49 protein-coding genes and 1 pseudogene are annotated in these 57,575 nt (G+C 41.5%); 21 read left to right on the top strand and 29 right to left on the bottom strand.

The genetic code is table 11. The annotated features are described in order from the left end of the window. Positions 1 to 281, top strand: a pseudogene (locus BW716_RS26280) (hypothetical protein); the annotation flags it as partial. 181 nt (positions 282 to 462) lie between these two features. Here the strand turns inward: BW716_RS26280 and BW716_RS26275 are convergent. Next, a complete protein-coding gene (locus tag BW716_RS26275) occupies positions 463 to 2,046 on the bottom strand; it encodes a peptide chain release factor 3 (RefSeq protein WP_083727703.1) in 1,584 nt (527 codons plus the stop codon). A 47-nt stretch (positions 2,047 to 2,093) separates the two neighbouring features. On the opposite strand from BW716_RS26275, the gene BW716_RS26270 reads away from it, so the two are divergent. The 5 genes from BW716_RS26270 to BW716_RS26250 all read left to right on the top strand — a co-directional run bounded on the left by BW716_RS26270 (position 2,094) and on the right by BW716_RS26250 (position 7,103). Then, entirely contained in the window at positions 2,094 to 3,401 is a 1,308-nt protein-coding gene (locus tag BW716_RS26270) for an ABC transporter permease (protein ID WP_220388833.1), read from the top strand. 253 nt (positions 3,402 to 3,654) lie between these two features. Next, complete coding sequence (gene tsaD / locus BW716_RS26265; protein WP_083727699.1) at positions 3,655 to 4,659, top strand: tRNA (adenosine(37)-N6)-threonylcarbamoyltransferase complex transferase subunit TsaD; 1,005 nt, start codon at positions 3,655 to 3,657, stop codon at positions 4,657 to 4,659. 2 nt (positions 4,660 to 4,661) lie between these two features. Further along, entirely contained in the window at positions 4,662 to 5,486 is an 825-nt protein-coding gene (locus BW716_RS36945) for a tRNA1(Val) (adenine(37)-N6)-methyltransferase (protein WP_083727697.1), read from the top strand. Between the two features lie 21 nt (positions 5,487 to 5,507). Further along, complete coding sequence (locus tag BW716_RS26255) at positions 5,508 to 6,557, top strand: mechanosensitive ion channel family protein (protein WP_083727695.1); 1,050 nt, start codon at positions 5,508 to 5,510, stop codon at positions 6,555 to 6,557. 45 nt (positions 6,558 to 6,602) lie between these two features. Beyond that, complete coding sequence (locus BW716_RS26250; RefSeq protein ID WP_083727713.1) at positions 6,603 to 7,103, top strand: hypothetical protein; 501 nt, start codon at positions 6,603 to 6,605, stop codon at positions 7,101 to 7,103. A gap of 53 nt (positions 7,104 to 7,156) precedes the next feature. Here the strand turns inward: BW716_RS26250 and BW716_RS26245 are convergent, their stop codons facing one another. From BW716_RS26245 to BW716_RS26230, 4 genes are all read right to left on the bottom strand, one after another. Further along, entirely contained in the window at positions 7,157 to 8,353 is a 1,197-nt protein-coding gene (locus tag BW716_RS26245) for an NAD(P)-dependent oxidoreductase (protein ID WP_083727693.1), read from the bottom strand. 72 nt (positions 8,354 to 8,425) lie between these two features. Continuing rightward, on the bottom strand, positions 8,426 to 9,130 hold the full coding sequence (locus BW716_RS26240) for a head GIN domain-containing protein (protein WP_083727691.1): 705 nt from the start codon (positions 9,128 to 9,130) through the stop codon (positions 8,426 to 8,428). 62 nt (positions 9,131 to 9,192) lie between these two features. Continuing rightward, positions 9,193 to 9,372, bottom strand: a complete 180-nt coding sequence (locus BW716_RS26235; RefSeq protein ID WP_083727689.1) for a 4'-phosphopantetheinyl transferase superfamily protein — start codon at positions 9,370 to 9,372, stop codon at positions 9,193 to 9,195. 3 nt (positions 9,373 to 9,375) lie between these two features. After that, on the bottom strand, positions 9,376 to 11,796 hold the full coding sequence (locus tag BW716_RS26230; protein ID WP_083727687.1) for an outer membrane beta-barrel family protein: 2,421 nt from the start codon (positions 11,794 to 11,796) through the stop codon (positions 9,376 to 9,378). Positions 11,797 to 11,968: 172 nt separating this feature from the next. On the opposite strand from BW716_RS26230, the gene BW716_RS26225 reads away from it, so the two are divergent. Beyond that, a complete protein-coding gene (locus BW716_RS26225) occupies positions 11,969 to 12,370 on the top strand; it encodes an NUDIX domain-containing protein (RefSeq protein WP_083727685.1) in 402 nt (133 codons plus the stop codon). 362 nt (positions 12,371 to 12,732) lie between these two features. Here BW716_RS26225 and BW716_RS26220 read toward each other — a convergent pair whose 3' ends face one another. Next, the gene (locus tag BW716_RS26220) at positions 12,733 to 13,017 is read right to left on the bottom strand and encodes a pyrimidine/purine nucleoside phosphorylase (RefSeq protein WP_083727683.1); all 285 of its coding nucleotides are present in this window, start codon (positions 13,015 to 13,017) and stop codon (positions 12,733 to 12,735) included. A gap of 400 nt (positions 13,018 to 13,417) precedes the next feature. On the opposite strand from BW716_RS26220, the gene BW716_RS26215 reads away from it, so the two are divergent. Then, positions 13,418 to 14,434, top strand: a complete 1,017-nt coding sequence (locus BW716_RS26215; protein ID WP_220388832.1) for a proline iminopeptidase-family hydrolase — start codon at positions 13,418 to 13,420, stop codon at positions 14,432 to 14,434. Between the two features lie 544 nt (positions 14,435 to 14,978). Continuing rightward, positions 14,979 to 15,188, top strand: a complete 210-nt coding sequence (locus tag BW716_RS26205) for a hypothetical protein (RefSeq protein ID WP_083727677.1) — start codon at positions 14,979 to 14,981, stop codon at positions 15,186 to 15,188. A gap of 194 nt (positions 15,189 to 15,382) precedes the next feature. On the opposite strand, the gene BW716_RS26200 is transcribed toward BW716_RS26205, so the two are convergent. Next, entirely contained in the window at positions 15,383 to 15,706 is a 324-nt protein-coding gene (locus tag BW716_RS26200) for a hypothetical protein (RefSeq protein WP_083727675.1), read from the bottom strand. A 194-nt stretch (positions 15,707 to 15,900) separates the two neighbouring features. On the opposite strand from BW716_RS26200, the gene BW716_RS26195 reads away from it, so the two are divergent. Together BW716_RS26195 and BW716_RS26190 are read left to right on the top strand one after the other, a co-directional pair. Then, positions 15,901 to 17,184 carry a cellulase family glycosylhydrolase gene (locus BW716_RS26195; RefSeq protein ID WP_083727673.1) on the top strand — a complete coding sequence of 428 codons (1,284 nt, stop codon included), beginning with the start codon at positions 15,901 to 15,903 and terminating at the stop codon, positions 17,182 to 17,184. A 9-nt stretch (positions 17,185 to 17,193) separates the two neighbouring features. Continuing rightward, the gene (locus BW716_RS26190) at positions 17,194 to 19,425 is read left to right on the top strand and encodes a glycoside hydrolase family 3 N-terminal domain-containing protein (protein WP_083727711.1); all 2,232 of its coding nucleotides are present in this window, start codon (positions 17,194 to 17,196) and stop codon (positions 19,423 to 19,425) included. A 374-nt stretch (positions 19,426 to 19,799) separates the two neighbouring features. Here the strand turns inward: BW716_RS26190 and BW716_RS26185 are convergent, their stop codons facing one another. From BW716_RS26185 to BW716_RS26175, 3 genes are all read right to left on the bottom strand, one after another. Next, positions 19,800 to 21,275 (bottom strand): M28 family metallopeptidase, encoded by a 1,476-nt coding sequence (locus BW716_RS26185; RefSeq protein WP_083727671.1) that lies wholly within the window; start codon positions 21,273 to 21,275, stop codon positions 19,800 to 19,802. A 181-nt stretch (positions 21,276 to 21,456) separates the two neighbouring features. Further along, positions 21,457 to 22,398 carry an MBL fold metallo-hydrolase gene (locus BW716_RS26180; RefSeq protein ID WP_083727669.1) on the bottom strand — a complete coding sequence of 314 codons (942 nt, stop codon included), beginning with the start codon at positions 22,396 to 22,398 and terminating at the stop codon, positions 21,457 to 21,459. A 193-nt stretch (positions 22,399 to 22,591) separates the two neighbouring features. Then, positions 22,592 to 23,023, bottom strand: a complete 432-nt coding sequence (locus tag BW716_RS26175) for a hypothetical protein (protein ID WP_083727667.1) — start codon at positions 23,021 to 23,023, stop codon at positions 22,592 to 22,594. A gap of 386 nt (positions 23,024 to 23,409) precedes the next feature. Here BW716_RS26175 and BW716_RS26170 point away from each other — a divergent pair, with 386 nt between their 5' ends. The 3 genes from BW716_RS26170 to BW716_RS26160 all read left to right on the top strand — a co-directional run bounded on the left by BW716_RS26170 (position 23,410) and on the right by BW716_RS26160 (position 25,959). Further along, positions 23,410 to 24,528, top strand: a complete 1,119-nt coding sequence (locus BW716_RS26170) for a 5-(carboxyamino)imidazole ribonucleotide synthase (RefSeq protein WP_083727665.1) — start codon at positions 23,410 to 23,412, stop codon at positions 24,526 to 24,528. A gap of 5 nt (positions 24,529 to 24,533) precedes the next feature. Next, positions 24,534 to 25,028 carry a 5-(carboxyamino)imidazole ribonucleotide mutase gene (purE, locus tag BW716_RS26165; RefSeq protein ID WP_083727663.1) on the top strand — a complete coding sequence of 165 codons (495 nt, stop codon included), beginning with the start codon at positions 24,534 to 24,536 and terminating at the stop codon, positions 25,026 to 25,028. A 202-nt stretch (positions 25,029 to 25,230) separates the two neighbouring features. Continuing rightward, positions 25,231 to 25,959: an acyl-CoA desaturase gene (locus BW716_RS26160; protein WP_083727661.1), complete on the top strand. Its 729-nt coding sequence runs from the start codon at positions 25,231 to 25,233 to the stop codon at positions 25,957 to 25,959. Between the two features lie 157 nt (positions 25,960 to 26,116). Here the strand turns inward: BW716_RS26160 and BW716_RS26155 are convergent, their stop codons facing one another. The 3 genes from BW716_RS26155 to BW716_RS26145 form a co-directional block, all read right to left on the bottom strand. Continuing rightward, on the bottom strand, positions 26,117 to 26,422 hold the full coding sequence (locus tag BW716_RS26155; protein ID WP_083727659.1) for a hypothetical protein: 306 nt from the start codon (positions 26,420 to 26,422) through the stop codon (positions 26,117 to 26,119). A 121-nt stretch (positions 26,423 to 26,543) separates the two neighbouring features. Beyond that, positions 26,544 to 26,810, bottom strand: coding sequence for a hypothetical protein (locus tag BW716_RS26150; RefSeq protein ID WP_083727709.1), 267 nt, complete (start codon positions 26,808 to 26,810; stop codon positions 26,544 to 26,546). 59 nt (positions 26,811 to 26,869) lie between these two features. Further along, positions 26,870 to 27,151: an RNA-binding protein gene (locus tag BW716_RS26145; protein WP_083727657.1), complete on the bottom strand. Its 282-nt coding sequence runs from the start codon at positions 27,149 to 27,151 to the stop codon at positions 26,870 to 26,872. 400 nt (positions 27,152 to 27,551) lie between these two features. Here BW716_RS26145 and BW716_RS36300 point away from each other — a divergent pair, with 400 nt between their 5' ends. The 5 genes from BW716_RS36300 to BW716_RS26125 all read left to right on the top strand — a co-directional run bounded on the left by BW716_RS36300 (position 27,552) and on the right by BW716_RS26125 (position 31,571). Then, a complete protein-coding gene (locus tag BW716_RS36300; RefSeq protein WP_220388831.1) occupies positions 27,552 to 27,716 on the top strand; it encodes a hypothetical protein in 165 nt (54 codons plus the stop codon). Positions 27,717 to 27,842: 126 nt separating this feature from the next. Continuing rightward, on the top strand, positions 27,843 to 28,172 hold the full coding sequence (locus BW716_RS26140; protein ID WP_143709043.1) for a helix-turn-helix domain-containing protein: 330 nt from the start codon (positions 27,843 to 27,845) through the stop codon (positions 28,170 to 28,172). Positions 28,173 to 28,454: 282 nt separating this feature from the next. Then, entirely contained in the window at positions 28,455 to 29,543 is a 1,089-nt protein-coding gene (locus tag BW716_RS26135) for a 3-oxoacyl-ACP synthase III family protein (RefSeq protein WP_083727653.1), read from the top strand. Positions 29,544 to 29,784: 241 nt separating this feature from the next. Next, positions 29,785 to 30,738 carry an AraC family transcriptional regulator gene (locus BW716_RS26130; protein WP_235643951.1) on the top strand — a complete coding sequence of 318 codons (954 nt, stop codon included), beginning with the start codon at positions 29,785 to 29,787 and terminating at the stop codon, positions 30,736 to 30,738. Positions 30,739 to 30,818: 80 nt separating this feature from the next. Beyond that, positions 30,819 to 31,571 (top strand): SDR family NAD(P)-dependent oxidoreductase, encoded by a 753-nt coding sequence (locus tag BW716_RS26125; protein ID WP_083727649.1) that lies wholly within the window; start codon positions 30,819 to 30,821, stop codon positions 31,569 to 31,571. Between the two features lie 127 nt (positions 31,572 to 31,698). On the opposite strand, the gene BW716_RS26120 is transcribed toward BW716_RS26125, so the two are convergent. From BW716_RS26120 to BW716_RS26095, 5 genes are all read right to left on the bottom strand, one after another. Beyond that, complete coding sequence (locus tag BW716_RS26120) at positions 31,699 to 33,678, bottom strand: SEL1-like repeat protein (protein ID WP_083727647.1); 1,980 nt, start codon at positions 33,676 to 33,678, stop codon at positions 31,699 to 31,701. A gap of 161 nt (positions 33,679 to 33,839) precedes the next feature. Then, on the bottom strand, positions 33,840 to 34,415 hold the full coding sequence (locus tag BW716_RS26115; RefSeq protein WP_083727645.1) for a hypothetical protein: 576 nt from the start codon (positions 34,413 to 34,415) through the stop codon (positions 33,840 to 33,842). 567 nt (positions 34,416 to 34,982) lie between these two features. Beyond that, the gene (locus BW716_RS26105) at positions 34,983 to 35,831 is read right to left on the bottom strand and encodes a hypothetical protein (protein ID WP_083727641.1); all 849 of its coding nucleotides are present in this window, start codon (positions 35,829 to 35,831) and stop codon (positions 34,983 to 34,985) included. A 24-nt stretch (positions 35,832 to 35,855) separates the two neighbouring features. After that, positions 35,856 to 39,818, bottom strand: a complete 3,963-nt coding sequence (gene glgP, locus BW716_RS26100) for an alpha-glucan family phosphorylase (RefSeq protein WP_083727639.1) — start codon at positions 39,816 to 39,818, stop codon at positions 35,856 to 35,858. Between the two features lie 293 nt (positions 39,819 to 40,111). After that, positions 40,112 to 41,143 carry a response regulator gene (locus tag BW716_RS26095; protein WP_083727637.1) on the bottom strand — a complete coding sequence of 344 codons (1,032 nt, stop codon included), beginning with the start codon at positions 41,141 to 41,143 and terminating at the stop codon, positions 40,112 to 40,114. A gap of 452 nt (positions 41,144 to 41,595) precedes the next feature. Between BW716_RS26095 and mgtA the strand changes: the two genes are divergently transcribed. Further along, positions 41,596 to 44,136 carry a magnesium-translocating P-type ATPase gene (gene mgtA / locus BW716_RS26090; protein ID WP_083727635.1) on the top strand — a complete coding sequence of 847 codons (2,541 nt, stop codon included), beginning with the start codon at positions 41,596 to 41,598 and terminating at the stop codon, positions 44,134 to 44,136. Between the two features lie 10 nt (positions 44,137 to 44,146). Here mgtA and BW716_RS26085 read toward each other — a convergent pair whose 3' ends face one another. From BW716_RS26085 to BW716_RS26070, 4 genes are all read right to left on the bottom strand, one after another. Further along, on the bottom strand, positions 44,147 to 45,133 hold the full coding sequence (locus BW716_RS26085; RefSeq protein ID WP_083727633.1) for a DNA/RNA non-specific endonuclease: 987 nt from the start codon (positions 45,131 to 45,133) through the stop codon (positions 44,147 to 44,149). 578 nt (positions 45,134 to 45,711) lie between these two features. After that, the gene (locus BW716_RS26080) at positions 45,712 to 47,115 is read right to left on the bottom strand and encodes a rhodanese-like domain-containing protein (RefSeq protein ID WP_083727631.1); all 1,404 of its coding nucleotides are present in this window, start codon (positions 47,113 to 47,115) and stop codon (positions 45,712 to 45,714) included. Between the two features lie 181 nt (positions 47,116 to 47,296). Then, complete coding sequence (locus tag BW716_RS26075) at positions 47,297 to 47,854, bottom strand: hypothetical protein (RefSeq protein ID WP_143709042.1); 558 nt, start codon at positions 47,852 to 47,854, stop codon at positions 47,297 to 47,299. A 635-nt stretch (positions 47,855 to 48,489) separates the two neighbouring features. Next, positions 48,490 to 48,900, bottom strand: a complete 411-nt coding sequence (locus BW716_RS26070) for a helix-turn-helix domain-containing protein (protein ID WP_179091275.1) — start codon at positions 48,898 to 48,900, stop codon at positions 48,490 to 48,492. On the opposite strand from BW716_RS26070, the gene BW716_RS26065 reads away from it, so the two are divergent. Next, complete coding sequence (locus BW716_RS26065; protein ID WP_220388830.1) at positions 48,899 to 49,702, top strand: sialidase family protein; 804 nt, start codon at positions 48,899 to 48,901, stop codon at positions 49,700 to 49,702. The two genes, BW716_RS26070 and BW716_RS26065, sit on opposite strands and share 2 nt — an antisense overlap. Positions 49,703 to 49,933: 231 nt before the next feature. Here BW716_RS26065 and BW716_RS26060 read toward each other — a convergent pair whose 3' ends face one another. The 7 genes from BW716_RS26060 to eptA form a co-directional block, all read right to left on the bottom strand. Then, complete coding sequence (locus BW716_RS26060) at positions 49,934 to 50,464, bottom strand: DUF1349 domain-containing protein (RefSeq protein WP_083727705.1); 531 nt, start codon at positions 50,462 to 50,464, stop codon at positions 49,934 to 49,936. Positions 50,465 to 50,468: 4 nt separating this feature from the next. Beyond that, entirely contained in the window at positions 50,469 to 51,617 is a 1,149-nt protein-coding gene (locus BW716_RS26055; protein ID WP_083727627.1) for an MFS transporter, read from the bottom strand. Between the two features lie 90 nt (positions 51,618 to 51,707). After that, positions 51,708 to 52,391 carry an HAD family hydrolase gene (locus BW716_RS26050; RefSeq protein WP_083727625.1) on the bottom strand — a complete coding sequence of 228 codons (684 nt, stop codon included), beginning with the start codon at positions 52,389 to 52,391 and terminating at the stop codon, positions 51,708 to 51,710. A gap of 11 nt (positions 52,392 to 52,402) precedes the next feature. Then, a complete protein-coding gene (locus BW716_RS26045; protein WP_083727623.1) occupies positions 52,403 to 53,428 on the bottom strand; it encodes an alcohol dehydrogenase catalytic domain-containing protein in 1,026 nt (341 codons plus the stop codon). Between the two features lie 12 nt (positions 53,429 to 53,440). Beyond that, positions 53,441 to 54,679: an aspartate aminotransferase family protein gene (locus tag BW716_RS26040; RefSeq protein ID WP_083727621.1), complete on the bottom strand. Its 1,239-nt coding sequence runs from the start codon at positions 54,677 to 54,679 to the stop codon at positions 53,441 to 53,443. A 597-nt stretch (positions 54,680 to 55,276) separates the two neighbouring features. Beyond that, entirely contained in the window at positions 55,277 to 55,483 is a 207-nt protein-coding gene (locus BW716_RS26035; protein WP_083727619.1) for a hypothetical protein, read from the bottom strand. 438 nt (positions 55,484 to 55,921) lie between these two features. Next, complete coding sequence (gene eptA / locus BW716_RS26030; protein WP_083727617.1) at positions 55,922 to 57,451, bottom strand: phosphoethanolamine--lipid A transferase EptA; 1,530 nt, start codon at positions 57,449 to 57,451, stop codon at positions 55,922 to 55,924. Positions 57,452 to 57,575: the final 124 nt, after the last annotated feature.

Genomic DNA, 57,575 nt, shown 5'->3' with positions numbered 1-57,575 from the left:
TGAAAGGACATGCACTCAACCCCATGTTCATCGAAGTACATCGCCTGGCTGAATTTAATCCACGTGGTACCGACGTAAGCGTAATTTTGGACCTGATGATCCATGATATCGACATAGTGCTCAGTATCGTAAAGTCTACCGTGAACCGTATCTCTGCCAGTGGCGTCGCTGTGATGAGCGATACACCTGATATAGCCAACGTTCGCATTGAATTCCATAACGGCTTTCTTCCTACTCGATTTTACAAGTCTAAGGACAGTCTGCAATTGTACTACATTTGAGTTGGTCGTACAATTTATTATAACGCCGCGCCTGATCACAGGATGCGGCTATTTTTTTGTTATCCTTCGGGCTTCTTTATCTTTCGAAAGTTTTGGAGATGAGCAGAGCTCATCTCCAAAACTTTCGCCTGGCGGTGATTGAGGTGATTGCGAAGCAATCACCTCAATCACCGCCGATATTTTATTTATGAATTTCAGAAGTAAAATGAAACTCCACCGCCGGATTATTCGTCCGCTCCGTATTCAAATACCACTCACTCTGTGCCAGATAAACCAGGTGTCCATCCTTATCCTCCACCACATTCGCCTGTTTAAACCTTATAAACTCCTCTACCTTCGCCTTATCCCCGGTAATCCAGCACGCCTTATAAAACGGCAAAGTATTAAACATACAAGACGCTCCATACTCCTGCAACAAACGATACTGTATCACCTCAAACTGCAGATCACCCACACAACCAATAATCTTACGATTACCACCATGCTGTGTAAACAACTGCGCCACACCCTCATCCGTCAACTGTCTCAACCCTTTCTCCAACTGCTTTGTCTTCATCGGATCCTTATTCACCACCTCCTTAAACAATTCAGGAGAGAAGCTTGGAATACCTGTAAAATAGAAGTTCTCACCTTCCGTCAGTGTATCTCCAATCTTAAAGTTCCCCGTATCAAACAAACCCACCACATCACCCGGATACGCATCATCCACCACATTCTTTTCCCGTGCCAGGAAGGTATAAGGGTTACTGAATCGTACATCCTTATCCAACCTTACATGGTGGAAGAATTTATTCCGCTCAAACTTACCGGAACACACACGTAAAAATGCGATACGATCACGGTGTCTCGGATCGAGGTTTGCGTGAATTTTAAAGATAAAACCACTGAATTTATCATCTGCCACTGGAACAGGACGGGTGCTGGATTCACGATCTCTTGGCGTAGGCGCGATCTCTATGAAGGTATCGAGCAGGTCCTTCACCCCGAAGTTATTCACGGCGCTACCAAAGAAAACAGGCGCCATTTTACCTTCCAGGTATTCCGTATTCTCAAAGGTATCATATACACCCTCAATCAGTTCCACGTCGTTACGTAGCTGGGCTGCATCCGTTGCATTGAAAGTCTGATCGATGAAATCACTTGTCAGGTCAGACAGTGGAACGATATCATCATCTGTTGCTTTCTTGTTAGGCGCGAAGGATACAAAGCTCTTATTATACAGGTTATACACCCCTTTAAAGTCTGTACCGCCGTTAATTGGCCAGCTCAGAGGGCGAACCTTGATACGCAGTTTTTCTTCCAGCTCATCCAGCAGGTCGAATGGATTTTTACCGTCACGGTCCATCTTATTGACAAAGATGATCACCGGGGTATCGCGCATACGGCATACCTCCATGAGGCGTTCCGTCTGCTCTTCCACCCCCTTTACACAGTCGATGACCAGCACAACGCTGTCCACTGCGGTCAGGGTACGGTAGGTATCTTCCGCGAAGTCCTTGTGACCCGGGGTATCGAGCAGATTTATCAGCATATCCCGGTATTCGAAAGTCATCACGGAGGTGGCCACAGAGATACCACGCTGCCGTTCGATTTCCATAAAGTCGGAGGTCGTATGTTTCTTGATCTTGTTAGACTTTACGGCGCCCGCAGTCTGGATGGCGCCACCAAAGAGCAGGAATTTTTCCGTCAAGGTGGTTTTACCGGCATCCGGGTGGGCTATAATAGCAAATGTCTTTCGTTTATTGATTTCGCTTGCGTACTTCATATGCGTTTGTACCAAAAATGTGTGCAAAGGTACGAATGAATTGTGAAATGGATGTAATCTCACAATTTATCATTACTTTACATTTAATCTATGATTGCCACAACGCTATGATTGCCACGATTAAAATATTATGGAGTAGCCTGAAAATGGCCGTCCAGGAGCTCAGAATGAACAAGCTCCGTACGTTTTTATCTCTTTTAGGAATCACAATTGGTATATTCTGTATCATCGCTGTTTTTACTGCTACAAATAGTTTGGAAAGTAATATCCGCAAAGGCCTGGAAGCCCTGGGGTCTGATGTGATCTTTATCCAGAAGTGGCCATGGGATGGAGGTCCGGACATGCCGTGGTGGAAATTTGTGAACCGTCCGCAGCCGGAGTACAAAGAGTTGCGATACATGACGGAAAAGACCCATACAGTGCAGTTTGCGGCATTTGCGTTTTCATCTGGCAATAAGCGGATCGATTATAAAAGCGAATCTATGGAGGGGGTAGAGTTCCTGCCCGTGACGGAAGATTATATTAAAATTCAGTCCCTGAAGATCATTGGAGGCCGGTATTTTGCTGGCAAGGAGAATGACGGGGCGAATGTGGCCATCCTGGGAGGAAATATCTGGGATGGATTGTTTGGGAGTCCGGAGGCGGCCCTGGGCAAGGTGATACGGGTAGCGGGCAGACCGGTGAGGGTGATTGGCGTACTAAAGAAAAAGGGCTCGGGTATGGATGCCATCAATTATGATAATACGGTGATGGTGCCGTATGCCTTTGGCAAAACGGTGGTAGATGAGCGGTTGTATGGGGATCCGTTTATAACGGTAAAAGCAAAGCCGGGGATATCCGTAAAAGAGATGAAGGATGATCTGACCGGGGTAATGCGGGCTATTCGGCGGTTGCGGCCTACGGAGGAAGATAATTTTTCATTGAATGAGATTACATCAGCGTCCGGGAACCTGGAAAGTATCTTTGTCAAGATCAATATAGGAGGGATCATAATAGCGATGTTTGCGCTGATAGTAGGTGGGTTTGGAATTGCGAATATTATGTTTGTAACGGTGAAAGAGCGAACGAACATCATTGGGTTGAAGAAGGCCATTGGGGCCAGGAAGAAGGTGATTTTGATGGAATTTTTGCTGGAAGCGATTATGTTGTGCCTGGTGGGAGGAGGATTGGGGTTGTTGCTGGTATATATGATTACGTTGGTGTTGAATATGTTTGATGTATTTCCGGTGGCGCTGACGATGAAGAATATTATAATAGGATTGAGTGTGAGTACGGTGGTGGGGGTGATAGCCGGGTTTATTCCGGCGTGGTCGGCTTCGAAGCTGGATCCGGTGGTGGCGATCAGGAGTACGTGATGGGATTTGTGTTTTATTCAGATAGGAAATTCGATTTGGATAGAAAATCTCACTCAGATAGAAATCTCACTCAGATAGAAAATTTCATTCAAATAGAAGAATTCACTCAGATAGAAATCTCACTCAGATAGAAATCTCACTCTGATAGAAGAATTCACTCTGATAGAAGGATTTATTCAGATAGAAGGATGTCCCCTTCAAAAATCCGCTTCGCCTTTAGGCAGAAGCGGATTTTCTTTTTAGTTTTGCATCCATGTCAGTAAAAATACTCGCGATAGAGTCGTCTTGTGATGAAACCAGTGCTTCCGTACTGGTGGATGGAAAGATTCTTTCCAATTATATAGCTAACCAGACTATTCATGAGCAATATGGCGGTGTGGTGCCGGAACTGGCTTCCCGTGCTCACCAGGAAAATATCGTTCCGGTGGTAGACTATGCCCTTAAACAGGCAGGTATACGTAAGGAGGAACTGGACGCCATTGCCTTTACACAGGCCCCTGGGCTGATCGGCGCACTGCTGGTAGGTAGTTGTTTTGCCAAGTCACTGGCGCTGGCGCTGAATAAACCGCTCATTGCTGTTCACCATATGCAGGCCCACGTGCTGGCCAATTTCATCGAAGATCCCATTCCTTCATTTCCGTTTTTGTGTCTCACGGTATCTGGTGGGCACACACAGATCGTGCGGGTAGATAGTCCGCTGCAAATGAAAGTAATAGGTGAAACAATGGATGATGCGGCAGGAGAGGCATTTGATAAGAGTGCGAAATTACTGGGTTTGCCTTATCCGGGTGGTCCTTTGATTGATAAATATGCGAAACTGGGGGATCCGACCCGGTTTAAATTCCCTGAGCCACAGATACCTGAGCTGAACTTCAGTTTTAGCGGGCTGAAGACGGCTATTCTTTATTTCCTGCAGGAAAAAACCAGGCTGGATCCTGATTTTGTGCAGCATAATATGGCGGATATTTGTGCTTCTATTCAGCACAGGATTGTTAGTATTCTCATGAATAAACTGGTGAAGGCTTCGAAGGAAACTGGTATAAAAGAGATCGGCATTGCTGGTGGTGTAAGTGCGAACTCTGGTTTGAGAATGGCGTTGCAAACCTATGGCGAGAAGTTTGGCTGGAACACTTACATTCCTAAGTTTGAATATTGTACGGATAATGCAGCCATGATCGCTATCACAGCATATTATAAATACCAGGCAAAGGAGTTTGTAGGACTGGATGCGGTACCTGGTGCAAGAGCAGCATTTTAAATATGGCGAATCAATTTTTTCGTTTCAAACAATTTACGGTGAATCAGGAAGATTGTGCTATGAAAGTGTGCACAGATGCCTGTTTGCAGGGGGCGTATACGGGTTGGTATGTGGCGGAAGAGGGATTGTTAGGTGGGGGTGGTTCACAAGAAAAAGAGGCGGCGAGAGCTGCTGTTACTTCAGCGAAAGTATCTGTGAGTGCTGATATTGCTTCAGAGAAAGTTTTACCGGCGCCTCGTATTTTAGATATAGGAGCTGGTACAGGACTATTGAGCCTGATGCTGGCGCAAAGATTCAGCGAAGCCTCTATTACTGCCGTAGAACTGGATGTTGTAGCTGCAGGTCAGGCAAAGCGGAATTTTGCTGATGCGCCCTGGGCTTCAAGATTAAATATCTTAACTGGTGATGCCCGTACATTATCATTGGAGGTAAAGCACGACCTCATCATCACCAATCCTCCTTTTTATGAATCAGATTTAAAAAGTCCGGATCAATTAAGGAATCAGGCCATGCACACCACCACCCTGAATTATTCAGCATTACTGGATGTGATTGATAAAAACCTGTCTTTATCAGGCGTTTTCTCCGTTTTGTTACCCTATAAGCCTTATGCCACTTTTGAAGTATTAGCCACACAAAAAGGATTTTATCCCCGCAAAGTACTACACGTAAAGCAAAGTGTAAATCATGACAAATTCCGCACCATTGCTATTTTCGGCCGGGAAGAAACACCCCGCGATGAAGAAGTAATGGCCATTAAGGAAGCAGGCAATGATTACACAGCGGCATTCAAGGCATTGTTACAGCCTTATTATTTGTATTTATAAATTTAGTTAGAACATCACAGCATGGAAGGTTTAAATCAGATCTTTTGGGGGAATACTTTGTATGCCTATGTCATCGCGTTGGGAGTTATCGTAATTGGATTGATCGCTCTGCGCATTATCAAAAGTATCGTATTACACAGGTTAAGAAAATGGGCGGAAAGAACCGTCAATACAGTAGATGATTTCATCATCGGCGTCATAGACCGTGCAATAATGCCGGCACTCTACATCACGGTGATTTATGGTGGTATTCATTACCTCGTACTGCCGGTAAAGTTGGCGAATGGAATGCATGGTGTGATGGTATTGATCAATACCTTTTTCGTGTTGCGGGTATTGACGATGCTCATCGAATATGCTTTGATCTCTTATTTACAAAAGCGATCCTATGCAGATGCAAGAAGGAGTGAAGTGAAGGGGATATTGATGATCATCAACCTTGTATTATGGTGTATTGCGATCGTGTTTCTGCTGGATAATTTCGGGTACAATGTCACAACGATCATCACGAGTTTGGGTATTGGTGGTGTGGCCATTGCACTGGCTTCACAGAATATATTGAGTGATCTGTTTTGTTATTTCGTGATCTTCTTTGACAGACCTTTTGAGATAGGTGATGCGATACTGGTAGGAGACAAGAGTGGTACAGTGATGGAGATTGGTGTAAAGACAACCCGTATCCGTAGCACCAGTGGAGAGGAAATGATCTTCTCTAATAAGCAATTGACAGACTCACGCATTCACAACTTCAAAAGAATGGAGAAGCGCAGGATTGCATTTGTGCTGGATGTGGTGTATGAAACTCCTGCCGATGTGATAGAAGAGATACCTGCTATTTTAAAAACCATCATCACTGCACAGGAAGGCATTGCATTTGACAGGGCGCATTTTGCGACTTATGGGCCGTATAGTTTGAAATTTGAGGTGGTGTACAATGTACTGACAAGTGATTATAATAAGTATATGGATATACAGCAGGTGATCAACCTTGCTATTTTCAGAGAGTTTGCGAAGCGGGGTATTCAGTTTGCATATCCGACACAGACGGTATTCAATGCGAATAATAATTAATCTTTGGATGGGGATTTCCAGCGGTTATTCGTACCTTCCGCGAATATGATTAATAATGAACATGATGACATAGTCACATTTGAGAAATGTATTGCTTTCGTGAATGCTATCGGCATTCAGACAATATTCAGGAGTTTAGGTGATGATAGCTTTTTACCGGGTTTCCTGATTGAGAACGGTACTATCATCATTGACAGGGACACGTTGAAATACCCGGGAGATATACTTCATGAAGCGGGCCATGTTGCCGTCGTATCAACGAAAGATCGCGCCCGTTTAACAGAAAATGCGATTATTAAGCGGAAGGACAGGGAGGCAGAAGAGATCATGGCAATTGCCTGGTCATACGCGGCCTGCCTGCATCTGGATATAGATCCTGATTATGTTTTTCATGAAGAAGGTTACAGGGGTGGCAGTAGTGATATTATGGAAAGCTGTCGTATGAATGATTATATAGGAATATTAATGTTACAGAGTGTGGGCATGATGACGAAGGCAGGTGACAAAGAAGATTTTCCTCCGATGAAAAAATGGCTGCGTGCCTAAATGATATACTTAAAAAAGGCGTCTCAATCATCATTGAGACGCCTTTTTCTTTATTATGATACATAATCCTCTAAATAGCCAAACCGCTCCGTAAGCGCCCCATTGGTAGCAATAGTTGCATTGTGAATGATTGTACTCTCCGACTTTAATAAATCATCGAATACATACTTCATCAACTGATCGCCGAAATACTGCGAGGCATCTCTTGGCAACTCATTTGGCAGATTACTCACACACATCATATCGACAGTATCCTGCAGGTACGGGGCTGTTTGTTGCCTTGTGTGCCGGTTCACGCCATATACCGGTTCCTCAATGGTGCAGTCACCCAGGTTACAGGGTACGGATCCATTAGTATCATCCGTGATATCAGCAATCACTTTGATCCTGAAGTTGCTTTTCGCCAGATCATCCCAGGTGAACAGTGGAGGGATGCGTTCATCCCAATAGATCCCATTCATGAGAATATCCGATGCCGTTACAAAAGGCATAAACCGGCAATCATATTGATCAGGGTGCAGGTGGAAATCTTCCCTGCCGTAGGTCTTATCGGACTTTCTCAGGTACAGCTCTCCGGCTTTTAACTGGGTATATACCGGATAAGTGTAGGAGTTGATCAGGAACTCTTCTGGTGGCAGGTATTTAATACCCAGTAAGCCCATTACTTCCAGGGTACCCGCAGCCACCCGGCCTGAACCAGTGATCACAATCTTGAGTGGTGGTAGTTTGGCGCCGAAATAATGATTGATCAGTTCTTTAAAATCATGGCAGGCGTACACTGGTGTGAGTGAGAACGTGCCTGTTTTCCGGCCATAAGCCAGCAAACCATTGTGGGCGCCTACTACGCCTGCAAAGAAACCAAACCCCAATATCCGTTGTCCATCGGGATGGACGAGGCATTCATAATCGATGAGGTTGATTTTCTTTTCCAGGATGGTTTTTAGCATCTGCTGGTTCTGTGGTTGTTTTTTCCGTGTATGAGAAAAGAATAAATATGTCTTGCCTGGCATTAATTTCTCAGCAGGCACTTCTTTAATACCTAGCAGGATCTGGCAGTGAGACAGGTCTTCTGACAGTGTGATGCCGGCTCTCTCATATTCTTCATCCTTGTAGCAGCGCCATGGGGAGGGCTGTACGACGATGGTGACCTGGGAGTAGTGTTGTGCAATCCATTGACATTGTTGTGGAGTAAAGGCGACGCGATTATCGTGGGGCTGTTTTTCTTCCCGAATCAGTGCGATATATAACATACTGGTGATTTGGTGTGGAGCCAAATATATTGAAAAAATAAACAGGCCGGAGAAAAACGCCGGTCTGATAATTTAGTTTGCTTTTCTCACTTTCGCACTACCACTTATTCTTTTAGTCACCGATGGATTGCCTGAATAATTAATTTTGGAACTACCAGATGCAGATGCAACCAGGGTGGTATTACAATTAACTGTCGCATGGGTACTTCCGCCGGTTCTGATATTAACTACGTCCGTAGCCAGCTCCCCGGCATCCAGATGCCCACTGCCACCAAGGTTCGCATCCAAAGTAGTGCACCTGCCTTTTAGTGTAACACCTGATGAACCTCCTTTTGACACTCTGATCTCCTGACAGTTTACATTAATATTTACATGTCCGGACCCCCCGGTTTCAATAGCAAGCTGTGTTGTTTCCAATGAACCACTTATATTGGCGCTACCGGTTTTTACCAGTCTGGTAATATGTCTGCAGGGAACATATACATTTATACCCTGACCAAAGCGCATTTCCCACCATTTAAAAGAGTTATTAAAACCTACGGTCAGTGCATTATCTTTTACTTCACAAAGGATATGATCCATCAGTTCCTCCGGGGCCTCTATCCTGATCTTTCCATCGAGGGTTGAATCAAGATACACATTAGTAGACGCCCTTGCATGAATCTCAGTGTAATTACCAATGTCAATTGTTTTAGTGATGATATTTCTACTGCCATTGATTCGTCTGGCACAGCTGCAAAGAATTAGTGCCAGTAGTAAATAAATAATTTGTTTCATAACTTATTCGAATAAACAGGTAACAAAATATCTTTTTTTATAAAAAGTAAGATATAAAAAAATCATTCCAGTTTAGCATTCCCTGTTCTTGGTATTTTACTCCAGCCGTTGTTGTTCTTATCACGGCAATAAGCAACTTCCTTTTCTGTAAATGCTCTTTTCAGAAATCGTTCACCATGCCGGTCTATCAGCGTCTTTACCGTTGCTATTTCAATGATGTCTATACCTGAGCTGATTTTCATATTTTAAATTCTATTGCGTTCTTCAGAAGAACCTGTATTCCTGTTTCTCGCTGCTTTGATCTGATTGCTGCCGAAACGATAGGCGAATGATAACTTGAGCATTCTGGTTTCAGGCATGATTTTACTGCTTAGGTTCACGCCATTAAAATTGCTGCTACTGGTGGAGCCTAAGGTGTAGAAGATATCTGAACAAGCTACTTTTACAGTAGCTTTTTTACCCCATAGTTGTTGTGACACACCTGCATCTATAGTCGCTTGTGCCCCGTTTGTGAATGAACCATATACTTCTGCTGTTCTGCCCCATACAGATACTTCGAGTGCAGTAACAGGTGTAAGCTTAAAGGTGTTTGTTGCACTATACATAAAAGTCAGCGTGTTATTGTTCAGTGCAGACTGATCGATTGTTCCCTTATAAACGGCACGGTATAGATTCGTATTCAGGTAACAGTTCCACCATTTGAAAAACTCCAGATTGGAAGAAATTGCGAGACTCATGTTATCGCTGGATGCGATATTCTGAATGGCATACACGAGTTTGTTGCCATCTGTCGTTTCCACAATTGGTGCAGATACATCTCTGGTATGCACATAGTCTGCAGAGACAATCAAGTATTGTCTGAATGCATAACTTAGTGAGAAGCTATTGGAATATTGTGGTTTTAAAAAGGCATTCCCTTTCTGATACGTCAGTTCATCCATTCTTTTTTCGAAAGGATTCAGGTCCTGATAGGTGGGTCTGCCTATGCGGCGGCTATAAGCCGCATTAAAGGAGTGAGCATCGTTCATGGCATAGGAAACGGATGCAGAAGGGAAGAAATTCAGATAACTTCTTTTCACATCTTCATCAGTTACATTTGTTAAGGCTTTCAGTAGACCTCTTGAATTGGTTTGTTCACCACGGAGCCCTGCTTGAATACTCCATTTACTTAATTTGATATTGTAGTTCACATAAAAGGCATAGACTTGCTCTTTATATACAAAGTTGTTTGTTTTGCTGCTGTCCGTTACATTCTTCCCTTCTTCTATATTATAGAACAGGAAATCATTATCTGTATTGACAGCGCTGACCTTTCCACCTATACCCAGTTTCCCTTTGAACAATGGTTGGGAATAATCTGTCTTGCCTACATAAATATGAATGTTTGCGGGCGTATTAATACGATAGTTTACTGAGCTGAGTACGGTGGTTTCTGTAGGATCGTAATAAATATTAGGTTGATAGCTTTTGTCATTTCTGTCGAAATTCACGTAGTCCAGATCCACATTCAGTTCTTTGCCAGTCGAATCATGATAGCTATAGTTTACATTGTAATTGAAATTATTACGGTTTTGTGGTCCCTGGCTGGTCGCTTTCATGATAGAATCAATGGAGGCAGCGTTGCTATATATGAAGGTACGGCTAACAGAGTTTGTTCCATTGCGGCTGGTATTGCCATTGATCAGAAAGCCGATGGTAGACCGGTTGCTGATATGATAATCTAAGCCTGCTTTAAAAGCCTGTTGTTGCCTGTCAAAATAAAAGGTTCCGACCTGGTCATAGTGTGTGCCGCTATAATCTCTGTCAAATGTTTGCGTGATCTCTGTTGAACCTTTATAACTGTTGTAATTACCATATAGATTCAGTTTATCAGTTCTGTAATTCAGGTCTGCGGAACCACTGTACTTTGGTGTAATGCCGTAATTGCCATTCACGATAACTGAGCCATTCAATCCCCTGGTTCTGTCTTTTTTTAATCTGATATTGATAATACCTGCAGTGCCGGCAGCATCAAAACGGGCAGATGGATTGCTGACGATTTCTATGGCTTCAATATTACTGGAGGGCATACTTTTCAACATATCGGCCAGGTCACTCCCGGTCAAATAAGATTGTTTGCCATTGATCATTACAAGCACGCCGGTATTTCCTTTCAGAGAGATCTGGTCATCCGTAGAAACTGCTACACCAGGAGCCTTTCGCAGGGTTTCTAAAGCATTGTTGCCAGCAGACGTGATGCTATTGGATACATTGAAGATGAGCTTTTCACCACTTAATTCAATCAGCTTTTTTTCGGCAGTGATATTTACTTCTTTCAGGTTTTTGGTAACCGTCGATAAAACAGCAGTTTCCAGCGTGGTGTTTGGGCCTTCTGTGGTAATTGGAATGAACTTCGTCTGATAACCTACCTGTGATATTTTTATCAGATAGGCTCCTTTGGGTATATTCTCGAACTGGTAGCCACCTGTCTGATCTGTGATAGCCCCTTTAACTAAAGCAGAATCCTGTTGCTTTAATAAAACGACTGTCGCAAAATTCATAGGTTCGTTCTTGTCATCCTTTACGTGGCCGGATATTTTCCCTCCTGTTCCCTGTTGAGCAAGTGTCGGGTAAACAATTGTACATAACAGGCAGATTAACAATAGGGTTGTGTCTAATCTAAACATACTGACAATATAGTTGTAATGAGTGTGTGTTTGCGGTAAGTTAGCAAATTATGTAAGAAGAGCTAATGACTAATCTACGAAATGGTTTCCCCTTCAATGATCATCGGGTGTCTGAAATGATATTTCAGTTTTGAATTGTGGATTTTGACCTGCGAATTTTTATTTTTGTGGAATGAAATGTATATATACAGCCGGATTGGTGGTGGTACAAAACAGGAAGTTATTATTGGCTTTTAGTAAGAATAAGCAGGCGTGGTATTTGCCGGGCGGGAAGATTGATGCAGGGGAGACGGCAGTGGAGGCTATGCAGCGGGAGGTGCAGGAGGAGTTGAATATATTGATTCCTGTGGAGGAGTTGAAGTGGTATTATCATATAACGGCGCCGGCATTTGGGGAGGAGGATATGGTGATGGAGCAGGATTGTTTTTTACATGAGTTAAAGCAGGAGGTGGTGCCTTCGGCGGAGATTGGGGAGGTGAGGTTTTTTGACCTGGAGAGTTATGAGAGGGAGGAGAAGCAGGTGCCGGGCGTGTTGATCGCGTTTGGGAAGTTGAAGGAGGATGGGTTGGTATAAGGATATTTATAATAAAATAAAATTTGGCTGCACCGTTACAGTTTTGGGCAAAGGTGTTAGATGCAATAGATAGGCATAGTACAGTGAGAAACTACATACTACAATAATTTAATTGGAATGTGGCAGATCTAAGTCTGTTATTGGCCTGGGCCAACCTAAGGCCTCATAATATGCATTTCTTTCACATTCATCTTTACGATTGCCATAGTCTTCGTTGTTATAAGACAGGGTGGGTTTTTCCTTGATTTCTTTATAATCTTTTTGGTTTTTTGGGTTGAGGTAAAAGTAGGATTCCTCGAAAAGGTCAAATTTGGTTTTTAGTAGTTAAATGCCGGAGAGGTAATCTCCGGCATTCAAATATTTTAATTGTAGTAACAGATATATGCTACATCTGTGTCGCAATTTACTTCAAATGAAGAGTTTGCAGCCACCTCAAAACGCTCGTTCTGCTTGTATTTCACCCACTCACCACCTTTCACTTTTGCACTCATTTCGCCTAACACAATGACCATTGTTTCAGGCGATCCGGTGTTAAATACATACGTTCCCTTTTTCATCACGCCGACAGTTGCTTTCCCTTTTTCTACATCGATGCCGAGGCTTTGCACTTTTCCTTCAAAATATACATTGTGCGAAACTGTACTCATAGTGTTGTTGTTTAGTTTTGAGGGGCTAAATTAATATTTAATAATTATTTCTGAAATCCTAAAAGGGAGAGGAGCGTGGTAAAAGAACCTCCGCAAATCATCCGCCAGTAACTCAGGTTGTTCCCATGCTGTAAAGTGCGCTCCTGCCGGCATTAGTCGGCGATGTTATCAGCCCAACGTGTTTGAATTCGTTGTTGAAGATCGGTCAGGATTTGATGGGCAATATTGATGCTGAAAGGTATCATCTGGTTTATTGATAAAGGCAAAGGCCGGCGGTGGAAGGTCAGTAGGTGGGATGTTTATTTCCGGACAAATTGAGTACTAATACCAAAGTAGTGAAACATAATATTAGCTGTAGATCAAGGAAATCCCTATTTTGGGGAGTATCATAAATTTAACCATGACAAGAACACTTTTAGTTTTCGCGGCAATGTCCTTTTTTGCCTGCAAGCAACCTGCTACTACCCCAGCTCTAACATCAAGTACTGAAGACACAACCGAAATTAAAACCGGAGGGAACAAATTGATCGAAGTAGATGGTAAATACCATGTATGGACCAAAAAAGTGGGTGATGGTAAAATTAAAGTATTACTATTACACGGAGGCCCTGGTTTTAGCCATGATTACATGGAATGTTTCGAAGATTTTCTGCCTAAAGAAGGGATGGAGATCTACTACTATGACCAGTTAGGATGCGGCAATTCTGACCAGCCATCTGACACCACCCTTTGGACGGTATCCAATTATGTGGAGGAATTAGAACAGGTGCGGAAAGGCCTGCATCTGGATAGTTTTTATATAGTCGGTCATTCATGGGGCGGCATGCTGGCTATGGAGTACTTGCATAAGTATCAATCCCATGTTAAAGGTGCTGTATTATCCAATATGACAGCCGGGATGATTGATTATACCACCTATACCAAACAACTGAAGGAGCAATTCTTCACAGCAAGAGATCTTGCTGTTTATGATTCATTGGATAAATTAGAAAAATATGACTCGCCTGAGTACAATGACTTGTTGATGAATAAGCTATATACACAGGCGATTTGCAGGTTACCAGTGGAAAGTTGGCCGGAGCCTTTGCTCAGAGCGTTTAAGAAGGCGAATCATACGATTTATATACAGATGCAGGGAGTAGATGAATTTCATGTGACCGGGAATTTTAAGAACTGGGAATTCTGGGATAAACTGCCGGATATTAAGACACCTGTGATGGTGTTAGGAGGGATGCATGATGAAATGAGTCCGGAGGGTATGAAGCGGGAAGCGCAGTTATTGCCGAATAGCAGATTGTATTTGTGTCCGAATGGGTCTCATATGTCTATGTATGATGATCAGCAGCGGTATTTTACGAATCTGGTGGGTTTTTTGAAGGATGTGGATGGTGGAAAGTTTGTGGCGGATAAGAAGTAATTAGCAATTAATTTTTGAAAAGGTCGTCTCAGTTTTTATGAGGCGACCTTTTTTTTGTAAGGAGATAATTCAGGAATCTAACCTACTGGTTACACATGCAACAAATTCCGTTCTCGGCCTTGGCGCACGAACTGTTCTGCAGCAGCTTTCAATTGCGCTCCTGATTTGGGTTTCAGTTTTGGCGGGGTAATAGCGCTTTAGTTTTTTTACGAGATAATCCACCTCCCATTGTTCTTCACAGGAGAAGAACAATCGGTCCTCTTTTTTCTTCTTTTTGTTGTCATAATCTGACCAGTCTTCATTTAAAACGGGATGTGCCATAAAGGATGAATTTTATTTAATTAATAATTTATTAGCAAAGATCAATCATCTCCCTGAGGGAAAAAACCTGATACTATACGGGAAAAATCCCCTTTTATCCTAATGTAGGGGGCGATTTTTTATAAACCACCTGACCTGAATTTTTAAAGGCTGTTAACTTCACGTTAACCGGATTGGACTTTTTATTTTGTATCCTTGTACATCAACCAAAATAGTAGTTTAAATGAAGTATGATCAAGAATACGTTTATACTTTGCTATTGCGAAAGCAGTTGGGGGGGCTGAGTGATCCTGAAGAAGAATGGATTGAAAAGGTCTTTCAGGAAACTTGTAAGGGCAAGGGAGGTATTGCGGAGTTCTATGAAGGCCTTGGAAATAATAGCTGCATTAGTTGCTTTTTTTATTGTACTTCCCAAATTGCTTGCTTCAAATAATGGATTTGATTTGGTGAAATATGGGGGGCCATTGAGGCGATATTATCAGGAACGTTATTCAAAGCTTATTGGTATTATTTTACAAATAAGTTAAAGGAGCCATCAAAGCGGAAGGTGGGGAAAAAAGGACTGCAGCGGTAATAAGCGAAGCATGAAAATAGGGATATATAGGGGGACCATTTCATATCTCATAGTTATCTGCCAGGAAAGAATTTATCCAGCGCATCTTTTGCGATTATATGCCTCAATGAAATTTTATTTTCATTAAGAGAAGTAGCCAGACAATAGAGCTTTCTCTCAGGATGATTTATATTAAATAAAATCACTTTCACCGAATACGCAACCGGATCTTTCGCAAAAGCTTCCCGGTTAAAATTGATTACCAATTGTTCAAATTTTTCAGTTTCGGCTGTCTCAAATCTTTCCCAATCACCACTCAGATACCACATGTCCTGAAAAAGATTAGTAATTGCTCCGACCACATTTCCCTGCCAGTTTACATTAAAAGTATAGTCCATAAAATGAATAAAGTTACATAATTTAAAATCAATATGTTACTTTCGTGCGCCTCCTTTGCATGAAAAGTATCATCCCACTAGCCACCTTATCCCTCGCATTCTATGATTTAAATGCAATGAAATAGATAAAAAAGTACTACATCTGTGGCATAAGTTAACCTACATTTGAAAAGGTTAACTAATTAAAATCACCAATGCCACGTTTTTCAATGAAAGCCCTTTGGCTGTTTCTCATGCTATGTACAGCCAAAGCCTCCGCCCAACAGGAATTTATTACAAAGTCCGGGCATCAGTTCTTCCTTCACAACAAACCTTACTACTACATCGGCACGAACTACTGGTACGGCGGTTTGCTCGCCCTGCAAAAAAACGGGAAGGAACGCCTGCAAAAAGAATTGGATTTCCTGAAAAGCCAGGGCATCACCAACCTCCGCGTACTGGTAGGAACAGAGGGCAAAGGATTGGTCAATGGTGTAGAGCGGGTAAAACCTGCCTTCCAGTATGAGCAGGGTAAATTCAATATGGAGATATTGGAAGGTCTTGACTACCTCCTGTACGAAATGGGAAAAAGGAAGATGTATGCCGTTCTATTCCTGAGTAATAACTGGGAATGGAGTGGGGGCTTTTTACAATACCTCAGCTGGAATGGGGTCATTACTGATTCCGTCATGCGTAGCAAATTGAACTGGAATGACCTTCGGGAAAATACCAGCAAATTCTACTCCTGTGCCCCCTGCCAGAAAGATTACGAGAATCAGGTACGATTGGTCCTGAATCATGTAAACAAATATACCAAACAACAGTATATTGAGGAACCATCCATCATGGCCTGGGAATTGGCAAATGAACCACGACCCATGATGATTGCTGCTGTAGAGGCATACAAAAAGTGGACCCTCACCATGGCCAGATTCATCAAATCTATAGACCATCATCACCTGGTCACCCTGGGTACCGAAGGTATTATGGGTACAGATGAATCTGCAGACCTGTTTAAAGCGATTCATCAACCTAAAGAAGTCGATTATTTAACATTACATATCTGGCCCAAGAACTGGGGATGGTTTAAGGATACCAGCATTGCCAACAGTCTGCCCGGATTGATGGCAAAGACACAACAATACATCCGGCAACATGAAGTAATCGCTGATGATCTGAATAAACCACTGGTAGTAGAAGAATTTGGCCTGCCCCGTGATCAGCATTCATTTGATCCGGCATCTGCAGTTTATTCACGTAATCAATTGTACAATGGCGTTTTTGCTGAATGGGCCAAAAGCCGTAAACAGGGAGGTGCTATTGCAGGATGTAATTTTTGGGCGTTTGCCGGCACTGCAAGGCCGGTTCCCGGGCAATTATTCTGGAAAGAAGGTGATGACTTCATGGGGGATCCCCCACAGGAAGAACAGGGGTTAAATTCCGTTTTCGATGCTGATACCCTCACCTGGAAAATCATCCATTCCTATATATTAAATTAAATGACACTTATGAAAAAATTACTCTTATCTGTTGCAATTACTGCGGCCACCTTCAATGGGTATACCCAATCCATCGATCAGAAAGTAGCGTCGCTGGTAGCGAAAATGACACTCGAGGAAAAAGCAGGACAGATGACCCAGATCAGTGTGGAAGCTTTTTTGAAAACTACAAATGGTCAGGTGAACGAGCCTCATGAATTTGACATGGCCAAATTAGAGGAAGCCATCAAAAAATATAAAGTAGGTTCTATTCTGAATGTAGGTGGCTATGCACAAACAGTAGAAGTCTGGAGGAACAGGATTGAGACTATCCAGAAAATTGCTTTGCAGGAACGTCTTAAAATCCCCGTTCTGTATGGCATTGACGCCATCAGGGGGAATAATTATACTTTAAATTCAGTGATGTTCCCTCAGCAGATTGCACAAGCGGCTTCTTTTAATCCTGCTATGGCTAAAAAGGCTGCAGCTGTTACTGCTTATGAAACACGTGCTTCCTTTATTCCCTGGAATTTTAGTCCGGTGCTTGATCTTGGCCGTCAGCCTGTATGGCCCCGTATATGGGAGACCTATGGTGAAGACCCTTATCTGGTCAGCGAAATGGGCAAAGCCGTGGTACAGGGATACCAGGGGGATGATGTCGTAACCGACAAATACCACGTTGCCGCCTGCCTTAAACATTATATGGGCTACAGCATGCCTTTAAGCGGACATGATCGTACCCCTGCCTGGATACCTGAAAGAGAAATGCGTGAATACTTCCTGCCTCAGTTTGCCGCCGCTGTAAAAGCCGGTGCAAAAAGTGTGATGGTAAACAGCGCGGAAATAAATGGAGTACCTGTTCATGCCAACAAACATATTTTAACAGATATCCTGAAAGGTGAACTGGGATTCAAGGGACTGGTAGTGAGTGACTGGCAGGATATCCAATATCTTTATCAGCGTCACAGAATAGCAAAGGACAACAAAGAAGCGGTGATGATTGCTATTAATGCCGGTATTGATATGAGCATGGTGCCTACTGATTACACATTTACTACCGACCTTATCGAACTGGTAAAAGAAGGGAAGATCCCTATGTCACGTATCGATGATGCGGTAAAAAGAATACTGAAAGTGAAATTTGAAACCGGTCTTTTTGATAACCCGGTAGGCAAAGCCAGCGACTATCCATTGTTTAATGGCGAAGCGCATAATAAACTAAACTATGACCTGGCTGCTGAATGTATCACATTGCTGAAAAACACAAATAACATCCTGCCATTGACACCGGGTAAAAAGATATTGGTAGCAGGTCCTTCTGCCAATTCAATGCGTTCTTTAAATGGTGGATGGTCACGTATCTGGCAGGGTATTACCAGCGATGAAACTGAAAAAGATAAGAACACCATCCTCGAAGCGGTTCAGCATGTATTTGGTGCTGCTAATGTTGTGTATAGTGCAGGTGTTGATTTTGATAAAACCATCGATATCAGGGATGCGGTATCAAAGGCGGCAAATGTAGATGTGATCGTACTTTGTATTGGTGAAACAAGTTATACCGAAACACCGGGCAACATCGGCGATCTGCGGATATCTGATTCACAGATTGAACTGACACGTGCTTTAGCTGCGACCGGCAAACCTATTGTGTTTGTATTGACAGAAGGTCGTCCACGTATCATCTCTTCAATAGAACCACTGAGTGCTGCTGTCATCCATTCCTACCTGTCAGGAAATGAAGGGGGAAATGTGATTGCAGATGTGCTGGCTGGTAAGATCAATCCTTCCGGAAAACTGCCTTATACTTATCCCCGTTCCACCAATAGCCTCATCAACTATTATCATAAATATACTGAGACATTGCAGTTTGATGAAATGGCAGGATACAATCCGCAGTGGGAATTTGGATATGGATTGAGTTATACGCAATTCTCTTATGCCAACCTTACACTCAGCAATAAAACATTGACAGCTGCAAAAGCGATTACTATAACTGTCGATGTGACAAATACCGGGAAAGTAGCGGGGAAAGAGGCGGTATTATTATATGTAAGTGATGAAGTCGCTTCTATTACGCCTGAAGTAAAGCGTTTGCGTGCATTTGAAAAAATTGAACTGCAGCCGGGGCAGACGAAGACAGTTTCTTTCACGATAGATAAAGATAGACTTTCTTTTATCAATGCACAATTACAGCGGGTGACAGAGCCGGGTGATTTCTCCGTTTCTGTAGGAGGGTTGAAAGCGGCATTTAAATATGAGTAATAATAACAAGGGAAGCCGGTGCTACGGCTTCCCTTGTTAAATACCAGAAAAACTAAATTACGAGCCAGTTAAGAAATAAAACCAATCAATAGGTATCACGAATAGAAACATTCATGAAAGAGGGAATTTACCAATGGGGGATGAAAACCATTTTCAGAAAAAACATTCATGAAAGAGGGAATTCACCAATGGGGGATGAAAACCATTTTCAGGAAAACATTCATGAAAGAGGGAATTCACCAACGGAGGATGAAAACCATTTTCAGGAAAACATTCATGAAAGAGGATTTCACCAACGGGGGATAAAAACCATTTTCAGGGAAAAGAGGCTGTCATCAATACTATTGAAGCGGCCTCTTTTCCTTTATTAGTATCTATTTTTCCAGCTTAAATCCATCTACAATTTTCGGTCTGTTGGCTGCATTTGCTACACCAAAACCTGTTGCATACATCCAGCGGGTCATTTTCGTCAGCTTCTCAATATTGATAGTTGCTGCTTCATCAGCAGGTGTATGATAACGCGGATGCGTGAGCGTGGTGAAGAAAATTGCAGGAATATTCTTTCTCACATATGGCAAATGGTCACTGCGGAAATAGAAACCTTCAAAATGGGAAGCCTTGTCCCATTCAGTATCCAGCTTGAATTTTGGCCCTTTGGCATTTTCTGCCAATGCGATGTTTGCCAGGTCTGATGAGTTCAGATGTGGAGGTGTGATACCCAGTAAGCCTGCGCTGTCAGGAGAATTCATGCCTATCATATCAGCATTCAGCACAGCTACCAGCGATTCCTGTGGCACAGTAGGGTGTTCCGCGAAATAATAGCTACCCAGTAGTCCACGTTCTTCTGCGCCATGCCATACGAACAGCGCACTACGTTTACCGGGTTGTTGGTGAAATGCACGGCCGATGGCCAGCAGTGCCACGCAGGCGGTTGCATTGTCATCCGCTCCATTTAAGATAGAATCTTTTCCCGGTTCAATGTTGCGTACGCCATCATGGTCTGTGTGACCGCTGAACAATACATATTCATTGGCCAGTTTGGGATCACTACCTTTCACTTTCGCTACTACATTCACAGATGGATAAGTGAATGCTTCCGCATATACGTTTGCCTGAAATTGTTGATTTGGAACACGCACCAGGTCCAGCGCATCAGCACCTATCCAAATAATAGGAATACCGTTTAATAATTGTCGGGATGGTCTGCCTTCTATTCGGTATGTACCACGAATACGGTCCTGAATGGCTCTGGCCCAGGCTTGTTGCGCTCTGTCATCTGAAACAAATATAATTGCCTTTGCACCTTTGGCTGCGATTTTTTTGACGCAGTTTTGTACGACAAGCGTTACGTATCTCCATGGAATAATTTTGCGTGGGTCGGTCAGATCCTGTTCGGTGAATTGTAGTGCTACGACCTTTCCTTTTACAGTAGCTTCATCCACTGTTAAGGGATCATTTACAAATACGATGGGAGCATCTACTGAAGCAAAGCCTGGTTCCCATACGATCATGTCTTTCCAGAGAGAGAAGGTGCGGTCTCCGATCTTTACGGTGCTGTGATCATTTACACGTTCGCGTAATAAGGAATAAAACTGGAAATAAGTGCCATCGTCACCAGCGGGTTCCAGACCTGCTTTGCGTGCTTGTTCTGCTACCCACATGGAAGCTTTCAATTCATCGAGGGTACCTGCTTCACGGCCTCTGAAGTGATCGTCGGCAAGGGTAAAGAGGTCGCGTTTTATTTCTGCCTGTTGAATAGCGTCAATGGGTGCTTTTTTTGATTGTGAATTTACCTGCCCGGCAAAGCACAGGAGCGTACTAAAAGAAAATAGAAAAATATCCTTTCTCATATGGTTATTGTTGTGTATGAGTTATTGCGGGCAAAGGTAGGGAATATCTTCCCCCTTTAATATTCAGTCTTTTTCTCTATCGTAATAATGCCATTATATTTGTAACCATCATACTCTTCTTCATATGCTATCGCACTATACGTGGACCAGCTTATATTTGACTATTTGAAAGATAAAGGCCTTACAGCTTAATTAACTTAGCCTGCTCAGGAACAATCAGTTTAACCTGCAAAGGATTATACGCCTTTAATTGCTCCCGTATCAGTTGCTCACGATTACCACCCGGTTTGATATGCGTGATCACCACCGGAAAACCCTTCAACGCCTCCGTTCCTGCAAAAGACGCTAAATCCTGTAATTCCGACATCAGCCAGTGTGGGGTAAGATGGCCGAACAATTGTTTATCCGGTTGCTGATTATCAAAAGACACCTCTATAAAAATAGCCTTTAGCTTTTTTGCTTTCAACAAGGGAGCTACTTCTACCCATAGCAGGTGTAGTTTATCAGAATGTTCAACTGAATCTGCGCCAGTATCACCCAAATAAAGTATATAAGCTTCTTCATGCCGAACCAGGAATGCCGTACTTTGGTAAGGATTAGAATGACTGAGCGAAAAAGCCGTGACCTGCATAGCTGTGTTTTGCAAAGGTGCTTCGGTGCCTGGAGTCAGTACTGTATAGTGATATTTACCAAGTGCCGGTTTCTCGCCTTCATTAGCAAAATTTGCCCAGCTTTTCCAAGAGAAATATTTATCTTTTAATATATCCAGACAATAATCCAACCCATAAATATTCTTCGTACTATCATCCGGTGAATTGATGATCATACCCGCCAGATGATCAAGATGACCATGGGAGATCAGAAATCCTTTTACATTTTGCCTCAACACCTCAGCAGCAGTGCCATGCAATAGTTTCGCCTGTATGGCTTTTTGAATACCGTAGTGCACAGTGCCAGCATCCAGGCATACATAATCTTCACTTCCCTGCGGAGCGATCATATAAGCAGAAAGATTGCTTTCATCAGTACCTCCTTTCACACCCAGTGGTATCACTTTGAACGAAGTTTGCGCGTATGCAAATTGACAAAGTAGGATACCTGCTATTGTTAAGATATTTTTCATCAACGATTATTTTTCTAATGATGGAATGAGATGCTCCCAGTTCAATTCTTTTGCAAAATCAAGAGCTGTTTTCCATTATTGTTTTGAGTATCTTTTCTACATAAGGCCTGTTGCCGGCAATGGTTTCAGTGTGAAGGAGGGTATACCCGTTTCATCTGCTGTTTTTACTTTTGAAGGATGATAAAGTTCATATTTAAGAGACGGCTTTATTCCACTTCGGGAATATCCCAAAGATATCCAGGTGTTGCCTCAGTAAGTTCCGTTTTAAAACTTCCGGGCAATCTTTAACGTCGGTATCGTAGGTTACGTACCAGTATATATTTAATGCTTCAATATTTTCCCGGATCATCTGTTTTTTCCAGGCAATATGTGCAGGTGTTTTACCAAACTGTGGGCTATTGATTATTTCATCTTTCAATCCTGCCTTTTTATTAGAGAGGGTACCATTTTTTTCAATTTTTCCGGCATTTCCGATGTAGATCAGCTCCACTCTTCCTTTTTTCAATGCATAGACTACGTATACCCCACTTTTATCAGCAGGCGCATTACATACTGTCTGTAGATCTTTTTCTGGCGTGAGGAAGAAATGTTGCTGTGTTTTGTATTTATCTAATATCCCAAACATCGGGCAAAGATAGGATATCTTGCCTGATCATTGTACCAGCTGGTTCTGCTGTTTTTTTATTTATGTAATATGCAGCTCCTTCACCGTTTCATATCCCGGAAGGTGTACCGACTACTACCTGGTGGCAATATTGTCCGCTTACAGTTGAATAGGGATTATTATATATTATGTAATATTAATATGAATTTCGAAGATATAAAAGAGAATTTAGGGTTATTTCCCAAAAAGGTTTAGTAAGGGGATTTGGGTTAATTATTGCCTTATAGGGTAAAAGGCCTGCAGATAGGGTGTTTGCACGATTTTTTACATCCGGGTATTTCGTGGGCATTCAATGCTATTACGATCATTTGCAATAGTTTTATACCTTTGCATCCCAATTGAAGATTATGCTTGAAAATTTGAAAATAGGAATATTAGGAGGCGGTCAGCTGGGAGGGATGCTTTTACGGCATGCCATCGATCTCGGCCTCAGCGTTTCGGTGTTGGATAAAGATGCAAACGCGTCTTGTTCCCGTTATACTTCTTCTTTTACCATTGGCGATCCAAAATCTTATGAAGATGTGCTGGCATTCGGCAAAGGGCTTGATGTGATCACTATCGAAATGGAAGCGGTCAATATAGACGCCTTACGCGAACTGGAAAAGCAAGGGAAAAAGGTATTTCCATCTCCTGATACTATTCAAGTGATCCAGGATAAATATACCCAGAAGCAGTTTCTCCTGTCACACAGTATACCAGTGGTGCCGGGTGTGGCTGTTGAAGGCAAAAATGATCTTAACAATCTCGAAAATAAATTACCGGGTTGTCTTAAAAAACGACGCGATGGGTACGACGGTTATGGCGTAATGGTGTTGAAGACAGCTGCAGATATTGCCAATGCTTTTGACGTGCCGAGTGTGCTGGAAGAGTTGGTGGATATTAAACACGAAATCGCTGTAATCGTAGCACGAAATGAGCATGGCGCTGTAAAATGCTATGACCCTGTGATGATGGTGTTTTCCGAAGAGAAATTCGTACTTGAGTCTCAGGTAGCACCTGCTCAGTTAGCGGAAGGCTTACAGGAGAAAGCCAACACCCTCGCTGAAAATATAGCCAATGCGCTTAACCTGGTTGGTATTCTTGCTGTAGAAATGTTTGTCACAAAAGATAACCAGATCTTAGTGAATGAACTGGCACCAAGACCTCACAACAGTGGTCATCACACGATTGAAGCCAGTACTACATCACAATACGAGCAACTGCTCCGGGCTATATTAGGGTTGCCACTTGGTGACACAGCACTGCATTTGCCTTCTATGATGTTGAATATACTGGAAACGGCTGCACTGTCTGCTAACAGGGAGGAGAAATTCACGCTCCTGTTGGACATCCCGGGGGCACATCTTCACTGGTATGGCAAAAAGGGTAGCAGGTTAGGCAGGAAAGTAGGGCATATTACCATCACAGGCAGCACAATGGAAGACATATCGTCAAAAGCTGAAACTATTCGGAAAATTTTAAATTAATAAATATGAAACAGGTAGAAGTAGGCATTATTATGGGCAGTAGTTCCGATGCGCCTATTATGCGTCAGGCAATAGAGGTGTTAAAGAAATTCGATGTAGGATATGAGTTTAACGTCGTGTCTGCACACCGCACCCCCCAAAAAATGTTTGAGTACGCAACTACCGCTGAAGAGCGTGGTTTGAAGGTGATCATTGCAGGAGCTGGCGGTGCCGCACATCTTCCTGGTATGGTGGCTGCAATTACTACTTTGCCTGTAGTTGGTGTGCCGATCAAGTCTTCCAACTCCCTGGATGGTTGGGATTCCCTGTTATCTATCGTGCAAATGCCGGGTGATATTCCTGTAGCGACGGTGAGTGTGAATGGAGCACGTAACGCTGGTTTACTGGCGGTGCAGATCCTGGCGACAGCTGATAGTACACTGAGGGAGAAGCTGGCGGCGTTGAAGAAGGAGAATAATGATAAGGTCGCTAAGCAAAATGAGACCTTAGATCGCGAATAGAAGATCGTTTTTTAAAAAGGGGAAGTCGCTCTTTGAGCGGCTTCCCCTTTTTATATCACTGTTTTATCCATTATGATTTTCTTAACATTATAAGGGTTAACTTCACACAATTACTTAATTAGATTACGCCTACATATTTTCATCTATCCAACAGCGCATATTTGAGATTTATTTCCAGCGTCCTCCGAAAAGATTCTCTAATATGATTATCCTTATTTTTTTTATTTCCATCTGGTACCTTTCGTTGTTTTCTCAAACTTTTTTTCAGCATAGGTATGCAGCACATGGTGCTTTTGAGATGAGTAAAGGCTGGGAACGATTCTTTTTCATTTTAACGTATGTTACACAAGGCTCGTCTTACATGAGTCCCAGAGCATATGCGGTTATGCACAGACTACATCATGCCCATACAGATACACCTTTGGATCCGCATTCGCCATCCAACTCGTCCAACATATTTGCTATGATGTGGCATACGAGAACTGTCTATCAGCATATCCTACATCATAAAATGGATGTAGAAGAACGGTACACAAAAAATGTCCCTTCCTGGGAGCGTTTGGATCGTTTTGCCAATGGAACACTTTCACGATTAATGTGGGTAGCACTATACATCCTGTTTTTTATAGTGTTTGCTACAAGCCCATGGCAGTATTTGCTGTTACCAATTGTTGTTTCAATGGGTGCTTTTCATGGCGCGATCGTTAATTGGTTTGCACATAAGTATGGGTATATTAATTTCAAATTGAAAAATACATCGATGAATTTACTGTTCGTGGATGTATTAATGTTGGGAGAATCTTATCATAACAATCACCATAAACATCCGGCTTCTGTGAATTTTGGCCGTCGTTGGTTTGAAATTGATCCTGTGTATTATGTAATTAAGATGTTTGCATATTTCAAGATCATCAAGCTGGCGCGAGCTTAAATTCATGTATATATAATGCAAAAAAGGGCCGTATCGTACGATACAGCCCTTTTTTATTCGGTTACCTGATGAAAACAGTTAGCCGTTTAAGCGATTCTCAGAAGGATCATTTCTTTTTGATACACGATTCTTTTTCGATTTGTGATCGCTTTCAATATTATTGATTGTATCGTACCATTTGTGAAAATTCCTGCAGATGCATACTGATCAGGTAAATTATTTTCTTTTGAAACCAGTCTATTGTTGGAATATCTCTGTTTCTTGAAATGTATTCCTTCGCTTTACCTTCAAGTCCTTGCTTTAACCTTCCCATATATTGACCTATCCACAATTGAACAGTATGTTCATTTTTCATTCTGTCAACATATTTTATCGAATTCAGGAATTCTGTATAAATCAGGTTGACGGAGACATATGCTGTCTCATCAAAAGTATGAAGGAGGTTTTCAGCTTTATTTTGCATAGACTTTTTGTTTTAAGTAAATCAATTAATTTGCCTGGCTGGTTTCTGGAAATTTATGTGGGGGAGGGTCGTGGAGTCGATTAATGTACCGTGGAGTAAGTAGGCTCAAACTATCTATCTATTATTCCAGCGTCCATAAAGGGTGATCGTCTATTGCGCTGTATATCTTAATGTCATCTTCATTTATCTCAAGACGAAACAAACTTTCATTTGCGATTTGCTTAAATGCCTGTATATAGAATATGCCATCCAGCATATGAATGACAATTGGTACAATACTACGGCGGTCGATAAAAAGAGAATTATTCAGAAATCTGAATTTATTATTCTCAGTTTTGTCGTAATAAGCTCTGCTATATAACTTTTCATATATGTCGCTTACTGTCATATTTGGGTATTTTAATGACGTGAGAGGGACATGCCCTTTCACGTCATTAATTTTTTTATTTACCAACGGTTGTTGTAATTAGACCTGGCGGGTTTTTCTTCCCTGGGTTTAGCTTTACTTGCCGTGATTGCCTTTCCATCTATGGAAGCACCGTTCATTTCCTGAATAGCTTTTTCAGCTTCAGTATCATCTGGCATGGTAATAAAGCCGAATCCCCTGCTGCGATTAGTGAATTTATCCATAATCACATTTGCGGAACTAACAGTGCCAAATTTGGAAAACTGGTTAGTGAGGTCCTCATTAACAACATAAGGACTTAGATTGGACACGTATATATCCATTTTGTACTATTTATTTATCAGTGAAAAATATCGATTGAGGTAATAATGCAGGTGGTAAAAAAGAAGGCTGTAAAGAAAACTAGCTTACTAATGCGTAAATCTCAATTGTAATCTTCTTAAAGGTATGGTTTAAATAGTTCTCTGCCTAATTTATTTATTTCAAGGGGTATTTAAAGGGGCATATAACGTTCTTTTTTCCCTGGCAATTCAAACATTTCCCCCCATATTTTTTTGAAATACAAGCTGTATTTAAATGTATGAGATAAGCCAGAATTCTGGTGCAGGCAGCGCCTCCGGTATTTGTTAATGCGGTGATACAGGTGCACCATTGTCTGGTGTAAAATTGAGTGCAGATTCATTCGTTGAAACTTCCTAATTTGAGCATAATAAACTTAATTCCATGCGGAAGCTAATTGAATTCCATATGGTTGTTCACCCGGTGATCGTAGGGGAGGGACGGCGCTTGTTTACTGAAATGTCCCTGCCTGAAGGTCTGGGTTTAAAACTGGTAGCATCGAATACGCTGAAGAGTGGGTGTGTGGCACTGCGATATGAAAGGATTTAAAATTAGGGTATACAGGAATTTCATGTTTAATAAAAGACAATTATGCCAATAAGTCATCGCTCCACATTATTAGTGTTTCTGCTATTTTTTTCCCAATTCAATACCTTTTATGGGCAAACATATCATTTGGATGTAACTCCGTCCAGGAGGATTGTGAATATCGTCAATTTTATCCGGTTGCTGGAACCCCGTGATCCTGCTATTACTGAAGACGTACTCTACCAGACGGTGGTAAAACAGGTTGCATTGATGAGACAATACCATCTCGGAGGCACCTTTCTACTTCAATACGATGCGCTGACAGATCCCCGCTATTACAATGATATATTGTTCGATCTGGGATATAGTGATCAGGCACATTTTAATAAAGATTTCAGGAAAATAGTAGGAGCATCTCCGGGTATGTATTTTAGTGAGATGGATCCTTTGGCGGAGAATTTCTTACATCTGATTTAAAGGATGGGATTTTGAATTTGTAGATTTAACAGGGCATAAAAACGATAATATATTGATTGTTTATCGTACTTTGAACACGTTGATAAGAATCATATAATTCCTGTAATTAAACGGTTCTGTTCGCATTCAGTCCTTACCGATTTTAAAAAATCAAGGTGGCTTTCATAGCAAACTTATATAAAGAAATAAATTTTAATGTATTACATTTGTTTAAATTGTAATAATCAATTCGACGGTCAGTGATAGCAAGCAATCCGGGCGCATTATATCAAGAAATAATTTATGGATACATACCTAAATGCGGTAATCATCGGTAGCGGCAGCTATATTCCAACTTTACGGATCTCAAATGATGATTTCTTACATCATATTTTTTACGACAAAGATGGTACAGCCTTGTCGAAGACAAATAAGGATATCATCCAGCAGTTCGGCAAAATTACCGGTATAAGAGAACGCCGATATGTTTCGGATGATCTGGTTGCTTCAGACATCGCAGGACTGGCTGCAGAAGATGCATTAAAATCATCTGGTATTGACCCGGAAAGCCTGGATTATATTATTGTTGCCCATAATTTTGGAGACATCAAGGCAGACAACAGGCGCAGTGATTTTGTCCCTGCGTTAGCATCAAGAGTCAAACATCATCTGGGGATTATTAATCCTCTTACAGTAGCTTATGATTTGACATGGGGGTGTGCCGGATGGCTTCAGGGTATCATTCAGGCTGACTTCTTTATAAAATCCGGAAGTGCAAAGCGTGTGATGGTGATCGGTGCAGAGACTTTATCCCGGATCTGCGATCCTCATGATAGGGATAGTATGATCTATTCGGATGGTGCGGGTGCTGTTATACTGGAAGCTCAGCATAGCACGCTTCAGGTTGGCATTCTTTCCCATGTGTCAAAATCTTATACAGATGATCTGGCTTACGTGTTGGGGATGGGACGCTCATACAATCCTGATTTTGAAGGTGATGCACTGTTTTTAAAAATGAACGGGCGTAAATTGTATGAAAATGTTTTGAAAACAGTTCCATTGACAATTAAAGATTGTCTTGAAAAAGCTTCGCTCTCGATTTCAGACATTGATAAGCTGCTCATTCACCAAGCTAATGAAAAAATGGATGAAGCAATCCTGAGGGAACTATTTAGCATATATGGAGAAGAACAGCAAATACCTGTTGACATTATGCCGATGACGATTTCATGGCTGGGCAATAGCTCTGTGGCAACTCTTCCTACACTTTTTGATTTGATGATTAAAGGTAAGTTTGATAATCAGGTGGTCACTAAAGGAACGAATATTGTATTTGCCTCAGTAGGTGCAGGCGTTAATATGAATGCTGTAGCATACCGTGTTCCTTATTAAGTGATGGACAGGATTACGTCAGCATAGTGGCATGACAGCATGGATTTGCAGCAAGGGGCATGAACGATGATTAATAAGGGGCTGTGACTTCAAAAGATGTGAGGCACAGAACCTGATCGATAAAAATTTGAAGGAATGGTGATGGTGCTGAAGGATTGGGAGAATTTAAATTATTATCAGGGGAGTGGGAACGGATTTTGTGAAGAAGATGACATAACTTTGATTTTTACAAATGAAAGTTATGAAAAGTGTTTCATTGAATGAACTTGATCAACGCTTCGCTTCCGGTTCTCCTCTGGAGTTAAGTGCCTTGTTGCCTCCGGGTATTCAGAATGAGATCGGCCACTTTAACGTGTTTAATTTGTCTAAAATCCGGCAGACTGTTCAGAACAGACCCACTGAACCTTATCAATGCCGCACTTACTATAAAGTCAGTTTATTACTGGGTCATTCAAAAATTGAATATCCTGATAACACTATCATACAGCTTTCGCAGCCTACCTTGGTCTTTACCACGCCTAAAAGTCCTGTAACGTGGTTGCCGCAGGAACGTCAGTCCGGGATGTTTTGTGTATTCACACCAGGGTTTCTTCATCCAACACGGAGTGGGGTAGTGCTGGATGAGCTGCCTATTTATAAATCGCCGGAACATCCTGTATTTCCGCTGCAGAAAGGGGATATAAAAAATGCAAAAGACATTTTTGAGAAGATGCAGACCACCATTGCTTCTACCTATGCATACAAATATGATCTGCTGCGAGCTTACACGCTTGAGCTCATTCACCTGGGCCAACAGTTACAGTCAAAAATAATGCTTCATCCCAATCACAGCAATTTTGCACGGACGACCTCCCTGTTTATTGAGTTGTTGGAAAGGCAATTTCCATTGGAAAATCCTAACCAGAAAGTAGAGCTCCGCGCTGCAAAAGATTATGCTGACAAACTATCCATACATGTTAATCATCTAAACAAAATATTGAAGGAAACCACTGGCCTCACGACATCTGCATTGATAGCAGGAAGAATTTTACAGGAAGCGCAGATCCTTTTGCGTCAGACAAACTGGACGATCGCTGAAATTGCAGATAGTTTGGGCTTTTCAGACTTTGCGCATTTTGCAAAATTCTTTAAGAATGAAACTTCTATTCCTCCCGGGGCATATCGCGCACAAACCAAAAGTTTGAATTATACATAAAATGGATTGGTGCTGCCATTGTACATATTTATCGTTTGGCGGAATTTTGTACTGTTTTTAAATCAAAAATAGTACAGCATATGAGCTCTTCAAAAATTGCATTAATAACTGGCGGCAGCCGTGGTATAGGCCAAAATATTGCAATAAGCCTGGCACAGAAAGGCAACGATATCATCATTACATATCTCAGCAACAAGGCGAGTGCAGAGGAAACTGTAGCAGCTATTCAGGCACTTGGGCGCAAGGCTGTAGCTCTGCAGGTCAACACATCGGACATAAAAAGTTTCGATGCTTTTGAGCAGCAGGTAAGCGAATCATTGAACACCACATTTGGAACGACCCGCTTCGACTTCCTGATCAATAATGCGGGCACAAGTCTTCAGGCGCCTGTTACAACTACAACTGAAAGCCAGTTTGATGAGATGATGAATATTCATCTGAAAGGGGTTTATTTCCTTACTCAAAAAATGTTACCGTTGTTGCAGGATGGTGGAAGGATTGTCAATATTTCATCTGCCGTATCGCGAATTTCTTATCCGGGAGTATCAGTGTATGGGATCATGAAGGGCGGAATGGATGTGTATACCCGATATCTGGCTGTAGAACTGGGCGCAAGGGGGATATCTGCAAATGTTGTGGCGCCTGGGGCCATCTTTGGTGGTGGTGCGATGGATGACAATCCTGGTATGCGCAAATTTGTGGAAGGAATAACGGCGCTGGGGCGTGTAGGGCTGCCTGATGATGTAGGTGGCGTGGTGGCTTTCCTTTGTAGTGATGATGCTAAGTGGGTGAATGGTCAGCGTATTGAAGTAACTGGTGGTGTGTCGTTGTAAATCTGGCAATACGTTTAAGCCTGAATACTGGTAAAAGAATCAGGGCGATCAATGGGTTTCATGAGAACAGGGGGTGGTAAACCGAGTCACCCCCTGTTCTGCGTGGCAGATCACAATAATTGCGGCTTCACAGACTGCCTTGTATTAATTCATCAGGGATTTCAAGACCTGCTTTTTCTGCCGCTGCAATATGTGCCTTTGCCTGATCCTTATCAATAAAGCCTTCTTCAAACAGGTATATTTGTGCCAGTTGAATATGGGCCCTGTCATAACCAGCCTCTATCGCTGTTTTAAAGTATCCTATTGCCGCTTTTATGTCTTTTGCTATACCTAATCCCTGCTGGTGAAAAATTCCCAGGTTAAACGCGCCAATTTCAGATGCATCTTTCTGGTAGTACCGGAGGGCGATTTCAAAATTTCCGTTTTCTTCATACAGGTATCCCAGCCAACCGTAATCCGGTTCTCCAAGTTTCTCTGCCTGGTGGTAGTGGTATAGTGCCTGCTCCGGGTCTGTATCATAAAGCAGAAATCCCAGGTTATTATGTGCCGCTGCCAGACCATCTTCCGCTGCCTGTTGCAATAGGTTAATGGCTTTTTCTATATCAGGGATCGTTCCTATGCCATTCTGATAACACAGGCTCAATCCATTGAGCGCATTTGTATTGCGGGCAGCAGCCCCCTTCCCATACCAGTAAAATGCTTTGTCATCATCTACATATCCCTCTATCATGTAATAAATATGCGCGAGGTTGTTCATCGCATAACCATATCCTTTTTCAGCAGCAAGCGTGTAGTGATAAATTGCTGACTGGTAATCCTGCCTGTTATAAGCATCTATGCCAATATTATACAATTCTTCAACCGGTGTGTAGACATCAATAACGGTTTCCTCATCAGGGGTTTTTGCATATGCCAGCAGCCTGTCACGCACTACCTTATCATAATAAAAACTGTAGCCATTACTTTCGGCATCCTGTTGTACCAGATCTTTATTTGCTCTTGATATCCCATATTTATCTATAAGATAAACTTCCTTCCCCTTGATAGCCCAGGCAAAGCCCTGTGGAGGGGCTTTACGTACAATCAGGTCGAACTGCTCACCATCTTCAGTAAGACAGTAAAAACCGTCTTTTAGTAGCATGAATACATTTTCATGCAACAGTTCTATTTTTTCATATTTGAAATCGATGATCACTGTTGCATCTTCCGCCAGTATACCCCAGTTTCCATTCTTTTGTGCAATGTATTGACCATTGTACCCGACTTTATTAATGTTTTCATATGTTGGTTCAACCACAACTTCTCCCGAAACGTTGATCAGTCCCAAAAGACCATTGCGCTGAACAATCGCCAGATAAGAATAATCAAAATCATAGGCCTCATCCCATTCCGGATGGACTATGACCTTGCCAGATCTGTGCACATAGCCATATTTCTGCGCCTTCATTACCACCGCAATATCCTGCTCACTGAATTCATAAAATTCATCAAATTGAGGAGGCAGCAATATTGCTCCTTCAGCACTCTTTAATCCCCATAATCCATTCTCATAGTAAATTTCTTCTTTTCCCGATTCTTCATGGATGTGTTTCCATCCATAATTATAGTCCCCGTAGTTCAGCAGTTCAGCAAATGAATGAAAAGCCATGCTTACATGCTTGAGCTTGTTGTAAGACAACAGGGATATGTCGTTGTTGTCCATGGCACTGGTGATCATTGCATTGTTATACGCAATATCTGCCAGCCAGATAGCCGCCTGTTCGTTATGGGGTGTCTCATCCATATTGAATACGTTCCGGGCATCCATGCTAAAATAAGGCTGTTCCAGGTCGTCGAGGTATTTAAATAGCTTATTTTTTGATGCTGTAAAGATGCTTTTATTGTTAATGAGAGACTTTGTAGCATCCAGAAAGTTGTAAAATCTTTTCAGGTTTTCGATACCTGGTTTGGCATCATAATATAAAATGTCATTTTCAATGAAGCCTCCACTTATTAACAAAGGTTGTAATAACAGTGGCATCTCATACTCCCATTCCATCATCATTATATCGTTCCTGTCTTTTCCTGAAGGGGAGTTGGTGTTACTTAAAAATACGCTGTGCGACATGGAGCAAAGGTAAGAATTCTTTACATGGGGCTATCATATAAGGTTAACAGCGGGAACGAACGGTTCCCGCTGTTAATTTAATATTTTTATCAGGTGTTAAATAACAAGACCTGGCAGGTCTGGAAAAGGCATCCTTAAAAGGAGGAGAAAGGGTAAGAGAACTAATGGATCATAAAGATCAGATCTTCATAATCATGCGCCCCTACGAAAACAGGAATTTCTGCCCAGGGAGCTTTTCCTTTGTTATCCTTAATGGTTTCAATCACGAGTTCCTGCACCCGGAGTATGACGAGATATTCCTGGAATTCGCATGCCTGCCGCAATTGATCGTTGCGGTAGCCTTCGGTTTCCATGTACTTTTTGTTGGCTTCCTGCAGTGGTTCAAAGCCTGTGATGGTAAGGGTTTTGGGGGCTTCTCCACTGAAATCTGCCAGCCAGTCGGGGGTGTCGCGGTTCATAAGTGACTCGTAAGCCAGTAAATGCAGGAACCACTGGTCGTATTGTGTGGTAAAACTATTCATTTCCAGGTATAGGGCCTTGATGTCCAGTTCTTCGTCTTCCGTCAGGATGGTATAAACATAGTTGAAATATGCTGTCAATGGTTTTTTTAGATGTAGCAGGTCTTTGCCGATCACGTAATGGAAGTCGGTTGGTGAAAGTTTGCCGAGCGTTGTTTCCGTTTCCCGGATCGCAGTTTCAATTTGTCCTGCCTGGATAAGGTCCTGAATTTGTAGCATGGTACAAAGTAACGTCATATCTGGTAAATGGGGGGATTTTTTCCCGGCTGTTTTGGTAATTAGAAGTTATGGAGGGGGTAATGTATTAATGATAAATATTATTTAACCAGTGGAGTCCAATGCTATGGCTTTTACTAATGAGCAAATAGAATGGACAATATTAGGTAGGAAGTCTGATTGTACAAATATCGAGCTATTAAGAAATGACCCTGGTTATCTCACGAACCAATGTGGATTTTTTTTCATCAGAAGGAAAGGTGAGAGCCGGTTTATTAGATACACTATTGCACAGAGATAAGGCATTTATTGTGATGGGCGCTTATGGGCGAGATATGATTTCTACCCTATTTAAGGCAAGCCGGGGTGAATCTGTACTGAAGGTAATTACTCAGGCAGTTTTCATCGCTCACATTTAGATATGAATATTATGAGAAATTTTTGTTTATAACTGATGCTATCCATAATGGGAGCATTTGGCAGAAGCCTGTTTTCATCAGTTATTTCCTTAAAATTTCGCTATTTTATCGCACCAGATCAACTCATTTTTTCTGTCATAAAAACAGGTTTTTAGATGTGTTCACCTGGATGTGTAATAAATATCGCCCCGTTCAGTTTTCTTATGATGTTTTCTGCACTGCTGTGGTTGAAAAAACGTGAAATTCCGTTTCTTCCATAAGCGCCAAATGTGCTTATCAGCTCAGGTCTTGAATGAAGATATGATTGCAGCGTATGGCCTACAGCACCGGAGAGTATTATTTGCCTGGAATGTGCTTTGTAAGATTTGAGGTATTCCTGTAACTGGCTTTCGTAGGGGATTTTTTGATTATTATGTTCATATTCGTAAACAATCTCACAGTTCTTCTCAATGAGGTGTGGGAAGATGGCGGCAAAAGCTCTTATAGCATACATAGATGAATAAGTACCATTGTAGCAGCATGCAACCCCAATTACAGACGGTGGAATATCAGGTAATACGATTATGGGGCATTGTGCCTGTGTAAGTATGTTTTTTACAAAAACTGTAGGGTTTCCGTCATATATAACCGGAAAAGAAAGCTCCCTGCCGATAATGAGCAGGTCAGCAAAGCGGCTTTCCAGGATGACACTGTCTGCCGCTATGCCCATAATGTTTTTAATGGTGCATGGAATGTTTTTTTCTTCGCATGTCTTCTTCAATTTTGTTGTATTGTCCTGAATCAACTGTTGTTTTTCTTTTTCAGACTTGTACAGGACATCATAATATTTTCCTGCAAAGGCTTCAATACCACCTGTGGTCAGCAGGGAATTAATATTGGCAGTATCTTCTATCATCAGAATTGTAAGGTCATTTTCTACCATGTTTAAAATATTTGTAATTGCAATCAGCTGTTCTTCCTTATAGTTTACAGCATCAATTACAGCGATCGTCTTTTTCATGATTTTATTTTTTTAGGTGAGGAGCTATGCCCATTTAACATATGGCATATCTGTTTTGTAAATCATTGAATGGTATCTTGCATAGATTCTGAATGCGAATTTGTATTCACCTGAATATTGTAATAATACTTCGGCATTGAACGTTGATTCATTGTTCTGCTGATGGCACAACTGGAGTGTTTTCCTGAACAGCATGTCTGTGTCAGGATGTTTAAGTGTAAATAAGATCTCTGCGCCAATATCGTCTGATTTTAATATGCCTGTATCAATGGTAATGGAGGTGTGTAATTGTTCACCTGCTTTTCCTGAAAGAACCTGTTGTTTATCTGGTATTACTTTTACAATTTTAATGCTATCCCATCCATTCCGTATTTTATCTTTCCATTCTGCAAGGTGTTTTACCAGTTGGTAATTGTTCATGCGGAGGACAATGGTGTGGTCTTTCAATTTTTTATAGATATAATTATATTTTGACAGCATAGTAGTCATGGATATAGCCTGCCCTGATCTGGTCATACTGTTTTTTATCATGGCTACCCAATTTACTGGTATGCCATTTTCATTCCTTTTATAATAGAGCGGAATGATCTCGTGTTGAAGCATGTTGTATATTTCTTCAGCATCCAATGAATCCTGTATTTCCTGATTTGTTGCGTCTTCTTTTAATGCCCAGCCACAGTCTCCGGCATATTGTTCTGCCCACCAGCCATCACGGGTACTAAAATTCAATACGCCATTGATGAGGGCCTTCATGCCACTGGTACCGGAAGCTTCTTTGCCTCTGACAGGAAAGTTTAGCCACAGGTCAACTCCTTGTACAAGCATACGTGCAATGTCCATATCGTAGTCTTCAAGGAAAATTATATGTGGATCACTGGTATTGGTATAAATATGTTGTAGCATACGGAGACCATCTGTGTCTGCAGGATGTGCCTTACCTGAAAAAATTATTACTACTGGTTGCCGGGTATTTGAAATAATTTGTCTGAGCCTGTCCATGTTCTGAAATAAGATATCAGATCGTTTATAACCGGTTATGCGTCTGGCGAAGCCAATGCATAATGTGTCGGGTTGCAGCAGTTCTGTGATGGCATTAGTTTTCTCCTGTGACTGATGGTGTCTGGATTGTTGTTTATCCAGCAGGGATCTTAATGATTGAACGAATTGTTTTTTAGCATTGAGTCTGAGTGCCCAGATCCGGTCATCCTGAATAGTAAGTATTTTCCCCCATGGTCCATTGCCTGTTTTGATGTCAATGCCGCATTCCTGTAGTAGGTGTTGCCATTGTTCTGCTGCCCAGGTAGGTATATGAATACCATTCGTGATGTATGTAAGTGGTAGTTCATCAGGCTGGATATCTTTCCATACAGCATGGAGCAGACCGGCTGTGACATATTGATGTATACGGCTTACTGCATTAATTTCCTGTGCAGTTCTGGCTGCCAACGTGAACATTGAAAATTCTTCGTTGTCGTTTGAAGGGTTTGTTTTTCCCAATTTCATGAACTGTTGCCAGCTGATAAAATAGTTCTCTTGCAGACCTGAAAAGTATTTATGCAATAGTGGTTCGCTATATGTATCAATTGATGCTGCCATAGAGGTATGCGTAGTAAATAACTGGGAAGCTTTTACTATTTCGAAAGCTTCTTCAAAGGAAAGGTGGTTGTCTTTTATTACATTACTGATACGTTCCAATGCAATAAAAGCAGCATGCCCTTCATTGCAGTGGTATACATCAATTGGGAGACCCAGCGCCCGGATTAACAATACACCTCCGATGCCTAATATTATTTCCTGTTGCAGGCGTTGTTCTTTATCTGAAGGGTAAAGCCGGGAGGTAATAAGCCTGTCCTGTTCATTATTTGTAATAACATCCGTATCCAGCAGGAATAGCGATGTTTTATTTATTTGTATCTTCCATGCCTTTACGTGTATTGGCCTTCCGGGAAAGGTTATAAGTAATTGCAATGGTTGGTTATCACTGTTTTTTACTTCTTCAAGTGGATGTTTGGCAGGGTCTTGTTGGTCATTAATTGCAGACTGTATGCCGGTATCGGATAATTGTTGTCTGAAAAATCCTTCCCTGTAAAACAGTCCTATTGCCATAAGTCTTACATTCATATCACTGGCGGTCTTTAAATAATCTCCCGCCAGTATGCCCAGCCCACCTGAATAAATTCTAAAGGAAGATTCAATGCCATATTCCATACAGAAGTAGGCAACAGTAAGGTCGTCGTCGCAGTTATCATAGCCGGATAACCGGCAGGTATTCAACGCAGGTGCTGGTGTATTCGAAATATGAATTTCTCTCCATGCAGGGACTGATTCCTGAAAGGAAGAAACATCTGCGGGTAACGTGCGGGGTTTGTTTCTAAATAAGTCTTCTCTTTGCTGGCTTTCCTCCAGGGCAAGATGATATGCCTGAAAGTAATGTTCAAGTAGCGCGGGCCATTGATAATATTTACTGAGCTGCAATGCGCTTTTACTCAACTCAACCCTAAGTGGGAGAGGTGTGCCTGCGAACTGACTGATATATCCGGCCAGCTGGTCTGTAGCAACATCATCGCTGATATGTTTTCTTGGCAGAATAAAAAGGCCTTTTCTTTCACCAGGGTTCAGCTGGTTGACTGACTGACCAAAGCCAGACAGATCTGTGGTGACGGTTGGTATTCCGTAAGCCAGGCTTTCCAATGGGGTATATCCCCATGGTTCATAGAAGGAGGGGAATATAGCGAGATCAAACCCTTGCAGGAGGTCATAATAATGCATATTGAATACACCGTCATTACCATCCAGGTAAACAGGGGCATAGATAATGCTGATATTTGAATGGTCAGGTATATTCAGATTGTTTTGACGCAGCAGTTGACATATGTCATCTCTTTCCGGTGCATATGGATGATGGGTTGCTACTTTTAATGTCGTATCCTTTGTTTGTTCATTTAGCGGCACATGGGCTGCAGGGATAAAAAGGAATGCTATTATTTTGAGTGGAAGTGGTTGTTTTTTTAGCGTGCCTATTGCATTTATGAAGAGGTCAATACCTTTATTATGAAATTCATACCGGCCACTTTTAATGATGAGCAGGGTATTGTCAGGCAAAGTTTCCTTTAGTATATCAGCTGCGACTGATAAGAGCTTATGACGTGAAATGGTTTTTTGATTTTCGGCTATGGGTAATACCTGAAAACCATTGGGTGTAATGATATCTGGTGTTTTGCCAAGGAAATAGGTGCATTCGCTGGCAGTGATATCACTTACGCAGCAAAAGCAATCGGCAGTGTTGGCGGCTGTTTTTTCAAGAGAATGTTTGGCGGTCACCTGGTATGTTGCAGCCTGTTCATCAGGTATGATCTGATTTATTGAGGCATACATTGGAATTCCGCTGCCGGACAAGGTTCTGCCCAGTACGGTAGCATGGGTGGTGAAAATTGTGGCTATCTGCGGAATGTTTTTTTCAAGATATAAAATACCTGCGCCGGTCATCCATTCATGAAATTGCGCCACTATTTTATCAGTAGCATTAAGGTGTAACTGGTAGTAACTGGCTATAACATTTCCGGCTGCGTAACCAAACAATGCGGGATCTATGTAGTCCCATTTTCCTGTGATGGAGTCGAGCCTGTATTTTTCCCATAACGCTCCAAAAATTTCATTTTTTTTATCGTAGAAGGTGGTGAAATCTATAAGGATAACCAGTGGAGATCCTGCTATATCCCATCGTCCGGTTTTTATTTTAAGCCCTTCTGTGGCGGCTTTTTCACTCCATACCTTAAACAGGTTTTTATCTTCAATAAAGCCGGTATTTTGTCCATCTCGTTTTAGGAGATCAGGACCTATGAAAATATAATGGTCGCCCAGTTTTTGTTGTAAGAAGGATGCTTTTGTGCTGATCACTGTATAAATACCACCTACCTTATTGCATACTTCCCAGCTTATCTCAAAAAGATAATCCGGGAATAGGAGGGGTGTTTGGGGAGGTTGCATAAGTTTTGTACATATGTGTACTCTAAGTTATAACTTATTATCCGTGTAAAAGTTGATGATGGTTAGCTGATGGTGATCATTTTGTTGTTAATAGTCATCTTTTATAATGATGATCATTATCATTTTAGTGAATGATCAGGTGTAATTTAGGAGTAGATAATGAACGCATAGGAAAGGGAATAGTTACCTTATCAGCACATATTATATGTTGAGTCTGGCTTTAGGGTGGGTGGTATGAGTGAAATTATAATTGTTATTGAGCGAAGGCATCATTATGGTGGTGGGCTGTGGCATTAATTGATAATCCGGGTGAGTTTTTCAGGTGCAAGCAGGAATAGATCACTACCTTTCATTTCAATCAGCTTTTCTTTTTCAAAATCACCCAGGGTTCTGATAAAAGATTCCTTTGCAACACCTGCAACTGCGGCCATGTTTATGCGGCTGATAGAGATGGGTATTAAATGGTCGCCATCGGGATTAAATTTTTTGTACATAGCAAGCAGGGCTTCAGCGGTTTTTTTCCTGAGGGAGTTATAGGCGATTCCTAAGAGTTGTATTTCTTTTTCCTTAATGTCTTTTGCTAATAACCAGATGAATTGTTGTGTTAATTGAGGGTAGGTATTGAGGATTGTGTAAAAATCATCTGCTGGTATAACAGCGATTTCAGTTACTTCCATAGAGGCGGCAGAATCTTTGTATTGTTCGTGACCCAGGAGGGAGCAGTACCCTAAAAAGTCGCCTTCGTTGTATAGCCCGGTTATGAGTTCTTTTCCATCATCATTGGATTTGAAGCTTTTTACTTTTCCTGTTATAATGAAGTACAAGGCAGCAGGTCTTTTACTTTCTTCATAAATAGTTTGTTTGTTTTTGTATTTATGAATGTTGCGGTCTTTTACAAGGAGCGAAATAATTTCTTCAGTGGTTAATATTTTTTCTTTTTGGATGATAGGGTGAATCTTGTTCTTATTCAATTGACATTCAATGGAAGTTAGTAATTCTCCGGGGTCAAAGGGTTTTATAATATAATCATCAGCACCCAGATCCATTCCTTTTCTTATATCATTTCTTTCTGATCTGGCTGTAAGGATTATAAAAGGGATCTGGTGAGGAAGTTTCCTTGCATTCAGGAGTTGTAGCACACCATATCCATCCAGGATGGGTATGGTTAGATCGCATAATATAAGATCGGGATTGTGTGTTTCTGCCAGTAATATACCTTTTTTCCCATTTTCTGCTTCAATTACATCGTATTTGGCTAATTGCAGTATTTCGGTAATATTTTCTCTTATTTCAGTATTGTCTTCAATAATGAGTATAGTCGCCATTAGTAATGGATTAATTTCATTAACAATAAAAGCGGTCTAATATATTCACCATCTGCATGTAATAGGTAAATACTATCGTTGAAATGGCCTCCTGTTATAATATATCTGCAGATGTAATTTCTATTATTAAATCCTGAAAGGTCTGAGAGGAATGAATTTCATATTTGCGCTTATATGAAACATGGATTAAGCGGATCATTGAAGAACTAAGATAATCATAATTAATCAGATTATCAATTAATTATGAATTTAATTCGGCATCTTAAATCCGTGATAAGATTGAAAATTTTTAGGAATACATATTTATATATTATTATTTTTTTGGGGAGTAAGGAATTACCTTAATATTTTATTATCAATTTATAGAATGATGCTGATCATTTTTTTGAGATTAATTGGCTGTCAATACCAGTAGGTTTGTTGTTATACCGGATCGTCAAAAATAATTTTGTATGGATAATAATAGTGAATTTGGGATTAAATTCTGGAGTCTTACAAAAGAGGAAGTATTTAAATTGGTATCTGGAGGAGAAGATGGGCTTAATGATGAGCAGGTTGCTCAGCGTTTAGAAAAGTATGGGGCTAACAGTTTAAGGGAAACCAGTCAGAAAACTTCTTTTCTATTGTTTCTATCTCAATTTAAAAGTCCAATTACGATCCTTCTTATTGTGGCCGCGTTACTATCATTGTTTTTGGGAGATGTGGTAAATACAATTATTATATTGATCATTTTATGTATCAGTAGTATATTAAGTTTTTGGCAGGAAAACGCAGCGGTAAATGCAGCAAAGGAATTATTAAAGATGGTGCACCTGAATTGCACAATATTAAGGAACAGACAGAAGCGTGATGTGCCAATAGAGAATGTTGTTCCCGGGGATATTATATATTTAACAGCAGGAGATATTATTCCTGGAGATAGCAAAATAATCGAATCGCAGGAACTATTTGTAGATGAGGCTGCGTTTACTGGTGAAACCTATCCTGTTGAAAAGACTTGCGGGATATTACCGTTGGATACTCCATTGTCTCAAAGAAGCAATACATTGTTAATGGGAGCGCATATAATTAGTGGGAAAGCGACTGCAATTGTTGTTAAAACGGGTAGGCAGACTGAGTTTGGTAAAATTGCCGCGGGTTTATTACAAAGAGCTCCTGAGACTGATTTTGAAAGGGGGATCCGCAAGTTTAGTTATTTACTGATGGAAATAACACTGCTATTAATATTAACTATTTTTGCTATTAATGTTTTTCTACACAGGGATGTACTTGACTCTCTATTGTTTTCCCTGGCCCTTGCTGTAGGGTTGACACCACAACTGCTTCCTACCATAATCAGTGTTAACTTATCAGCGGGTGCGAAGAGAATGGCCACTAAAAAGGTAATTGTTAAGCGATTGTCTTCAATAGAAAATATGGGTAGTATGGACATTCTTTGTTCTGATAAATCCGGGACAGTTACTGAGGGACATGTTAACTTAAAGGATACATTGGATAGTGCTGGTGTACATAGCGAAAAAGTATTAGAATATGCCTGGTTGAATGCATCAATGCAGCAAGGGTTCCGGAACCCTATTGATGAGTCAATTTGTAAGGCATGGCATGGCGTAAATACTGGTTTTGCCGTAATATCAGAAATTCCTTATGATTTTATCAGAAAGCGATTAACAATACAGGTGGCGCGTGAAGGAGAAAACCTGGTGATAACCAAAGGTGCTTTAACTGTTATGGTATCTATATGCAGTCAGGTTGAGAGGAAAGATGGCACATTATTATCCATGAAGGAAAGTCAACCTGCTATTCTACAGCAATACGAGCAATTTAGCAGGTTGGGATTCCGTACACTGGGGCTCGCTTATAAACGGCTGAATGTGGGGGAACCCTTTACAAAGGCGGAAGAAAATGATATGATCTTTCTAGGATTTATTTTATTATTTGATCCACCTAAGGAGAATGTGTCGGTTTTGATCGGACAGTTAAATAAATTGGGTGTCAGGCTCAAAATTATTACCGGGGATAATGCACTGGTTGCAAATAGTCTGGCGATAGAAATTGGTATTGTGGATCCTAAAATTGTCACCGGTGCCCAATTACAAAAAATGAGTAATGCTGCATTATTACATGAGGCACCATTAGTAGATATTTTTGCGGAGGTTGAGCCAAATCAGAAAGAAAGAATTGTACTTAATCTGAAAAAGGCGGGACATGTGGTAGGCTTTGTTGGAGATGGAATAAATGATGCGTCAGCTTTGCATGCCGCGGATGTTGGAATTTCGGTTGACACCGCGGTAGATGTAGCGAGAGAAGCTGCTGATATCGTATTATTAAGCAAAGGGCTGGATGTATTGACAGAAGGTATAATTGAAGGCAGGAAGACCTTTGCTAATACGATGAAGTATATTTTTATGGCTACAAGTGCCAATTTTGGGAATATGTTTAGTATGGCAGGTGCTTCTATATTTTTGAATTTTCTACCGTTGTTACCTAAGCAGATCCTGCTTACCAATTTATTGACAGATTTACCGGAGATGACGATATCACTTGATAAAGTAGATGATTTTGTTATAAAGTCGCCGCAGCATTGGGATTTAAATTTTATCAAGCGATTTATGATTTTTTTTGGCTTGCTCAGTTCTGTTTTTGATTATATTACGTTTGGTATTTTATTGAATGTATTGCATGCTGACGAAAAGCAATTTCAGACAGGTTGGTTCATTGAATCAGTTATTTCTGCTTCGTTAATAGTATTGGTTGTGCGTACGCCGTTACCATTTTTCAAAAGTTTACCTGGAAGGTATTTAGCTATAGCTACGGGTTTTATTGTTTTATTTGTATTGGTTTTCCCGTTCACGCATATTGCTTTCTGGATGGGGTTTGAAAAATTGTCAATTGGTTATTATGGTTGGATGTTGTTAGTTATTTTGGGGTATATAATGTCAGCTGAATTGTTGAAGAAGTGGTTTTACAGGAAGGTGATGAATAAGTATTATTGATGTTCTGCACCTATGGAACATATACCTTTGATTTCAATGCCAGCTGCACTTTCTTTGGCAGATTTGATAATAAATGATAACCGGTTGAATCTTCAATCGCTTTCACAGAGGTAATATATTTCCTCCAGCTGTTATCAATCGATTTATCATTATTCGGTGTATCGATAGCTACGATAGTAACATTGCTGTTACAGAGACGTTCCAGGTCATTATCACCGGCAGGAATAACCACTACCACTTTCCAGATGCGGGTAGGTACTGTCACCTTCCCCTGATCGATTGTTTTCACCTTGCCCTTTGATCCGGTCCCACCAGTGCCATAGCTTCCCATAATGATATAGCATTCATTGCCGTGGCTCACGAGTGTGTTTCTTGTATATTCCTCAAAGCCAGCCCATGTACGCTTGTTGTTCCTGGGCGCCTGTGGAATCATATTACTCATAAGAAAGGTAGATTCGTTAGCGCTGGTATTATTGGTACGGTCACCGGAAGGACAGTTATGTCCGCGGTCGAAACCAGAGCTGATATAGTCGGTGCCTTCTACATGATAAAAGTTGCGTGGTAACTCAGGATCTTCTCTGAAGTTATCAGTTCTGTAAGTTTTGCCAAGATCATTGGCATCCAGATGCCAGCTTACCCAGTTAGGAGTACCGCGCTGACTGTTGTAAGACGCAACATAATAGGTTCTGTCTATAAGATAATTGTTGACAAGCACCATACATGGCTGTGCATCAGACGGATTGCCCAATAATAGGTGATTGTTATCGCTGGTGTTCTTTACGTGTGTATCACAATTTTCGGATGATGAAGGTACAATTGTCCGGGAGGCGGTTGTACCCTGAGATGACTTTGTGGTATTGTGGGAAGATTTTGTTGTATTGGTTTTTTTAGGCTTATCCGGCGTCTTATTTCCTGATGATTCTCTCAGCCTTACACAAGTTATAAATACTATCAGCGCCACTGTAACGGCGAGGGATAATAATTTTTTTTCTTTCATTAGTTGGCTTGTATTAGAAATTTGAATGATGGTATGTGATGTGAAATGCCAGTTGCTGTCCTTAGGATAGACGAGGATATGGCGTCAATATGGTCTGATGGTAATTCCTTTTTGTGGCATATTATTCTTTAGTGTTCACTTCTTTGGTACAAAGAAAGTTTAATCGTATAAGTTAATTTCGGGCTGCAATATGCGATAATTTCTGCGAATAAACATTTCCTTTTTAAGAATATGATTATATTCCCTTTGCTGGCATTGGTATTGGTTCCTTGCGAATATAAGCCCATGGAACCAGCTACAGTCTACCATTTGTATGTTCCTCTTGGAGCAATGCCATAGATCCATCCCCCTTCAATTAGCCAGTTATCCGTCTTCAGGCTTGTATATATTCCTTCAACAGTTGTTGGCTGCATTCTGTTATCCTGCATGTTGACAAAACAGGTATTGAGTAATCACATAAGAAGATTAATACTATTGAAGATCGAATAGATGTAAAAATCCCGTTGAATTGCAGGCAACAAAAAAAGGGTATTCTCCGTAAGAATACCCCTTCCTTTTATTCTCAGAAATGGTTGAGATTATTGCTGCTCAACCGGATTATTATCCTGTATCCATTTGTTCATGCCTTCTGAAAAATTCAGTACATTTTTAAATCCTTCCCTTGCCAATAATGAATAAGCGATTGTAGAGCGGTCGCCGCTCTGGCAATGAATCACAACTTTTTTTTCCCTGCTGATCTTATTCATATTTTCAGGCAGGTGGCCGATAAATAAGTTATTCGCTTTGCTGATGTGTCCGGACTTGTATTCTGTCGCACCACGCAGGTCTACTATCTGAATATCATTATTAGAATAAAGTTCCTTAAACTCATTAATGGAGATCACGGTTTCCTGTTCTGGTACACCTCCGGCATTTACCCATTCATTTATGTCCGGAATATAGCCGTAAATGTTGTCCAGGCCAATTCGCATTAATTTTCTGGTCAGATCATCCAGTTCATTGGGATTAGCTATTAACATAAAAGGTGTATCATAATCCAGGAACCAACCAGCCCATGTATTAAAGGAGTTATTTGCCTGGATATTGATACTGCCGGGAATATATCCGGTGGCAAATATGCTTTTGTCTCGTGTATCGATCAGTTTGTAACCTTTCTTTAATGCAGATAATAGTTCGTTGTTGTCGAGCGCTTTAATGATGGGGACCTCTGTCAGCAATGGGCGGTTTAGCTTATTGAGCTGTTTCATCTTTGCAAAATATTTTGGTGGTTCCGGTTGATCTGCCAGCAGGTATTTTACAAAACCTTCTTCATCTTGTTGGAATTGGAAGGCCCAGTTTCTTATCATTTCATAGCCTGTAGTAGTAGAAGGTACAGAACCAATGGCTTTCCCACAGGCAGAGCCGGCACCATGTGCAGGCCAGACCTGTACATAGGGTGGTAATGCAGCAAATTTTTTCAGCGAGATAAACAGTTGATGAGCGCCGATTTCCTGGGTGCCTATCAGACCAGCAGCTTTTTCGAGCAGATCTGGTCTGCCTATATCTCCTACAAAAACTAAGTCACCAGTGAATAGCATTATTGGCGCATCGCTTGCTGGTTTGTCAGTCAATAAAAAACAGATGCTTTCAGGTGTATGTCCGGGAGTATGTAGAACCTCAAATTTAAGATTGCCCAATTCTATGATGCTACCATTTTTTACGCCTGTATGATCAAATTCATATTGCCAATCCGGGCCTCCTTCATCTGACAGGAACATTTGAGCACCTGTCAGTGATGCCAGTTCACGGGATCCCGAGAGAAAATCAGCGTGAATATGCGTTTCAAGGATATGGGTAATATTCATCTTTTGCTGTTGTGCAATTTCCAGGTAAGTATCCACATCCCTTTTAGGATCTATTACAGCAGCTATACCAACTTTCTGACATCCAATAAAGTAACTGCTCTGAGCCAGGCTTTTATCATAAATGTGCTGAAAATACATGGTGTTTAGTTTTTCTTTTTAATGCAAAAATGTATCCTGTTTTTACATTCAGTGATTAGTTTAGACGATCTGATCATTTGTGCTTTCCTCTGCAGGATAGTACTTACGTTGGGATCTAGTCTGAGCAAGGATCACCCAATAAAGAAAGAGGCTGCCTCCCTTTTGAGACAGCCTTTTCCTTTTAATCTTTTAACCCGAGTTTCGCTTTTACCTCGGCATAATCGGACCAGTTTACCGAAGCCGCCGATCTTGCCTCAGTATTGCCGGGCACGATCATGTACCGGTATTGTTGATACTTCTTACCATCATTGGCCAATGTGGTACCCACGTTCGCATTGGAATACAACTGAATCTTCTGTGTGTAAGCTGTGACGTCGATGTAAATACCTGATCTGGCATTATAAGGCAACGGAAAAATGACAGGATCACTTGCATCATTAGTGTTGACGTATACTTTTACATCTGCGGTACTCAGCAGTGCCTGGGTGAGTTTTGGTGCCTCAATAATGGCATAGAAGCCTATCGTATCAATACTACCGTTAGCATTATGTATGGTGTCGGGCTTATACGTCACATCCAGCCATTCGGAATAAATCACAGTGCCGGAGGAGCTATCACCAGCGGGTCCAGCAGGGCCAGCAGGACCTGTAGCGCCATCTTTACCGCAGGATATCATGAAGATAACAAACATTAGTCCGGACAGTACGGATAATAGGGGAATTAGACTACGTCTTTTCATATATAAGTTAGTGTTAGGGGCATGAAGGTTAAGGATTTCACACCTGATTTTGATTTATGGGGAGCCAAGGTACCAATTTTTCTTAATACTATCAGCAGATCAGTTACTCCTGACTTTGTTGCGTTTTTGTTTAATGCCCTTGTCTATTTATTTATCCTTAAGAGCGGAATTAATAGTGTCAATTAGTTGCTGTCATCTATTCTTTATCGAATTTCTCAAAGGTGGTTGGATCAGTATCATCTAACCTGGATGCGTAGTTAAGACAGTTCTCTAAAATGTGCATAGGAAATTGGTTTAGGGTTCATAGGGGGAATTGTGCCACCATTTGATAGCGATGAAAGATGCTGCAATTCTGCATGTGGATAGAACAGATAAAAATGGTATTCGTGGGAATAAAAAAACCTTACAAATCGATTGTTTATAAAGCTTTTAGTGGTCGCTGCCGGTAAGTTTTCAAATCAAATATTATTGATTATTGACAGATTGTCTCAAGTCGATCGATAATTATAAAATTTCAAGCCAGGAGATAGAAGATTTGTGGCTTATTTTTAAACTTAAACCATTAATAATCAAAACGGAATGATCATGACAATTGACAAAGTATTCATCACAATCTAAATTGTTTTACACGTTACTTAATTTTTAACTGGTATCGACTCAATAATAAATTTGTAACCCCTGCCGGGTACATTAATAAATTTAATGGAGTGATCGTCGGTTAATTTCTTACGTAATTTTGACACCAATACATCAACATTTCTACTGATGACCACCAGGCCTTTGTCTTCCCAAATCTCTTTCATCAGTTTTTCCCTTTCTACGACCTGATATATATTTTCTGCAAATATTTTTAGTGCTTTTGTTTCTTTTTCCGAAAGCGTAATACTTTTATCCTCAGTTTTCAGCACATTATTATCTGCGTAGAATCTAAAGCTTCCTAATTGCAGGTAATCATTATTATCGGGGATTGATACTTTCGCCTCTTCTTTCCGGAACTTATTTTTTACATAAAATCCAACAACACTCAAAGAATCATTTCCAGTCATGAAGATCATCTATAATCTTGCTTTCCTGCTCTTTTTTCAATTCCTCTTTTCCTATAATCAGGCACCTGAAATTCCACAGGCATCCTTTATCGCGAATAATCTCCAAAATCAAAAAGCAGATACCACCGGAACTGCAAAGATCGTTTTTAAATCTACAGATGGCGGACAAACCTGGCAGGACATCAGCAAAGGGCTGCCCGAAAATTTGCGGGGAGATAGTATCCAGGGAAATAGTTTCTTTGCAAATGATAAAGGGCTGTTTTTAAGAGTTGGAAACGGACTCTATCACAGTGCACCAAATGCCACAGCTCCTTTTTGGACCAAAGAGATTTTCCCTGACGAACATAGCAGCATTGCCCCCGGTAAGTCCTGGATATTTGCCTTCAATTACTGGGGGGTAAATTTGAAAAAAACAAACGGAACGAGTGTATGGTCGCCGATATTCGAAAATTTTCAGGAGCCACGAATACGCAGCGTTTTTGAGACTGCCGGAGGTACAATTTTCATCGGCACCGACAGCGGCTTTTTTAAAACTGCTAACAATGGAAAAACCTGGAAACATGTCCATACCGGAGGCTTGGTAGGGAATTTGGCAGAGTCGAATGGCGTACTGGTGGCGATCAGTATGAGAAGGATAATAAGATCGACCGATAATGGCGAAAACTGGGCGGTGGTGAGCAGTGAGGGTGGTGTGGCTTTCGATGTAAAACAGATCAAAGGTGGATTCGCTCCTATCACTTCTAGTTCAGAGTCTAATACCAGGGGGCTAAGGACATCCTACGACGATTACTTCCTTCTGTAGAAGATAAGGTCTTTAATTTATTAGTTTCAGGCAACGTGATCTATGTCATACCCAGTAAAGGTGGATGTTGAAAACTCAGATTAACATTCATGAATTTCATGTCTGCCGGGGGGCTTGCCATTGATATTTTCGTATAGCTAAACTCTTGCAGGCAACTTTCATCTGCTTGCGCAGCAGTTGCTACAAGGTACCCGAATAAAATCAGGCAAAAATTACTATTGACAGCCTCTTTTAATTTACCCGAAAATCTTCAAACAACACTGAAAATGATTCCTTACCCGGTGCAGCGGCCACAAGCCCTACCCGGACTATTCCTCCCGGCGGAAAATAAGCCAGCCGCAACATCTCATATCTTTCTCCATCAAATGAATAACTGATCTCCACATAATCACCCTTTCGCAACAAATTTAGCCAGAGCGCATCCGGACTATCATTCCTGGGTACCACAGACCAGTCAGATACCTCCCGTGTGACTACAGCACTTACGTTTTGCACCCCGTCCACATACTCTATGCCGGTCTTGATCCAGTTCTTTTCATCAAGCCGCACCATCAAGCCTGCCTGATGAAAAAGCTCCCGATATTGCCCTCTCACCTTCACACTGGCTACAAAATCACCTTCCCGCTCCACGTAATAAAACGGCCCATTATCACGTATAAAACCGTAATGCGTGACACGCCAGAAGTCTGTATCAGCATCTACTGTCATCGACAGCTGCTGATTATCACCAGCCCATTGGGCCGGTTCATTCATCCATTTCATATTGTTATTGTTTTGTATCAATACCATGTGTCAGCCAGATAGTGCAGCTGGCAAACAAAGCAATTAAACCAAATGACCATCGCAAATCCAGAGCTTCTGCTATAAAACCGATCATCGGAGGACCAATCAGGAATCCAAGGAACCCTACGGTGGACACCGCAGCTATTGCCATGCCCGGCGGTAACGTGTCTGACTTACCTGCCAATGCCAATACCAATGGCACAATAGACGAAACGCCAATCCCTACCAACAGGAAACCCAGCGTAGCCGTCATGATATGCGGGAAGAAAATAGCGATTAATAACCCTGTACTACTGATCATACCAGCATATGTCAGCACATGCTTCACACCCAGGCGTGTCACTACCTTATCCGCTACAAATCGACCACCGGCCATCGTACTCATAAAAGCGATATACCCCACCGTTGTCAATGCCTCAGGCACCTGCACCACTTTCTGGAAATATACCCCGCTCCAGTCAAGCATAGTCCCCTCTGTGACCAGGCTGGCAAACGCGATCAATCCCAGCTGCATGATCTTCCTATCCGGCATGGCAAACAGTGGCCCATCATCCGTAGGCGCATCGGCTGGCAACAGGTATGATCTGGCACTGAATACCAGCACCCAGCATAGCAACGCTACTAGCAGGAAGTGCTGCCATATAGGCCAGTTCAGATTTACAGCCAGGGTACCAATACCCACACCCGTAAATCCCGCCAGGCTCCAAAGCCCATGAAAGGAAGCCATGATCGAGCGCCCATATAAATTCTCAATACCCACAGCCTGCGTATTCATGGATATTTCAAACAGGTTGTTCATAAACCCAAAGCAGAATAATACGATGACCAACTGCCAGATGTGTGTGGTAAATCCAATAAATGTAAGCATAACTGGAAACAGTAGGCCGGCGGCTATTAATACCTTCCTGCTTCCCGTCTTTGTCACCAGCCACCCGGACACAGGCAGGCTCACCATCAGCCCGATGGGCAATGCAAAGAGGACACTCCCCAGCCCGGCGTTCCCCAGCCCAAATTGTGATTTGATATCATGAATACGGCAGGCCCAACTTGAATAGGTCAGGCCTGCTATAAAAAAGAAAATGGACGTCGCTATACGGTAGGAACGTTTCTGGTCAATCGTAACTGAAAGCATAAATTCACATTTATTAATCTGTTAAAGGCGTACCGCAGGTCATTATCAGCATGCTTCACCGCAGCCCATGGGCTGCGGTGAAGCACTTTTTTACTTGATCTTCTCAGCATATAATCCTATATGCTGATAGAGCTGATCGTAATCTTCAATCCTGATAATATCCTCCAGGTGAGCGAGTTTCTTATTGGCAATGCCAATGAACCCAATACCCATCTGCTGCGTAGTGAGATAATCCCACACACCATCTCCCACATAAACGATGCCGGGCGGTGCAGTATCCAGTCCATTTTTTTCATTCATCTTCCGGATTGTAGCATGGATAATATCCTGCCTCGCCAGTGCATCCTGTGCAAAAGAAGCTGTACAGGCACTTACATCAATCCCCGCACATTGCAGTTTAAAATGTGCCGATTGCCGCCATCCTCCTGTAGCAAGTCCTACACTATAATGCTCCTGCTGGCATAACAGCCCGATCACAGCTCCTGCCTTCGTTATTTCACGAATGGTAGCAGGATCTTCCTGGTAGGCCTGCTGCAATAATCCACAGAAGTGAGTGATGAAATGATCCCGCTCTGCTTCAGTAAATGTGCGACCCAGTCTCTCACGGCACAACTGGTCGATAATGCCACTGTCTGTGGTATTCTGATAATATCCATAATTCGTTTCGAAATCTTTAAAACCAAAGCAATCTTCTATCGCACGGGTATAACAATGGTCGTCTATTGCAGTGGTGTCGGTCAATGTACCGTCTATATCAAAAATGATGTACTTCATACTGGTTAACTTTAAGAGATCCTGATAACTGATTTAAGACTACTGATATTATTACTTCGCTGACGGGTAGTCCGATCGCAACCCAGATCCTTTATAGCGGCATCGAAGTTATTCAGATCATACTCATTGGTGATGATCTTCTGCAACTCCAGCTGGCCGCTGTTAATGAGATCCACCGCATGCCGGAAAGTGTCCTGTGAATCAATGGAGCCAATGATAGAAATACTGCGATCCGCTATCTCACGTGGATTGATTGTTTGCAGATTATTGCGCAATCCCATCAGTGAGATCTTTCCACCGTCAGCAATAGCCTGGATGGATTTTTCCAGCAGACTGGCCGTGGTATCAATGATCAGGTCATACTGGTTCTTCTGCGGTACAAACGATGGAGACATGGTCCAGCGATCAGTCAACACGTCATTCTTTTCAATCAATTGCATACGCTGACCCGATGCTTCATAGATCACGCCTTCGCGTATACCATATTGCTTCAGGGCCAGGTAGAACAACAGGCCAATAGGTCCCCCACCCAATATAGCTGTGCGCATGAAGGGTGTGACCTGCAATTTCTTTACAGCTGTGAGCACACAACTCAATGGCTCAGACATGGCCCCCTGCTCAAAAGGGATTGCCTCTGCCAATGGATAAATAAATCGTTGCGTGGTTTTGAAATACCGGGTGAATGTGCCATCAATAGACACACCTGCTTCTGTAGAGGATTTCAGCAGGCAATGATTACGCAGCCCTTTACGGCAGTTATCACAATAACCGCAATAGTAAGTGGGGTCTATGATGACCCGGTCTCCGATCTGGCAATTATCCACAGCTGAACCTTTATCCACGATCACCCCGGCAGATTCATGCCCGATGATCACCTGCGGACGTGCCATGTACTCACCGGAAATAATACTGAGGTCTGTACCGCAGATGCCTGTAGCACGGACCTCTACGATCACTTCATCGGGAAGTATAATAGATGGTTCTTCCTTTTCCTGGATAGAGATCTCCCAGGGATTGTTATAAACAATAGCTTGCATGATTTGCAATTTTTAAAGTTCATGAAATATCTTATCCAGCCGTGCACAGATCTCCTCAATGTCATCAACTGTTGTTGTCAGGGAAGGTCTTACTTTCACGACATTCCCAAATCCATAACGGGAGCCACGCAGTATGAGGTGATGATTTTCAAGGCCAATGTCAATGATCTTGTTAGTAAGATCTACATCTGGCGCACCATCCTTATCAACGATTTCTAATCCCCACATATAGCCGATACCACGTACATCGCCGATTACATCGCCATATTTTTCCTTGAGATTGTTGAGCAGGCGGCCAAGGACTGCCCCATTTTCACGCACGTTTTCCAGGAAACCTTCCCGGGATACAATCTCCATGGTCTTCTGTGATGCTGTCAGCGATAGCAGGTTACCACCGGATGTGTAGGAGTGTTCAAACTTCTCCAGCACGGCCAGTTGGGGTGTGTAAAGTATAGCTGCAGCAGGAATACCAATACCACCAAGGCCTTTGGCCAGTGTGATGATGTCAGGTTTAATGTCATAGTACTCACTTGCAAACATGTGCCCTGTTCTGCCAATGCCCGTCTGTACCTCATCAGCGATCAGTACAATGTCCAGCTCATCACAGATCTTGCGGACCCGTTCAAAGTAACCTTCAGGAGGTATGATATTGCCACCATTGCCGAGGATAGGCTCTATGATGATACATGATACACCACCAGAGGCGGCATACTCAGCATAGTCGTGAATGGCTTCTGTACAAAGGAAACCACAGGCAGGTGCACCTTTTGCCGAAAAAGGACAACGATAGCAGTAGGGCGCAGGTACAATACCATTTTGAGTTACAACCGTATTTGGGAAAGATTTGCGCCGGAAGGCATTACCTGAGATGGCGGTCGCGAAAAGTGTCTGTCCGTGGTGGGACAGGGAGAGGCTGATGACCTCATTTCTGCCATTATACTTATTGGCAATTTTAACAGCTCCTTCATTGGCAGTGGAACCAATAATGTCGCGCATCCAGCCGGTGGTGATATGGGCTGGTGCATGGGCAAGAATGCTATCCAGTACATGCTGGGCAAGGTCGCCGGTGAAGGAAGACGATACGTGGATAAGGTCTTCCAGCTGGGTTTTGAGCGCATCAACCAGTTCGGGGTAGCTGTAACCTAATGCCAGGTTAAAGGTGCCGGACACTGCGTCGATGTATTCATCCTGATCAGGGGTGTACAGGCGAATACCTTTCCCTTTGTTGAATTGGACTTGGGTAGTGGTCATGGAATTTGTTTTTAGAGTATGTGCATTGAAGTGCCGGACGAGGGTGATGTTTCGTCAGGGGGGGAGTGTCATGATACGTTTTTCGATTTTTGTTGTTTGAGGGTCTTACGGGTTTTTTAAAGGATAAACAATAAGAGATCTTGTCTTAAAGATGGAATAGTAAAACGGGTTACATAATAGCTGTAAAGTAAAATGTAATCCGGATAAATTTCTTTTTTTTATTTTCGAAAAATCAGGTATTATATATTATAATTGAGGTGCAATAAAAAATCCATTAGGCAACTTCCTTACATTCTTCTTTATATACTTCTATCCATGCTGTGGAGCGTACTGTTCTATAACTTTATGGCCGCTGCGAAAGGAGTGCAGGACATGCTTTCCACGCTTGCCCCCAGTGCTTTCTTGAGTCTGATCCGGGCCGTGCTGGTGTCACTTACTCACAAATGTATCGGGTGGAAAAGCTATGTATGTTGGCCCTCCCGGTAGTGGGTCCTGGTGATGCTACCTTTAAGTATACACTTGTTATCATGGCTGCAAGCATGATGGTCACGCAACTGTTCTACCGCCGGAAATACGCGAATAAATAAACTCTCTATCCTAAAACGTTTCTCTCCAATAAGATTCGGTGTGGATTTCGATGATCTCATTCGGGAAGTTCTCTATCACGACTACCAGCAGGTTCCATTTATTAGCGAATATGGAGCAACAGTCGCAGAGAATACTGTGCTTATACGCATCTGGTCCTGCGTAGATCTGCTGTTGCAGGGCCGTGAATTTATCAAACTTTTTTTCGTTGTCATCCATTGTCAGGCTCATTTCTAACTTCAAAGTGGTTAAGGGACGGCGACGTACCTACTTTCAGCAGCCTAATATTAGTTCTAATTTCGTGACCATACTACAATCATGCTTTAAAAGAAATATTTACCTCACGCATCTTTTAAAAAAAGTAAATCATGTTCATTTTCTCACTGTTATCCCAATAAATGGTTAAAACACCAGGCAGCCTGTTGCAGGAACAGCGGCTTGTATTTTCTACTATGGTTTTATTCGGTTCGTATGCTAATACTACGTTCAGCGCATTGAACTTAATGTCTTCAATAGTATTATATGGAACAGAGCATCGTCCTCACTCATTCGCTTCGTGCCAAAAAGCTTTCCCATACTTTGGAATGTCTGGCACAGTATTTTGGAGAAGCGGACAGGTTATCTTCCACGTCAGGCGCAATTAATCATAGTCTTCCGCTATTTAAAAATGTTCAATTCCTCATTATAAACAGGACTTTGTATGCCCAAAAAATTTAAAACACTGTGAAATACGTAGTCTTGTGACAATGATTTTTCTGTGTTCAATGGTTTTAAACTGTTTTCAGATGTCCAAACTATAAAAGGAATGTCATATTGTTGTTTCGGCGCCAGGCTTAAAGGCAAACCATGCATGTATAGATTTTTTTCTCCTAAAGATTCGCCATGGTCGGAAACAAAAATCATTGCACTTCTATATTCCTTTAATTGTTTTAAATCTTCAATCACATTGTATAAAATATAGTCGGTATAACGAATCGTATTGTCATAAGCGTTGACCAGTTCTGTACTAGAACATTTTGCTAATTCAACGCTATTACAGACTGGCTTAAAAGTTTCGAACTGAGGCGGATACTTTTTGCTATACTCAGGTCCATGACTTGTACTTGTGTGCAAAATTATCAATATCTTGTTTTTTGTACTTGCTGCTATTTGCTCTTTCAGGTTATTCAAAAGAACTTCATCATAATCGCATTCATCGCCTTTACAATCTTTCATCAGCGCCTCTTTGTTCAGGTAATTTTTTATATGAACAGGTGGTTCTCCCCAGTTTGTGGTTCTCCAGACAACCTCAACGCCATTTCTATATAAATAATTGGGTAAAATCTCATACAACTCGCCGGTATTTTTAGCTTCTAAAATACACTTTACACCTGCAGTAGTGTAGGTGGCGCAAGAGGTAGCATTAAAATGAAATACACCAGGGGTTTTTGAAAGCAATGGATTTGTATTTTTACTATACCCGTATAAAGAAAAATTCTCACTTCTGGCGGATTCTCCTATCACTAAGACAACAACCGATTTCCGGTTATCTTTTATGGTAGCATCTGGCAATAATATTTCTTTTTCATTTTCCTGGTGTTTATGTACAAAAAACAAAGAAAGATTTACTGTGTAACTCCATGGCATTGCAAGCCCACCTAATACTTTTGAATTTTTATCAACCCACAACCAATTTTGGGAATTGGCAAATACTACAGTTAACATAAATAATAAACTAGCTAAAGCGATGACTAAAAATCGCTTGAATGTTACATGTACTATTTTGGCTTTTATGATAATAATGGCAGGAATAACACCAAGCAGAATTATATAGAGTAGTAATTTTATGGAAAAAAACCCTGACGCCTCAGCATAATTGGTATTTAGCACATTACCCATCATTTCTGCATTTATTATAACACCGTAAGTATTAATAAAGTAAACTGCAATTGCGCTGACAATAAAGAGTAATGCCAGGATAATTTTTCCTACAAAGCGAAATAGAAAGAACATCAAAAAAAAGACAAAAGAATTTGCAACCAGCATTAGGATAACAAAACAAATAATAATGGAAATACCGTTAAAACTTTTATAATCAACATTATTAAAAATAAATTTGAAAAAGGGAAAATGAAAGAATAAGAAGTTAAGACAACTTATTAATAAAGAAAAGTGAACGATTTTTATATTATCCTTAAATAACCGCATAAACCATTTTATTAAACAATAACAATCGATAAAATTAGTACAAAATATAATATTATTAAATTTTTGTTAATTTTTAGCTGTTTAACGAAACAAGCCAGTATTAATAAAGAAGTTGTTTATACTT

Source organism: [Flexibacter] sp. ATCC 35208 (assembly GCF_001975825.1).
Classification (GTDB): domain Bacteria; phylum Bacteroidota; class Bacteroidia; order Chitinophagales; family Chitinophagaceae; genus Chitinophaga.
The sequence above is the reverse complement of the archived record's forward strand: the minus strand, read 5'-3'. Positions and strand labels throughout refer to the sequence as shown.

Excerpts from the sequence above, each read along its gene's own strand:
- BW716_RS36300 (WP_220388831.1), top strand. The coding sequence starts at position 27,552 with ATGCGGAAGCTAATTGAATTCCATATGGTTGTTCACCCGGTGATCGTA.
- BW716_RS26270 (WP_220388833.1), top strand. The coding sequence starts at position 2,094 with ATGGATGTAATCTCACAATTTATCATTACTTTACATTTAATCTATGAT.
- BW716_RS26235 (WP_083727689.1), bottom strand. The coding sequence starts at position 9,372 with ATGAAAATCAGCTCAGGTATAGACATCATTGAAATAGCAACGGTAAAG.
- BW716_RS26045 (WP_083727623.1), bottom strand. The coding sequence starts at position 53,428 with ATGCAAGCTATTGTTTATAACAATCCCTGGGAGATCTCTATCCAGGAA.
- BW716_RS26155 (WP_083727659.1), bottom strand. The coding sequence starts at position 26,422 with ATGCAAAATAAAGCTGAAAACCTCCTTCATACTTTTGATGAGACAGCA.
- BW716_RS26080 (WP_083727631.1), bottom strand. The coding sequence starts at position 47,115 with ATGTATTTTCAGCACATTTATGATAAAAGCCTGGCTCAGAGCAGTTAC.
- BW716_RS26250 (WP_083727713.1), top strand. The coding sequence starts at position 6,603 with ATGATTAATAATGAACATGATGACATAGTCACATTTGAGAAATGTATT.
- BW716_RS26040 (WP_083727621.1), bottom strand. The coding sequence starts at position 54,679 with ATGACCACTACCCAAGTCCAATTCAACAAAGGGAAAGGTATTCGCCTG.
- BW716_RS26125 (WP_083727649.1), top strand. The coding sequence starts at position 30,819 with ATGAGCTCTTCAAAAATTGCATTAATAACTGGCGGCAGCCGTGGTATA.
- BW716_RS26135 (WP_083727653.1), top strand. The coding sequence starts at position 28,455 with ATGGATACATACCTAAATGCGGTAATCATCGGTAGCGGCAGCTATATT.
- BW716_RS26170 (WP_083727665.1), top strand. The coding sequence starts at position 23,410 with ATGCTTGAAAATTTGAAAATAGGAATATTAGGAGGCGGTCAGCTGGGA.
- purE (WP_083727663.1), top strand. The coding sequence starts at position 24,534 with ATGAAACAGGTAGAAGTAGGCATTATTATGGGCAGTAGTTCCGATGCG.
- BW716_RS26205 (WP_083727677.1), top strand. The coding sequence starts at position 14,979 with ATGAAGTATGATCAAGAATACGTTTATACTTTGCTATTGCGAAAGCAG.
- BW716_RS26190 (WP_083727711.1), top strand. The coding sequence starts at position 17,194 with ATGAAAAAATTACTCTTATCTGTTGCAATTACTGCGGCCACCTTCAAT.
- BW716_RS26120 (WP_083727647.1), bottom strand. The coding sequence starts at position 33,678 with ATGTCGCACAGCGTATTTTTAAGTAACACCAACTCCCCTTCAGGAAAA.
- BW716_RS26060 (WP_083727705.1), bottom strand. The coding sequence starts at position 50,464 with ATGAAATGGATGAATGAACCGGCCCAATGGGCTGGTGATAATCAGCAG.
- glgP (WP_083727639.1), bottom strand. The coding sequence starts at position 39,818 with ATGCAACCTCCCCAAACACCCCTCCTATTCCCGGATTATCTTTTTGAG.
- BW716_RS26050 (WP_083727625.1), bottom strand. The coding sequence starts at position 52,391 with ATGAAGTACATCATTTTTGATATAGACGGTACATTGACCGACACCACT.
- BW716_RS26095 (WP_083727637.1), bottom strand. The coding sequence starts at position 41,143 with ATGGCGACTATACTCATTATTGAAGACAATACTGAAATAAGAGAAAAT.
- BW716_RS26105 (WP_083727641.1), bottom strand. The coding sequence starts at position 35,831 with ATGAAAAAGACGATCGCTGTAATTGATGCTGTAAACTATAAGGAAGAA.
- BW716_RS26240 (WP_083727691.1), bottom strand. The coding sequence starts at position 9,130 with ATGAAACAAATTATTTATTTACTACTGGCACTAATTCTTTGCAGCTGT.
- BW716_RS26195 (WP_083727673.1), top strand. The coding sequence starts at position 15,901 with ATGCCACGTTTTTCAATGAAAGCCCTTTGGCTGTTTCTCATGCTATGT.
- BW716_RS26070 (WP_179091275.1), bottom strand. The coding sequence starts at position 48,900 with ATGACTGGAAATGATTCTTTGAGTGTTGTTGGATTTTATGTAAAAAAT.
- BW716_RS26255 (WP_083727695.1), top strand. The coding sequence starts at position 5,508 with ATGGAAGGTTTAAATCAGATCTTTTGGGGGAATACTTTGTATGCCTAT.
- BW716_RS26185 (WP_083727671.1), bottom strand. The coding sequence starts at position 21,275 with ATGAGAAAGGATATTTTTCTATTTTCTTTTAGTACGCTCCTGTGCTTT.
- tsaD (WP_083727699.1), top strand. The coding sequence starts at position 3,655 with ATGTCAGTAAAAATACTCGCGATAGAGTCGTCTTGTGATGAAACCAGT.
- eptA (WP_083727617.1), bottom strand. The coding sequence starts at position 57,451 with ATGCGGTTATTTAAGGATAATATAAAAATCGTTCACTTTTCTTTATTA.
- BW716_RS26275 (WP_083727703.1), bottom strand. The coding sequence starts at position 2,046 with ATGAAGTACGCAAGCGAAATCAATAAACGAAAGACATTTGCTATTATA.
- BW716_RS26055 (WP_083727627.1), bottom strand. The coding sequence starts at position 51,617 with ATGCTTTCAGTTACGATTGACCAGAAACGTTCCTACCGTATAGCGACG.
- BW716_RS26130 (WP_235643951.1), top strand. The coding sequence starts at position 29,785 with ATGAAAAGTGTTTCATTGAATGAACTTGATCAACGCTTCGCTTCCGGT.
- BW716_RS26220 (WP_083727683.1), bottom strand. The coding sequence starts at position 13,017 with ATGAGTACAGTTTCGCACAATGTATATTTTGAAGGAAAAGTGCAAAGC.
- BW716_RS26230 (WP_083727687.1), bottom strand. The coding sequence starts at position 11,796 with ATGTTTAGATTAGACACAACCCTATTGTTAATCTGCCTGTTATGTACA.
- BW716_RS26115 (WP_083727645.1), bottom strand. The coding sequence starts at position 34,415 with ATGCTACAAATTCAGGACCTTATCCAGGCAGGACAAATTGAAACTGCG.
- BW716_RS26035 (WP_083727619.1), bottom strand. The coding sequence starts at position 55,483 with ATGGATGACAACGAAAAAAAGTTTGATAAATTCACGGCCCTGCAACAG.
- BW716_RS36945 (WP_083727697.1), top strand. The coding sequence starts at position 4,662 with ATGGCGAATCAATTTTTTCGTTTCAAACAATTTACGGTGAATCAGGAA.
- BW716_RS26065 (WP_220388830.1), top strand. The coding sequence starts at position 48,899 with ATGAAGATCATCTATAATCTTGCTTTCCTGCTCTTTTTTCAATTCCTC.
- BW716_RS26200 (WP_083727675.1), bottom strand. The coding sequence starts at position 15,706 with ATGGACTATACTTTTAATGTAAACTGGCAGGGAAATGTGGTCGGAGCA.
- BW716_RS26150 (WP_083727709.1), bottom strand. The coding sequence starts at position 26,810 with ATGACAGTAAGCGACATATATGAAAAGTTATATAGCAGAGCTTATTAC.
- BW716_RS26180 (WP_083727669.1), bottom strand. The coding sequence starts at position 22,398 with ATGAAAAATATCTTAACAATAGCAGGTATCCTACTTTGTCAATTTGCA.
- BW716_RS26145 (WP_083727657.1), bottom strand. The coding sequence starts at position 27,151 with ATGGATATATACGTGTCCAATCTAAGTCCTTATGTTGTTAATGAGGAC.
- BW716_RS26160 (WP_083727661.1), top strand. The coding sequence starts at position 25,231 with ATGATTATCCTTATTTTTTTTATTTCCATCTGGTACCTTTCGTTGTTT.
- BW716_RS26245 (WP_083727693.1), bottom strand. The coding sequence starts at position 8,353 with ATGTTATATATCGCACTGATTCGGGAAGAAAAACAGCCCCACGATAAT.
- BW716_RS26075 (WP_143709042.1), bottom strand. The coding sequence starts at position 47,854 with ATGAAAAGACGTAGTCTAATTCCCCTATTATCCGTACTGTCCGGACTA.
- BW716_RS26175 (WP_083727667.1), bottom strand. The coding sequence starts at position 23,023 with ATGTTTGGGATATTAGATAAATACAAAACACAGCAACATTTCTTCCTC.
- mgtA (WP_083727635.1), top strand. The coding sequence starts at position 41,596 with ATGGATAATAATAGTGAATTTGGGATTAAATTCTGGAGTCTTACAAAA.
- BW716_RS26225 (WP_083727685.1), top strand. The coding sequence starts at position 11,969 with ATGAAATGTATATATACAGCCGGATTGGTGGTGGTACAAAACAGGAAG.
- BW716_RS26085 (WP_083727633.1), bottom strand. The coding sequence starts at position 45,133 with ATGAAAGAAAAAAAATTATTATCCCTCGCCGTTACAGTGGCGCTGATA.
- BW716_RS26215 (WP_220388832.1), top strand. The coding sequence starts at position 13,418 with ATGACAAGAACACTTTTAGTTTTCGCGGCAATGTCCTTTTTTGCCTGC.